At 63.4% G+C, this 57,671-nt stretch carries 47 protein-coding genes and 3 pseudogenes (2 of these 50 running past the window's edge); 31 read left to right on the top strand and 19 right to left on the bottom strand.

Annotation, left to right across the window (positions count from 1 at the left end; all coding sequences use genetic code 11):
- Positions 1-170, bottom strand: the beginning of a protein-coding gene (locus AC1DWT_RS02275) for an acyl-CoA dehydrogenase family protein (RefSeq protein WP_095860525.1). Its footprint begins 1,030 nt before the window's first position; only the first 170 of its 1,200 coding nucleotides appear in the window; it begins with the start codon at positions 168-170; the stop codon falls past the left edge of the window.
- Positions 171-430: 260 nt separating this feature from the next.
- On the opposite strand from AC1DWT_RS02275, the gene AC1DWT_RS02270 reads away from it, so the two are divergent.
- From AC1DWT_RS02270 to AC1DWT_RS02240, 7 genes are all read left to right on the top strand, one after another.
- Positions 431-838: a Zn-ribbon domain-containing OB-fold protein gene (locus AC1DWT_RS02270; RefSeq protein ID WP_095860524.1), complete on the top strand. Its 408-nt coding sequence runs from the start codon at positions 431-433 to the stop codon at positions 836-838.
- A 10-nt stretch (positions 839-848) separates the two neighbouring features.
- Positions 849-2,054 carry a thiolase family protein gene (locus tag AC1DWT_RS02265; protein ID WP_373560130.1) on the top strand — a complete coding sequence of 402 codons (1,206 nt, stop codon included), beginning with the start codon at positions 849-851 and terminating at the stop codon, positions 2,052-2,054.
- A 38-nt stretch (positions 2,055-2,092) separates the two neighbouring features.
- Positions 2,093-3,034, top strand: coding sequence for an SDR family NAD(P)-dependent oxidoreductase (locus AC1DWT_RS02260; RefSeq protein WP_477919532.1), 942 nt, complete (start codon positions 2,093-2,095; stop codon positions 3,032-3,034).
- A 176-nt stretch (positions 3,035-3,210) separates the two neighbouring features.
- Positions 3,211-4,326, top strand: a complete 1,116-nt coding sequence (locus AC1DWT_RS02255; protein ID WP_095860521.1) for an acyl-CoA dehydrogenase family protein — start codon at positions 3,211-3,213, stop codon at positions 4,324-4,326.
- 466 nt (positions 4,327-4,792) lie between these two features.
- Positions 4,793-5,941, top strand: a complete 1,149-nt coding sequence (locus tag AC1DWT_RS02250) for a sugar ABC transporter substrate-binding protein (protein ID WP_179377500.1) — start codon at positions 4,793-4,795, stop codon at positions 5,939-5,941.
- The gene (locus tag AC1DWT_RS02245) at positions 5,938-7,449 is read left to right on the top strand and encodes a sugar ABC transporter ATP-binding protein (RefSeq protein ID WP_095860519.1); all 1,512 of its coding nucleotides are present in this window, start codon (positions 5,938-5,940) and stop codon (positions 7,447-7,449) included. The genes AC1DWT_RS02250 and AC1DWT_RS02245 overlap by 4 nt, the downstream gene beginning before the upstream one ends.
- A gap of 200 nt (positions 7,450-7,649) precedes the next feature.
- On the top strand, positions 7,650-8,597 hold the full coding sequence (locus AC1DWT_RS02240; protein ID WP_378682295.1) for an ABC transporter permease: 948 nt from the start codon (positions 7,650-7,652) through the stop codon (positions 8,595-8,597).
- 161 nt (positions 8,598-8,758) lie between these two features.
- Here the strand turns inward: AC1DWT_RS02240 and AC1DWT_RS02235 are convergent, their stop codons facing one another.
- Entirely contained in the window at positions 8,759-9,766 is a 1,008-nt protein-coding gene (locus tag AC1DWT_RS02235) for an NAD(P)H-dependent flavin oxidoreductase (RefSeq protein ID WP_477919529.1), read from the bottom strand.
- A gap of 120 nt (positions 9,767-9,886) precedes the next feature.
- Positions 9,887-10,633, bottom strand: coding sequence for a hypothetical protein (locus tag AC1DWT_RS02230; RefSeq protein ID WP_477919527.1), 747 nt, complete (start codon positions 10,631-10,633; stop codon positions 9,887-9,889).
- A gap of 168 nt (positions 10,634-10,801) precedes the next feature.
- Here AC1DWT_RS02230 and AC1DWT_RS02225 point away from each other — a divergent pair, with 168 nt between their 5' ends.
- The 4 genes from AC1DWT_RS02225 (at position 10,802) to AC1DWT_RS02210 (ending at position 14,728) form a co-directional block, all read left to right on the top strand.
- Positions 10,802-12,325, top strand: a complete 1,524-nt coding sequence (locus AC1DWT_RS02225) for an AMP-binding protein (RefSeq protein ID WP_477919525.1) — start codon at positions 10,802-10,804, stop codon at positions 12,323-12,325.
- A gap of 213 nt (positions 12,326-12,538) precedes the next feature.
- Entirely contained in the window at positions 12,539-13,528 is a 990-nt protein-coding gene (locus AC1DWT_RS02220; RefSeq protein ID WP_477919523.1) for a PDR/VanB family oxidoreductase, read from the top strand.
- Positions 13,529-13,615: 87 nt separating this feature from the next.
- The gene (locus tag AC1DWT_RS02215) at positions 13,616-14,137 is read left to right on the top strand and encodes a VOC family protein (RefSeq protein ID WP_073362235.1); all 522 of its coding nucleotides are present in this window, start codon (positions 13,616-13,618) and stop codon (positions 14,135-14,137) included.
- Between the two features lie 264 nt (positions 14,138-14,401).
- Positions 14,402-14,728 (top strand): hypothetical protein, encoded by a 327-nt coding sequence (locus AC1DWT_RS02210; protein ID WP_477919521.1) that lies wholly within the window; start codon positions 14,402-14,404, stop codon positions 14,726-14,728.
- Positions 14,729-14,981: 253 nt separating this feature from the next.
- On the opposite strand, the gene AC1DWT_RS02205 is transcribed toward AC1DWT_RS02210, so the two are convergent.
- The 4 genes from AC1DWT_RS02205 to AC1DWT_RS02190 form a co-directional block, all read right to left on the bottom strand.
- Positions 14,982-15,575 (bottom strand): cysteine hydrolase family protein, encoded by a 594-nt coding sequence (locus AC1DWT_RS02205; RefSeq protein ID WP_477919519.1) that lies wholly within the window; start codon positions 15,573-15,575, stop codon positions 14,982-14,984.
- A 761-nt stretch (positions 15,576-16,336) separates the two neighbouring features.
- A complete protein-coding gene (locus AC1DWT_RS02200) occupies positions 16,337-16,738 on the bottom strand; it encodes a putative quinol monooxygenase (RefSeq protein WP_477919517.1) in 402 nt (133 codons plus the stop codon).
- Positions 16,739-16,879: 141 nt separating this feature from the next.
- The gene (locus AC1DWT_RS02195) at positions 16,880-18,409 is read right to left on the bottom strand and encodes an aldehyde dehydrogenase family protein (RefSeq protein WP_477919516.1); all 1,530 of its coding nucleotides are present in this window, start codon (positions 18,407-18,409) and stop codon (positions 16,880-16,882) included.
- Positions 18,410-18,533: 124 nt separating this feature from the next.
- Positions 18,534-19,274 (bottom strand): WD40/YVTN/BNR-like repeat-containing protein, encoded by a 741-nt coding sequence (locus AC1DWT_RS02190; RefSeq protein WP_477919514.1) that lies wholly within the window; start codon positions 19,272-19,274, stop codon positions 18,534-18,536.
- 735 nt (positions 19,275-20,009) lie between these two features.
- On the opposite strand from AC1DWT_RS02190, the gene AC1DWT_RS02185 reads away from it, so the two are divergent.
- Positions 20,010-20,837: an SDR family NAD(P)-dependent oxidoreductase gene (locus tag AC1DWT_RS02185; protein ID WP_477919513.1), complete on the top strand. Its 828-nt coding sequence runs from the start codon at positions 20,010-20,012 to the stop codon at positions 20,835-20,837.
- Between the two features lie 95 nt (positions 20,838-20,932).
- Positions 20,933-21,769 (top strand): mycofactocin-coupled SDR family oxidoreductase, encoded by an 837-nt coding sequence (locus AC1DWT_RS02180; protein ID WP_477919511.1) that lies wholly within the window; start codon positions 20,933-20,935, stop codon positions 21,767-21,769.
- Between the two features lie 74 nt (positions 21,770-21,843).
- Here the strand turns inward: AC1DWT_RS02180 and AC1DWT_RS02175 are convergent, their stop codons facing one another.
- Entirely contained in the window at positions 21,844-22,140 is a 297-nt protein-coding gene (locus tag AC1DWT_RS02175; RefSeq protein WP_477919509.1) for a cupin domain-containing protein, read from the bottom strand.
- Between the two features lie 245 nt (positions 22,141-22,385).
- Positions 22,386-23,567 (bottom strand): alpha-hydroxy acid oxidase, encoded by a 1,182-nt coding sequence (locus tag AC1DWT_RS02170; protein ID WP_095860506.1) that lies wholly within the window; start codon positions 23,565-23,567, stop codon positions 22,386-22,388.
- Positions 23,568-23,885: 318 nt separating this feature from the next.
- Between AC1DWT_RS02170 and AC1DWT_RS02165 the strand changes: the two genes are divergently transcribed.
- Together AC1DWT_RS02165 and AC1DWT_RS02160 are read left to right on the top strand one after the other, a co-directional pair.
- Positions 23,886-24,056, top strand: a complete 171-nt coding sequence (locus tag AC1DWT_RS02165) for a hypothetical protein (protein ID WP_179377495.1) — start codon at positions 23,886-23,888, stop codon at positions 24,054-24,056.
- Positions 24,057-24,494: 438 nt separating this feature from the next.
- Complete coding sequence (locus AC1DWT_RS02160; protein ID WP_095860505.1) at positions 24,495-25,589, top strand: CaiB/BaiF CoA transferase family protein; 1,095 nt, start codon at positions 24,495-24,497, stop codon at positions 25,587-25,589.
- A 275-nt stretch (positions 25,590-25,864) separates the two neighbouring features.
- On the opposite strand, the pseudogene AC1DWT_RS02155 reads toward AC1DWT_RS02160, so the two are convergent.
- Positions 25,865-26,278, bottom strand: a pseudogene (locus AC1DWT_RS02155) (hypothetical protein); the annotation flags it as partial.
- 303 nt (positions 26,279-26,581) lie between these two features.
- Here AC1DWT_RS02155 and AC1DWT_RS02150 point away from each other — a divergent pair.
- The gene (locus AC1DWT_RS02150) at positions 26,582-29,851 is read left to right on the top strand and encodes a protein kinase domain-containing protein (protein WP_477919506.1); all 3,270 of its coding nucleotides are present in this window, start codon (positions 26,582-26,584) and stop codon (positions 29,849-29,851) included.
- Between the two features lie 147 nt (positions 29,852-29,998).
- A complete protein-coding gene (locus tag AC1DWT_RS02145; protein WP_477919504.1) occupies positions 29,999-30,343 on the top strand; it encodes a hypothetical protein in 345 nt (114 codons plus the stop codon).
- A gap of 760 nt (positions 30,344-31,103) precedes the next feature.
- On the opposite strand, the gene AC1DWT_RS02140 is transcribed toward AC1DWT_RS02145, so the two are convergent.
- A complete protein-coding gene (locus AC1DWT_RS02140; protein WP_179377494.1) occupies positions 31,104-31,673 on the bottom strand; it encodes a TetR/AcrR family transcriptional regulator in 570 nt (189 codons plus the stop codon).
- 268 nt (positions 31,674-31,941) lie between these two features.
- Here AC1DWT_RS02140 and AC1DWT_RS02135 point away from each other — a divergent pair, with 268 nt between their 5' ends.
- The gene (locus AC1DWT_RS02135; RefSeq protein ID WP_095860501.1) at positions 31,942-32,892 is read left to right on the top strand and encodes an SDR family NAD(P)-dependent oxidoreductase; all 951 of its coding nucleotides are present in this window, start codon (positions 31,942-31,944) and stop codon (positions 32,890-32,892) included.
- A 51-nt stretch (positions 32,893-32,943) separates the two neighbouring features.
- Positions 32,944-33,720, top strand: a complete 777-nt coding sequence (locus AC1DWT_RS02130) for an SDR family NAD(P)-dependent oxidoreductase (protein ID WP_095860500.1) — start codon at positions 32,944-32,946, stop codon at positions 33,718-33,720.
- A gap of 525 nt (positions 33,721-34,245) precedes the next feature.
- Here AC1DWT_RS02130 and AC1DWT_RS02125 read toward each other — a convergent pair.
- From AC1DWT_RS02125 to AC1DWT_RS02115, 3 genes are all read right to left on the bottom strand, one after another.
- Positions 34,246-35,526: a hypothetical protein gene (locus AC1DWT_RS02125; RefSeq protein WP_477919501.1), complete on the bottom strand. Its 1,281-nt coding sequence runs from the start codon at positions 35,524-35,526 to the stop codon at positions 34,246-34,248.
- Complete coding sequence (locus AC1DWT_RS02120; RefSeq protein WP_477919499.1) at positions 35,523-36,779, bottom strand: winged helix-turn-helix domain-containing protein; 1,257 nt, start codon at positions 36,777-36,779, stop codon at positions 35,523-35,525. Before AC1DWT_RS02120 ends, AC1DWT_RS02125 begins: the two co-directional genes overlap by 4 nt.
- Before the next feature lie 146 nt (positions 36,780-36,925).
- The gene (locus AC1DWT_RS02115; RefSeq protein ID WP_477919497.1) at positions 36,926-37,768 is read right to left on the bottom strand and encodes a serine/threonine-protein kinase; all 843 of its coding nucleotides are present in this window, start codon (positions 37,766-37,768) and stop codon (positions 36,926-36,928) included.
- A gap of 91 nt (positions 37,769-37,859) precedes the next feature.
- On the opposite strand from AC1DWT_RS02115, the pseudogene AC1DWT_RS02110 reads away from it, so the two are divergent.
- A pseudogene (locus tag AC1DWT_RS02110) lies at positions 37,860-38,022 on the top strand (IS256 family transposase); the annotation flags it as partial.
- A 35-nt stretch (positions 38,023-38,057) separates the two neighbouring features.
- Positions 38,058-38,291, top strand: a pseudogene (locus tag AC1DWT_RS02105) (DDE-type integrase/transposase/recombinase); the annotation flags it as partial.
- Here AC1DWT_RS02105 and AC1DWT_RS02100 read toward each other — a convergent pair.
- The 5 genes from AC1DWT_RS02100 to AC1DWT_RS02080 all read right to left on the bottom strand — a co-directional run bounded on the left by AC1DWT_RS02100 (position 38,267) and on the right by AC1DWT_RS02080 (position 43,479).
- Positions 38,267-38,782, bottom strand: a complete 516-nt coding sequence (locus AC1DWT_RS02100; RefSeq protein WP_477919495.1) for a cupin domain-containing protein — start codon at positions 38,780-38,782, stop codon at positions 38,267-38,269. The pseudogene AC1DWT_RS02105 and the gene AC1DWT_RS02100 sit on opposite strands and share 25 nt — an antisense overlap.
- An 81-nt stretch (positions 38,783-38,863) precedes the next feature.
- Complete coding sequence (locus AC1DWT_RS02095; RefSeq protein WP_179377493.1) at positions 38,864-40,315, bottom strand: MFS transporter; 1,452 nt, start codon at positions 40,313-40,315, stop codon at positions 38,864-38,866.
- Positions 40,316-40,663: 348 nt separating this feature from the next.
- A complete protein-coding gene (locus AC1DWT_RS02090; protein ID WP_477919493.1) occupies positions 40,664-41,902 on the bottom strand; it encodes a cytochrome P450 in 1,239 nt (412 codons plus the stop codon).
- Between the two features lie 80 nt (positions 41,903-41,982).
- Entirely contained in the window at positions 41,983-42,408 is a 426-nt protein-coding gene (locus AC1DWT_RS02085) for a limonene-1,2-epoxide hydrolase family protein (RefSeq protein ID WP_143548862.1), read from the bottom strand.
- Between the two features lie 465 nt (positions 42,409-42,873).
- Positions 42,874-43,479 carry a TetR/AcrR family transcriptional regulator gene (locus AC1DWT_RS02080; RefSeq protein WP_143548861.1) on the bottom strand — a complete coding sequence of 202 codons (606 nt, stop codon included), beginning with the start codon at positions 43,477-43,479 and terminating at the stop codon, positions 42,874-42,876.
- A gap of 646 nt (positions 43,480-44,125) precedes the next feature.
- On the opposite strand from AC1DWT_RS02080, the gene AC1DWT_RS02075 reads away from it, so the two are divergent.
- From AC1DWT_RS02075 to AC1DWT_RS02030, 10 genes are all read left to right on the top strand, one after another.
- Entirely contained in the window at positions 44,126-44,914 is a 789-nt protein-coding gene (locus AC1DWT_RS02075; RefSeq protein ID WP_257015234.1) for an enoyl-CoA hydratase-related protein, read from the top strand.
- A gap of 90 nt (positions 44,915-45,004) precedes the next feature.
- Complete coding sequence (locus tag AC1DWT_RS02070) at positions 45,005-45,730, top strand: SDR family NAD(P)-dependent oxidoreductase (protein WP_477919490.1); 726 nt, start codon at positions 45,005-45,007, stop codon at positions 45,728-45,730.
- A 237-nt stretch (positions 45,731-45,967) separates the two neighbouring features.
- The gene (locus tag AC1DWT_RS02065) at positions 45,968-47,098 is read left to right on the top strand and encodes a serine hydrolase domain-containing protein (protein ID WP_179377492.1); all 1,131 of its coding nucleotides are present in this window, start codon (positions 45,968-45,970) and stop codon (positions 47,096-47,098) included.
- A gap of 80 nt (positions 47,099-47,178) precedes the next feature.
- A complete protein-coding gene (locus tag AC1DWT_RS02060) occupies positions 47,179-50,661 on the top strand; it encodes an indolepyruvate ferredoxin oxidoreductase family protein (protein WP_095860491.1) in 3,483 nt (1,160 codons plus the stop codon).
- A gap of 48 nt (positions 50,662-50,709) precedes the next feature.
- Entirely contained in the window at positions 50,710-51,933 is a 1,224-nt protein-coding gene (locus AC1DWT_RS02055) for a cytochrome P450 (RefSeq protein ID WP_477919487.1), read from the top strand.
- Positions 51,934-51,997: 64 nt separating this feature from the next.
- On the top strand, positions 51,998-52,819 hold the full coding sequence (locus AC1DWT_RS02050; protein WP_477919485.1) for an SDR family NAD(P)-dependent oxidoreductase: 822 nt from the start codon (positions 51,998-52,000) through the stop codon (positions 52,817-52,819).
- Between the two features lie 89 nt (positions 52,820-52,908).
- Positions 52,909-54,066: an alpha-hydroxy acid oxidase gene (locus tag AC1DWT_RS02045; protein WP_477919483.1), complete on the top strand. Its 1,158-nt coding sequence runs from the start codon at positions 52,909-52,911 to the stop codon at positions 54,064-54,066.
- Positions 54,067-54,202: 136 nt separating this feature from the next.
- A complete protein-coding gene (locus AC1DWT_RS02040) occupies positions 54,203-54,967 on the top strand; it encodes an SDR family NAD(P)-dependent oxidoreductase (RefSeq protein WP_179377490.1) in 765 nt (254 codons plus the stop codon).
- A 61-nt stretch (positions 54,968-55,028) separates the two neighbouring features.
- On the top strand, positions 55,029-56,267 hold the full coding sequence (locus AC1DWT_RS02035; RefSeq protein WP_477919481.1) for a cytochrome P450: 1,239 nt from the start codon (positions 55,029-55,031) through the stop codon (positions 56,265-56,267).
- A 142-nt stretch (positions 56,268-56,409) separates the two neighbouring features.
- Positions 56,410-57,671, top strand: partial view of a thiamine pyrophosphate-binding protein gene (locus AC1DWT_RS02030; protein ID WP_179377489.1) — the 5' portion only. Its footprint extends 340 nt past the window's final position; 1,262 of the gene's 1,602 nt are visible here — the first part of the coding sequence; its start codon is at positions 56,410-56,412; its stop codon lies off the right edge, out of view.

The raw sequence follows: 57,671 nt of genomic DNA, 5'->3' as shown, positions 1-57,671 counted from the left end.
CCGGCCCGGTGGACAGTTTCGGCCCAGTCGGCCAATGCCGCATTCTGGGCGGTCGTGGCATGGTCGGGGTCCACGCCGATCAGTTCGGCAGGTCTGTTGGTCTCTAGCCAGTTCCGCACTTCTGCGCGAAAAATGTCGGCCTCGGGGCCGAGCTCAATTTCGAGGGTCACCGCGTCGCTCCCAAGTTTTCCGGAGTTCGATCGTCCCGTCGACGAATGAAAGTAGACACTACAGCAGTGCGCTTCTCTGTCTCAATCATCGAACGTGTCGGAATCTGCTGAGTCGCCCGATCGTGCACCCTCGAGTCGGTGTTTCCGCACGTCTGTGCACCACGTCCCGAAGTGAGAATTGCCACCGCCGAAGGTCTGGGTCCGCAGCTGCGTGAAACTTATAGTTGTGGAGTACTTACTTTACTACCTAGGATGAGGTCATGACCGTAACAACTGCCAAGATCCCCATGGTCGGCTATCTGGTGCTCGACGATGAACCGCACCTGGTCGCGCAGCGCTGCGTCGCGTGCGGCGCGTTGTTCTTCGATCGCAGGAATGGTTGTGCACGCTGCAGTGCAACCGAATTCGAGCGGCACCCGGTCGCGAACACCGGCTACATCCGCAGCTACACGATCGTGCACCGCGCGGCGCCGAAGGTGCCCGCGCCGTACGTCTCGGCGGTGGTCGAACTCGACGGCGGCGGAGTGATCAAGGCCAACCTCGTCGACGTCCAGCCGGACCCTGACGCCGTGAACATCGGCGGGCGTGTCCGGCTCACAACATTCGTGGCCGGCGTGGACGACGACGGCACGGAGGCCGTCGCATTCGGATACATCCAGGAACAGTGAGGGAGTTCGACTGATGAGTAAGCAATCCACCTGGATCGTCGGTGCAGCAATGACACGGTTCGGCCGTCTCCCGGACATGGACCTGATCGATCTCGGTGCCACCGCAGCACAGGCCGCGCTCGCGGACGCCGGCATGACGATGGGCGACGTTCAGGTCTTCGCCGTGGGTAACGCCTACGAGTCGAGCGGGATGGTCGCCCAGAGAATCCAAAAGCAGATCGGTCAAACGGGAATCGAGACGTACAACGTCTTCAACGCCTGCGCGACGGGCGCGACGGCCGTGCGAGCCGCCCACCTGGCGATCCAGGCGGGCGAGGCCGATGTCGCGCTCGTCGTCGGCGTTGAGAAGATGGGCAAGATGGGGATGCTCGGGGCGGGCGCAAAGGCTCGTTCCGACCGCAAAGTGTATACCCCGGGTGGCCGATTTGACGCGGTAATGGGAACCGAAGGGATCCTCGGGACCGGCCTCATGCCGGGGGTGTTTGCCCAGGCCGGCATGGACTATGCCCGCCAGCACGACGTCACATTCCGGCAGTTCGCCAAGGTCGCCGAGAAGAATCACTACCACTCCTCGCTCAACCCGCTCGCCCAGTACCGCGATGTCTATGACGTCGAAGCGATCATGGCCGCCGAGATGATCGCCTATCCCAACAGCGTCCTCATGTGTTGCCCCACCGGGGACGGAGCGGCCTCCCTGGTGCTCGTCTCGGACGAGAAGCGTCGGTCCCTCGACGCCGCGCAACGCGACCGAAGTGTCAAGATCAGTGCCTCGATCCTCACGACCGACCCCTACACCCCAACCGGTCACGCGATGCCCGACATCAACACACTCACCCGCCAGGCAGCCGACAAGGCCTACGAGGTGGCCGGTGTCGGACCAGCCGAGCTGGACCTGGTGGAGTTGCACGACTGCTTCGCGACCGCGGAGCTGGTGCACTACGACAACCTGCGCCTGTGCGAGCCCGGCGGCGCCGGCGAGTTCATCGACTCGGGTGCACCGCGCCGTGACGGATCGACCCCGGTCAACGTCTCCGGCGGCCTGATCTCGAAGGGCCACCCGATCGGAGCCACCGGCGTGGCCGGCCTCTACGAGGTCGCCACCCACCTGCGCGGCGAGGCAGGCGAACGTCAGATCGACGGTGCACGGGTCGGCCTCGCCCATGTCATCGGGCTGGGTTCCGCATGCGGCATCCACATCCTCGAACGCGCAGCGTAATTCAATTTTCACCCGAACCGAGAACGGAGACACAGAACATGGGACAGCTCGACGGCAAGGTAGCAATCGTCACCGGTGCTGGACGTGGCATCGGACGTGAGGAAGCCCTCGCATTGGCCGCGGCAGGCGCGAAGGTCGTCGTCAACGACATGGGCGGCGACTGGAACGGCGAAGGCAGCGACGAAAGGCCCGCTGCGACCGTGTGCGACGAGATTCGCGCGCTCGGTGGCGAGGCCACACCGAACTTCGACAACGTCGCCGATCCGGCCGGGGCCGAGCGACTGGTCAAGCAGACGCTCGAAACCTATGGCGACGTCGACATCCTCGTCAACAACGCCGGAATCCTCCGCGACAGCATGGTATTCAGCTCCGAACCAAAGCAGTGGGCGTCGGTGATCGATGTGCACATCCTCGGCCACTACCTGCCGACGCGCGCGGTAACCGCGCATTGGCGCGAGCAGTCGAAAGCGGGTACAACCAAGCACCGCGCGATCGTGAACACCACGAGCGAGTCGGGGTTGTTCGGTAACGCCGGCCAGTCGAACTACGACGCGGCAAAGTTGGGCATCGTGTCGTTCACCATCGCGGTGGCAAAGGAAACGGCCAAGTACGGGGTCACGGTCAACGCGATCGCACCGCGCGCGCGAACGAGACTGACCACCACGACCTTCGACGGATCGAACCGTGCGGGCGAATTCAAGGTCGTCGACGGTGTCTTCGACGCGATGGATCCGTCGAACATCGCACCGTTCGTCGCGTTCCTCGGTACCGATGCTGCCGCCGAAATCACTGGCCAGACCTTCATCGTGTACGGCGGGATCRTTGCACACGTCAGGTTGCCCCATGTGGCCGACCTGATCGTCAAGGACGGTCAGTGGACAATCGACGAACTGGTTGCCGAGCACGGCGGACTGTTCAAGGACGTCGGGTCCAACGTGTACGAGGGACCGCGAGGGTACGCGCGGTTGCCCAAGCAGTAGTACGCACCCGGGCCCTGCCAGCGAATTCGACGGGGCCCGGGGCAGCCGCTGGCCGCGTGACCGCTCGATCACCGTCCAGCGAATCCGGACAGGCTTTGTGAACCCCGTACGACGGGGGAGAGGTGGACCAGCCGCGGGCGGTCCCCGACATTCGACCGTAGGAAGCGGAGACAGCAATGAACTTCACCTTCGATGCCGACCAGGAGGAACTGCGCGCAACCGTCCGCAGATTCCTGCAGGCGAAGTCGCCGGAGTCGGAGGTCCGCCGGCTGATGGAGACGGTTGAGGGCTACGACCCCGCCGTATGGCGACAGGCAGCCGAACAGATGGGCTTGCAAGGGCTTGCAATCCCCGAGGAGTTCGGAGGCGGTGGATTCGGCTACCCAGAACTGGTCCTCGTGTTTGAAGAGATGGGACGGGCGCTGTACTGCGGACCATTCTTCTCAACCGTCGCGCTCGCCACGAACCTCTTGCTGGCCGTCGACGACGACAGCGCCCGCGCGGACTACCTGCCAGGCCTCGCCTCGGGAGAAACCATCGCGACAGTCGCTCTCGCCGAACATTCCGGACGCTGGGATGCCGAGGGTGTACAGCTGAGCGCCATTGAGACGGACGATTCCTGGCAACTGACGGGCGAGAAGTTGTATGTACTCGACGGGGCGGTCGCCGACTTGATCCTCGTCGCTGCACGCACGGCGGCCGGGGTATCGGTGTTCGCGGCAGCGGCGGGGGCGCCGGGGCTCGTGGTGGAACCGCTCACAACCATGGACCAGACGCGAAAGCAGGCCCGAATCACGTTTACGCAGACGCCCGCGCGGCTGATCGGTCGGGACGGAGACGGCTGGAGCGCACTCTCGCACATGCTCGATCTGGCCGCCGTGGCCCTCGCCGCAGAGCAGGTCGGCGGCGCCCAATTCGTATTGGAGATGTCCGTCGAGTACGCGAAAACGCGAGTGCAGTTCGGCAAGCCCATCGGTACATTCCAGGCGATCAAGCACAAGTGCGCCGATATGCTGCTCGAAGTCGAGTCGGCAAAATCCGCCGCGTACTACGGCGGATGGATCGCCGCCAGCGGGGAAGACGAACTGCCGGCGGTCGCGAGCCTCGCCAAGGCCTATTGCTCCGAGGCATACCTCCATGCGGCCGCCGAGAACATCCAGATCCACGGCGGTATCGGGTTCACCTGGGAGCACCCCGCGCACCTGTATTTCAAACGTGCCAAGACGAGCGAACTGCTGTTCGGTGACCCGACCTACCATCGGGAACAACTCGCCAGCCGTATCGGAATCTGATCCGCAGTTATCGGTACACGCTCGGGCGCCTGAAGTTCTCGCACGTTGAAACCGCCTCGTCGGCCATCTGACGAGGCGGTTTCAACGTGCGACCCTCTCGGTGTCCGAGCATCCTTGCGGAACTCGCGGGATGTGCCTCGAATCCGATGACCAGCGAACGTGAATGGTCCTAACCAGCGCGACCCCGCGCGCGACGAATCGTCCGGGGAGGCGTCTGCGCTGCGCGGCGACGTCCTTTGGTATCTGCCTTCTCTCGGCGACTGCACGTGACGTGAGAGCGGAGTTCTTAAGTGGGACTATCGCTCCACTCGATTCGATTGTGATCGCTCAAAACGACTGCTGAGCACCAAACTTCAATTTCGATAATGAAGGATAGTACTTACTTGACATGTGGATCTCGGGCGTCATAGTGTGTCGTACGACACACTCGGCCTGCTGGGCTCGAGAACGACTCAGAGGAGTGGCAGTGCGAACAATCGGCCGCCGGATCGGCACAGTCATCACGGGAGCAGCACTGGTGATCAGTGCGAGCGCAGCATGTTCGAGCTCCGGAAGCAGTGCAGACAGAGGGACCACACCCCAGGAAAACATCGACAATGCGAGGGCACGGGTCGCCCAACTCGAACAGCCACCAACCGTCGACTACGACCCGGGTCCGCTCCCCGGGAACCCCGCCGGCAAGCGCATCGTCGTGGTCTTGCCGACAACCGCGAAAGGCTCGGCCAACGACGCATTGTTCCGACACGCGGCGGAACAGCTCGGCATCGAAGTGGAGATCCGCAACGTCGACACGACGTCGGAGAAGATCACAGACACGTTCGATGAGATCGCCCGCGACCCCAACCTTGACGGACTCTACGTCAACAGCCGCGATCCCAGCCTGTGGCAGGCCCAGTTCGACCAGATCGCCGGCCGCGGCGTTCCGATCGTGCTCGGCGCGATCACGGACGACCCAGCGTGGACGTCACGCTCGGTCAACGTCATGTCGTCGAGCCGGGTAGTCAAACAGATCACCGAGGACGCGGCCGACTGGATGGTGGCCGACAGCAACGGAACTGGATCAAGCGTCGTATTCACAATCCCCGTGCAGCGGACGCTGTCGGCAATCGGCGATACCTACCGCGCCCGCCTGAACGACACGTGCCCCGGATGCGGAGTCGAGGTCGTCGACGTCAAAGGTTTCTCGTCGATAGGCAAAGACCTGCCAGGCACGGTGGTCAGCTACCTGCAGTCGCATCCCGACGTCAAGTACGTCTTCCTGGCGTTCGGAGACATGGTCACAGGCGTGCCCGACGCACTGCGTGCCGCGGGCCTGAGCGACGTCAAGCTGTCCACCCAAAGCGCCGGAGCCAGCAACATCCAATACCTCAATCAGGGTACCGAGGCCGCCGACCTCGCCTACACCCATCCGTACATGGCATACGTCGCGATCGACGCGCTGGCACGGGGCATGCTCGGCGGCTCCATGCAGACGGCAGACGAGTGGTTGATGCCCACCCAGTTGCTGACCCCGGCGAATGTCGGTAGCGCCAACGTAAACCAAGAAGGAACGATCGTCCTGCCAGAGCTGGACGAGCACTTCGCCCGAATCTGGGGGAAAGGCACCCCACAATGAATGAGTCGCCTGAATCCGTGCCGCTCGCTCTCGACATCCGAAACGTCTCGAAGGCGTTCGGCGGCAACACCGTTCTCGATGCGGTAAACCTCAAAGTCCGCTCCGGAGAGATCCACGCGATCGTGGGTCAGAACGGATCCGGCAAATCCACACTCGCCAAAGTATTGTCCGGATTCCATACACCCGAACCCGGGGCCACGGCGTCGGTGTTCGGACAAGAGTCGGGCTTCCCACTCAACGCCGAGGCACGCACACGGACACACTTCGTCCACCAAGACCTCGGTCTAGTGGAGTCGCTGAGCATCCTCGACAACATAGGGTTGTCACACGGCTACCGCACCAACCGTTTCGGCAAGATTGATTGGCGCCACGCCCGCGCCCGCGTCCAGTCAGTTCTCGACGGATTCGACTTGGGCCACCTCGACCTCGAAGCGCCGATCACCACGCTGACCGCCAGTGAACGGGCGATCGTCGCAATCGCACGCGGTCTGCTGGGATGGAAAACGGAGTACGGGCTCATGGTCCTCGACGAGACGACCGCGGCACTGCCTCACGACGAGGTCGAGGTCCTGGTCAAGTCGATCCGCTCGGTTGTCGCACGAGGGGCAGGTGTCCTCTACATCACCCACCGTCTCGACGAGGTCTTCGAGTTCGCCGACCGGGTGTCAGTCATACGGGACGGACGTCTGGTCGGCACTCGCGAGACGGACGTGCTCACCCGCGAGGAACTCGTCACGATGATGATCGGGGACCGACTGTCCACGCCGCGCTCCCTGGCCACGCCGCGCTCCGGCATTGCACTGCAATGCCGCGGACTACGCACTCCCGGGCTCGAAGACATCGACATCGACGTAAGATTCGGTGAAATCGTCGGTGTGGCAGGAATGTTGGGGTCTGGCCGCGAGCTCCTCGCCGACGCAGTCTTCGGCGCCAATCCACGAACAAGTGGAGTAGTAGAGATCGCCGGGCATCCGGTCACAGCGGATTCACCTCGGCGATCGATACATCAGGGCATCGCCGTCGTCCCGAGCGACCGGCTGCGCCGCGGCGTGATACCGAATCTCACTGTTCGCGAGAACATCACACTTGCCCAACTGAGACCGCTATGGCGCCACGCGACACTCAGTCGGGCGACCGAGACGAATGAAGCCCAAAAGTGGATCGACGCAGTCGGCCTGCGACCGTCCGACCCAGAGCGAGTTATCTCGACCCTCAGCGGCGGCAACCAGCAGAAAGCCCTGCTCGCACGCGCCCTACGCCTCGACCCGAAGGTGCTCGTCCTCGACGAGCCGACCCAAGGGATCGACGTGGGCGCGAAGAGCGCCATCTACGAACTGTTGCGCGAATCGGCCGCCAACGGCACAGCGGTCCTGTTGTGTACTGCAGAGCCGGAAGACTTGCCGGACGTATGCCATCGCGTTGTCGTCATGCGCCGAGGAAAGGTCGTCGACGAGCTGTCCGGCGATCGTCTTACCCAGCACGAATTGCTTGCCTCCTGCGCTTCCTGAACACATCGAGCCGGCCCGGCACTCTCCGATAGGTCATCATGAGCGAACACCTCGTCAACGACTCCACAACGACGCCCACCACTGATCCCTTGCCCGATCACGGCGTGAAAACGCCATCGCCACCGCGGAAGACACTCTCGCACGTCCTGTCCGTACTCTCGCCGAGTAAGGTCAGCGCCCTATATGTCGCAGGTTTCGCGATGATCGTATTCGCGTTCTGGATTCCCGACCTCTTCTACACCGAGACGACCTTCAAATCGCTCCTGTACCAGCAGGCGATCACCGCACTCGTCGCGCTGGCCTTCCTCATCCCCTATACGACGCACAACTTCGACCTGACCGTCGGCGCGACCGTCGGCGTCAGCTCGCTCGTGTGCGCGTGGCTGATGACCAGCGGGAGCGTGCCCTGGCCGGCGGCGATCGTGATCGCGCTCGCCTTCTGCTCACTGATCGGTGTGCTGAACGCATTCCTGATCACCGTCATCCGCATCGAATCGGTGATCGCAACCATTGCGACGATGTCGATGATTGAGGCAGTCGGGTCAGCCGCATTCAACGGTCAGCAGATCTTCGGATTGCCCCAGAGCTTCCTCGCCCTCTCGCAAAACGAGATCTTCGGTGTCTCGGTAGTCTTCTACTATCTGATCATCATCGCCGTCGTGCTGTGGTACGTGCTCCGTCACACCCCACTCGGCCGCTACCTCTACGCCATTGGCGGGAACACCGAGGCGGCGCGGTTGGCCGGTTTGCAGGTGCGGAGACTGATCTTCCTGACATTCGTCGCCAGCGCGCTGCTCGCAGGAATTGCAGGCGTCCTTGTGTCCTCACGCGTGGGTACCGGAGACTTTGCAATCGGCCCGCACTATCTCTTCCCGGCGGCGGCCGCGATGTTCTTCGGCTCCACTCAGGTCAAACCGGGGACCTACAACGTGTGGGGCACACTGCTCGCCGTCTACACCCTCGCGATCGTCGTCAAAGGGCTCGAACTCGGTGGCGCGCCGTTCTGGGTGACCGAGGTAGCGAACGGAGTTGCGCTCTTGATCGCAGTCGGGTTCCAATCCGTGCGCGTGGCGCGGTCGGGGATGCCCACGTCCGGAAGCTGGATGCGTCGCCTCACGCAGGTAGTAGCACCGAGCCGACGTCCCTGACGACCTCGACAGCCACACCCAACGACGCCTCACCCCTCGCCGGCAGGGATGAGGCGTCGTTTCGGTTCATCCGTGTCGCGCGGTTTCGCCGCGATGCCCCAACGACTGACGGCACCGACCCCRTAYGGGGTCGGTGCCGTCAGTTTCGCTGCAATGCTCGGTTAGGACGGTTGCGTCAGGCGCCCGTACTCGCTGCTGCCGACCAGTCGACGCCGTGCGTCGGCGTACTCGTCGACCAGCCTGTCCACGACAGCGGCGGTTGGCTGAATTGAATTGACCGCGCCGATGCCCTGCCCAGCACCCCAGATATCGCGCCACGGTTTCGATTCACTGACGATACTCACCTGCGACTTCTCCGCAAAGTTCATAGCAGTCGGATCGGAGGAGGGCAGGTTGTCGGGATCGAGACCGGCCGCGAGGATGCTCGGTCGCAGATAGTTCCCATGGATGCCGGTAAACAGATTCGAGTACACGATGTCGGCGGCGGTGGAGTCTACGATCATCTGCTTATACGCGATATCGGCATTCGCCTCGTCGGTCGCTATAAAGGTTGAGCCGATGTAAGCAAGGTCCGCGCCTGCGGCTTGGGCTGCGAGTATCGCGCGCCCGTGCGAGATCGCACCCGAAAGCACGAGTGGCCCGTCAAACCAGTCACGGATCTCCTGGAGCAGTGCGAACGGCGATTGCGTGCCTGCGTGTCCGCCGGCTCCTGTCGCGACGGCAATCAGGCCATCGGCATTCTTGTCGACGGCCTTATGCGCGAATGCATTGTTGATGACATCGTGCAAGACGACCCCGCCGTACGAATGGATTGCATCGTTGACCTCCGGACGGGCCCCGAGTGAGGTTATGACGATCGGGACTCGGTGACGGACGATGGTATCGAGGTCGGAGTCGAGGCGGTCGTTGCTGCGATGCACGACCAGGTTGACTGCGTAGGGCGCGGATGGGCGGTCGGGGTGCGCGGCATCGTGTGCGGCCAGATCGTCCCCGATTCGGGCGAGCCAGTCTGCAAGGACGGCCTGTGGGCGCGCGTTGAGTGATGGGATGGAGCCGACGACACCGGAAGTCGATTGCGCGACCACCAGTTCGGGCCCTGACACGATGAACATCGGTGAGGCGATTACGGGCAGGCGTAGGCCTCTGCTCAGGGAGACGGGCAAACTCATCGGGGGTCCTCTCGGTCGTGGCAGGGGGATTGGCGGGGTACGCCCTCCGGTTGTGCACACGCGACTGTGACGCCGTCCTACCGGACTGATCGGGCGGACGGCGTCACAAATACGGATCTGCTAGGTCGGATCCACGGTCACGGTGTCGGTGGCGGGCCATGGAAAGTCGAGCGCGAGTAGGCTCGCGCCGTCCGCGCCTGCGGTGAGCGTCGCGACATCGTCATCGTCGGAGTGGTCCTGCCAGCCGATCGACCGGGGGCCTCTGGATTGGTCGGACGTTAGGATGTCACCGGCGAGGACGCACCACGCGCGGCCAGCCGTTGCGGACGTCGACGGGGTAGCGTACGTCGCCCCAGCACCGAGCCGCACGAGTGTTGCCGCAAGACCGTCCTGGTCGCGTGGGAAAATCTCCACCGTCTCGTAGGTACCGGTTCCGGGGAGCTCGCTCGGTTGCCAACCATCCACAGACTTCGAGAGCTGGCGCCGGCCGACGTGCGGTCGCTCGGTGCGCGCGCCCGGCATGACGCCGCCATAGTTGCTGGACTTCGCCCTGATCGTTGCATATAGCAACGGCGCGTCCGGTGCGGCGGAAAACGGACCGTAGGACGAGTATGCGTCTGTGTAGTGCACAAACACCGACGGAATGGGCTTGCGCTGGAACACCGCCCCTTCGGTGCCGAAGAAGACCTGGAACTGATCGATGCGATGGAAATGTGCGGCGAGTTTGACACCCGGGTCGACTGCGTTGATGTAGATCTGCGGACCGGGCCCCTCCGCCTTGCGGTCCCCGAAGAAGACGTGGCTGTCGAAACCATGGGCATCTTCCCGGACGTAGCCGGCCTGATCGAAGGCGACGAATTTGAACACCCCAACCTCCTTTGCTGGAGTTTGTACTATACATACTTATCTGAGCGATAGTCCAGCCTTTCGGGTCGTCCGATGCGGTACCGGCAAGTTCTATCGAACCAATTGTCGCCGTTCAATGGACATCTCCGATAGTGAGTGCTAAACAAATTGCGTGGAGGATGCACACCGATGGAAACCGTGACACATGCCTGGCCGGCCACTACGGCCACGGCCCGACATCTACCGCTCGACGTGTTGGCGACGGACGTGCTTAGCGAAGAATCGCTGCCGCGCGCGTGGCACGCGCGATGGTTGGAGAATCCCGATGCGGTGGTCGCCCGAGCCGAGGACGGCTCGCAGATTCGTGCCGACGAACTCGAGGAACGATCCGCCGCCGTCGCGGCCCGACTAGCCGCTGCCGGTCTGGTCGCAGGTGACCGGCTCATCCTCTCGTCCGGTCCTTCGATCGACATGCTCGTGGCGTACGTTGCCGCGCACCGAATGTCCTTGGTGGTTGTGCCGGTCAACACGGCGTACGGGCCGACCGAGATCCGACACGTCGTCCAAAACACGACTCCACGCGCCGCTATTGTCGACGACAAGCGACGGGGGCAACTGGTATCCGAAGCGTCGACCGAGCCGATTGTCATCACCGGATGTGATGTCCGCCTGCCGGCCAGCGGTGGGGTGCCCACACTCGACGCCGCTGATCGCGACACGCCGGCATTGATCTGTCACACTTCGGGGACGACCGGCGCACCCAAGGGTGCCGTCCTGACCAGCGGAAACCTGCTCGCGTCGGCTGAGTCGGTCCGGCTGGCCTGGCGGTGGAGCCCAGAGGACCGCCTCATTCTCGCGCTGCCCCTGTTTCATCTGCACGGGCTCGGGATGGGTATCAATGGCTCGTTGGTGTCAGGAGCGTCGATAGAGTTGATTCCCAGGTTCTCCCCCGGAGCGGTCGCGGACGCGGCCCAGGCGGGCGGCACGATGTTCTTTGGCGTACCCACCATGTACCACAGGCTCGCGAATGGACCCCAACTCCCCGCGCTGCGTCGATTGAGGCTGTGCGTATCTGGATCCGCTCCACTCGCTGCGCAGCTTCATGCCCAAATCGAGAGCGGCTGCGGCCAGCGCGTCCTCGAACGGTACGGAATGACGGAGACGGTCATCACGATATCGAATCCGTATGACGGCGGGCGTAAGCCGGGAACAGTCGGGATCCCACTCCCCGGTGTCGAGGTGCGCCTCGCAACCGATGGCCTGGGCGGTGCCGGTGAGATCGAGCTGCGCGGACCGAGTGTGTTCGGTGGATACCTGAACAACCCGACTGCTACGGCGGAGTCCTTTACGGACGACGGCTGGTTCCGGACCGGTGACCTGGGGGAGTTCGACGCCGACGGCTACCTCGCCATCGTGGGGCGGTCGAAGGAGCTCATCATCTCGGGAGGCTACAACGTCTATCCCCGCGAGGTCGAGGAGGTGATTGGTCGTCATCCAGCCGTGGTCGAGGCGGCAGTCGCTGGCCGCCCGTCCGAGGAGTGGGGTGAGTCGGTCGTTGCATTTGTCGTTGCTGACGGGCTGTCCTCTGACGAGGTGATCCACTGGGCGGCAGAGCGGTTAGCACCGTACAAGCGGCCAACCGAGGTTCGTTTCGTCGACTCGCTGCCACGCAACGATCTGGGCAAGATTCGCCGCGATCAACTGCTTTCCTGAAAGGCGTCAGCATGGCGGTGTCGACCTTGACGGTGTGGTGTCGGCCACTTAATGTAGTAAGTACTAACCAATCTGAATTGGGGCGATCCGGAACTCCCGCGCCGACTCCGCGGCTAGCCGCTGGGCCGGGCGCACTGTTCGCCCTGCGATGCGGGCGGGAAGCCCTAAGGAGATTGTGGTGATTTGCGACTTCTCGAAGAAGATTGTGGTGGTGTGAACGTGATCGACAAAGAATCTACCGAGAACCCGACCAATGCCAATGCGGTGGTTCCGGTGCAAGTCGTCGGTCGAGAACACGTGGCACTGGATGTCGTCGCGCTGGAACTGTGCCCCACAGACGGTTCACAGCTACCCCCATGGTCCCCGGGCGCACACGTGGACCTCGTACTTCCCTCCGGGCTAACCCGCCAGTACTCATTGTGCGGCAATCCAAGCCGTCTTGACACGTATCACATCGCGGTACACCGGGTCGCCAACGGCCGTGGCGGATCGATGGAGGTTCACGAGCACCTACTGCCCGGCACGCTTGTAGGGATCCGGCCGCCACGAAACCGGTTCCCCCTGGTCAACGCAGAGAAATACGTGTTCGTTGCCGGCGGAATCGGAATCACCCCAATTTCCGCAATGGTAAGAGAGATCGAAGCACGTGGTTTGCCGTGGCGTCTTGTCTACGGGGGGCGCTCCCTCGACCGAATGGCATTCACCGATGACCTCACTGCGTTGGGTAGCGACCGCGTCGAGCTCGTCCCGCAGGACGACGCAGGATTCCCAGATCTGCAAGCGGTCGTGCGAGACGCCCCAGCGGGGGCAGCAGTGTACTGCTGCGGACCAGCACCAATGCTGGCGGCGATCGAGCATGAAGTGTCCGCGACCCGCGACGACATCGAGCTACGCATCGAGCGGTTCGTAGCGCCCGACGAGCCGCAGGGGGAGCGGCAAGCGTTCGAGGTGGAACTTAGTCGGTCCGGAGTAACGGTCACTGTGCCCGCAGACCGATCGATACTTGATGTCGTGATCGACGCAATCGGCGATGTTGAATTCTCCTGTGAACAAGGCATCTGCGGGGCATGTGAAACGAAGGTACTCGCGGGGCGACCCGAACATCACGACGAATTGCTGTCCCCGGAAGAACGAGCAGAGGGCGCCACCATGATGATTTGCGTGGGACGGTCGAAGACCCCACGCCTCGTACTGGATTTGTGACAACGGAATTCGCAACGTTCGGGAGTTCACAGCCCATATGCCCGATCGTCTGTCAAAAGAAGATATCACCGAAGACTGGAGTGAAAGATGGCAGTACAAGTCAAGTTCCATCACATCGGCATCACCGTTACAAGTCTCGAGCGCACTCTCGCGTTCTTCGAGGATGCGTTCGGCGTGGTCCCCGGGATGGCTCTGCACGTGAAGTCGGGAGCAGACACGGCTCAAGCCCTCGGCCTGCCCGAACACGAGCAGCGAGTTGCGCTCCTAGCCATCGGGGATGTGATCTTCGAGCTGATCGAGTTCCACCCTGTCCGTCGTGCCGAATTCGACGGACGTCAGGACGACATCGGCTATGCGTACCCGTGCCTGTCGGTCGAAGACATCGATGCGGCATACCACGAGTGGACGGCAAAGGGATACACGATCCACGCAAAGCCTCAGGTGACCGAACACGGACCTGTTGCGGGATCGAAATTCATGATCCTCAAGGACCCCGATGGCAAGAATATCGAGATCGTCGAGACAGGAAAGTATCTGGTGGCATCGAACATCCGCGCCGGGGAGGGCACCGCATCGCTCGACGACCCAGTCGTAATCGGCAAGCACTGATCTGCCGGAGACCGCAGCCGGCGGCCGAAATCGGTGATGAGGCCGCGTTCGGCACGAAACCCAGACGGGCACAGTCGATGATCGAGGAGGCTCTCGACTCGGGTGTGCCTTTCGGGTGGTCGAGCAACCTGCCACCGGATGGCAGCCGGATTGGCTGCATCGACGCCGACTTCGACCCGTTCGTCCTTGGCGTCGAATCGGTCAACCGGTCACAGATTGTGCTGTAGATCGGGGCGTAATTCCGCGAATGCGCTGTCGAGTACGGTGAACACTAGCACCGCCCTTCGCCGTCTGACGCCGAGCTCGGTGGTGGCCGGCGATGCACAGTTTGGCGTTGACGGGAAGGGCGACAGCCGGATCGACGCGCTGCTGTGCAAGTGGCTGGCGATTCTCCGATGGGTCCATTGCACCGATGCCGATCGGGACGTCGGCTACCGCTACGACCTGTCCATCCTGCAGGCGGAGTTCTCCCCGACGCAGATGTTCGACGCCCCCGGCCTCGGGACGGGTCGATCTCTTCGTCGCCGCAGCACAATTCGAAGCCTGAAACACATCAAGCAGCCAAACACGACCCGAACACCGAAAACTTGACCCAGAATCTGGCTACGCCGATTCCCGCTATAGCGGAGTTTCTCAGCTACTTGGGGTTGCACTACGCCGTCCGACATGATGGCGGCATCCTGAACAGCACCAGAAGTCCTCTAGAACAAGGCAATACACATATCGTTACGTTGCGGAGATACACCGACTCCACGGTGGGCGTCCTGCGCGCCGCGCGGATGGTGAGAACACATCGATCGGCGAGCACGTTAAATTAAWAGAACAGGTCGGATCCAAGTAGGGTTCAGAGTCCGGTGAGTAAGATGCGTAGCCTGTCGACGTTGATTACACGCGCGCGGGTAGGGAAGACCTTCTCAACGAGAACCCGATGGACTTCGGGGTCCATGTCGGCGACGGCGTCGCTGAGGACGTACACGCCATAATCGCGGTCCGCCATGTCTGCGACCGTACTGAGTACGACACCGCCCGTGCTGATCCCGGCAAGTACGACGGTAGTGATGCCCCGACGCGTGAGTTGGTCATCGAGGTCGGTGGTGGACAGCGCCCCGATCCGTGTTTTGCGGACGACCAGATCACCCGGCGCAGGGGTCACGCGGCTGTGGATCCCCGTAGACGGGTCGCCCTCGACCAGCAGCTTCGTCCCGGAAATGGCGGTGAATGTGATGTTCGTTGGTGGAACGGCGGTGCGGTCCCGTTCGGTCAGCGCCACCCGCAGATAACCTACCGTGGCGCCTGCGGACCGCGCGCAAGTGATCGCCCGGAAAACGGAGTCGAGCAACGGCTGCGGATCGGGCAATGACGCGACGATACCGTCCTGGATGTCGAGGACAAGTAGCGCGGTAGACCGCGGATCCAGCCCTGTCTTCCTGGTCGTCATGAACCTTCCTTGGGCATTCTATGGTCTCGCCCGACCTGAGCATGGGACCGTGCTGACCTGATTTCGGCCATTGTCATGGGACCATTCGGATTGCATGTCGTGGGACCACTCGGCGCGGCCCGTCGGAGTCCCTTCGGATGGGTCGTTTGATCGTCGTGTCGGTATTCCCGGCAACGGAGGGACGGGCATCGCGTTTCGAGAGGCCAATGATCGGTACGTCAAAGATGTGCTCCAGGGTCTGGATCGGATGCCCGGATCCAGCCCACCAGGGGTGGGCACGATTGCGGCGCAGTGCTAGGCGGACCGTAAGACCGCGCCGGGCATGTCGAGGCCGCGCAGGCCGCGGGTCTGCAGCGCACCGACGGGAATCGAGGCGCTGGACGATGGCTGATCGGGGCGGTGACCGCGGCGACGCGGCACGATCTGTCCGAACGGGCACGGTGCCGCTGGAGATCAACTGTTGGGATTCGAGGACCAGATCCGGGCGTGGGTGGATGCGCCCGCGCGCATCCACCGCTGATGATCACCAACCGCCAGCCGGGTACTCCCGGCGAATCGCGCGGCAACGGACACTGCGCACATGCGTTCAGCCGACGTCCTCCCATCAAGGATGAGAGCCCGAGCCGCCACGAGATGAAGGCGGACGGGGCCAGTATGTCCCTGGCGCTGGTGCCCGATGGCGATGTGACACCACAGTCTTATCCCGCCCGTCCATCCACCTCGGCAGCGAACATACGGTGCTCGATGCCGGTGATCGTGAATCAGCTAGTGGGAAGCCCTCGCGCGGTGCGGAGCTCGTCGATCAAGTGGTACATGTCGGACCGTTCGTCGCGATCGGCGAGTCGGTGCTCGGTGCGGTTGCGACCGCGCTCGATGTGCCCCTCAGCACGGCTCCAGTGATGGACGTAAACATCGCGCATTCCATGCTCTGACCCCAGAGCGATGATCTCGACGTGATCGGGGTCGGTTAGGTGGGCGATGTGGTCGTCCTCGGTCTCCCAAACCTCGGTGAGCACGCGTGCCTGCGGGTCCTGAGGGTCATGCAGTACCTGGTACATGACATTTCCGGGTAATGCGCGCTGCTTGTCGGCCAAGGGCAGTAGCCAATTATCGAAGGCCTGCCCGTCTCCTTCGACGCGAAAGCGCGACAGTGTGATGTACACGAACGTTTCTCCTTTGTTGTCCTCGACGGATTCTCGTCGAGCCTGATTGGTGGGTTCGATCGAGCGGTGTTGCAGTACGGCGCCGGCCCACAGTGACCACTCGTGCCGCTGTGGCTCGGGTGTGCTGAGGGCCGGTGTGCATTACTCCGCGTCGGCGAACAGCTCTGTCGGCCGCCACGCGCGGCCGCCGGCACGGAGGTTGACCAGCCGGCTGGTCCGGAAGTTCTGATATCCCGCTGCCCCGGTCACCGAACCGATTCCGGAATCCTTGTGTGGATCACGTGGTGCAAGCAGATTCGTGGTGTACCCGTTGATCGTGACGCTGCCCGTGTCCAACTGTGCGGCGACTACCCGGGCCCGCTCGTCGTCGCGGGAGAACACGCTCCCGCCGAGCCCAAAGGGGGAGTCGTTCGCAATAGCGACCGCCTCGTCGACGTGATCGTACGGCAGGATCGTCACCACCGGACCGAAGATCTCCTCGCGGGCGATCGACATCGAGTTTTCTCCCACGAACAACGCCGGCGTCACATACCACCCCTGCGCCGGCTCGGTCGGCCGTTCGCCACCGAAGACCAACCGGCCGCCCTCCTCCCGGCCCGCGCGGACTCGTTGCAGAACCCTCTGATGATGTTCACAGGTGGCCATCGGGCCCATCGTCGTCGTGTCCGCGAGCGGATCACCCACGACGACGCTGTTGGCCTTCACACGGAGCATCTCGACGACATCGTGGACCGCGTGAGCGGGAATCACGAGGCGGGACAACGCACTGCAGATCTGGCCGGAATTGAAATACACGCTTGCCGCGACGCTGTCCACCGCGAGTTGCAGATCGGCATCGTCGAGCACGACCGCCGCTGACTTGCCACCGAGTTCGAGAACCACGCGCTTGAGGTTGCGCCCACACAGCTCGGCCACGCGCCGGCCCACCCCGGTGCCACCCGTGAACACGACCAGGTCCACCCTGGGGTGTTCCACCAGGTGCTCGGCGACCGACGGATCGGCCGCGAGGACGCTGTAGACGCCTTTCGGCAGGCCTGCGAGCTCGAGGGCCCGCGCCCACTCCACCACCGCAAACGGTGCGGTCGGTGGCGGCTTACTGATCACGCTACAACCGGCCAGCAAGGCTTGCGCGGACTTCATCATCGTGGCTGTAAATGGGCTGTTCCACGGAACGATGTCCACCACCACACCCGCGGGATCGCGCTGGATCTCGAAGTCCCACAACCCAGTGCCTGGCTCGACGTCGGGAACGGATCGGGCCAGCTCACCCATCCCACGGACGACGTCGAGGACGACGCCCGTCATCATCCGCGTCACCTGGACCGGTGCGCCCATCTCATGCGCGGCGATCTCGGCGATCACGCCTGCTCGTTCGGCGATGAGGCCGCAGGCACGGTTAATAATGGAAACCCGCTCGGCAACGGGAGTTGTACGCCACGTGCCCGTCTCGAATGCTCGGCGAGCCGCAGCGACAGCGGCGTCAGCGTCGGCGATCGTCGGGACGACGGCGTGCGCGTAGACCTGTTCGGTGGCCGGCGCGACAAGAGGTGTCGTCGCCGCGGTCGACCGGGACGTCCACTCACCCCCGATGTAGAGGCCGCCGCTGTTGTGAGCAATCGCGGATGCGACCGACTCGGGTCGCTCGGCGACCGTGGAGTCCTGGACCGTCATGCGTTCATCACCTCGGATTCAGGGATCGTCGAGAACCGCTCAAAGGCGGTGTGTCGACGACCGTTCAGGCGGGGGGAGTTGTCCTGCCGTCGGACCGACGTCGGGCGCGATACCAGGCATCGGATCATGATCCGACCACTGCCACGCCGCGGATCTCGCCGAACTCACGTTCGCTTAGCTGCCACGACGAGCCGCCGTCAGTAGTGGTCGCGACCTGTCCGAACAGCGTGACCGCAGCGAGCACGTTGGAGTCGTGCGGGTGTCCGGCGATCTTCCACACCACCGAGCGCAGGACCGGGCTGACCGGCCGCCAGGTGAGGCCGCCGTCCTCGCTGCGGTGGATGCCACCCAACGACCCGTGGTCCGGTGGGCGACGGCCCACGCCCACGACCAGCACGGAAGGATCGGCGGCGTTGGCGTGCAGGCTGCGGGTATAGAAAAGCGATGACTCGTACGTGTCGTCGACCGGGTACCGCGTGCACCGCCACGTCTGATTGCCGTCGTCAGATGCAAAGAACCCGATCGGGGTGGCAACGAAAACGCTGCGCCTTCCGTCGGCGCTGCGTCCGGCAACTACATCATGTATGTCGGCGTGGCGTTCGTCCTTCCAGATCTCACCCTCACCGAGGAGCGACTTGCCTCCGGATACCTCGAATCGTCGCCAGCTCCCGCCTCCATCAGTGCTGTGGTAGAGCCCGTCAATCTCGACCGACACCCAGATCTCCCCGGGGACATCGGTGTATCGGATCGCAGTCACCCGGGTCGCACCGATGCTGCACTCGAGCGACACTCCGACGGGAAGTTCGGTCCAGGTGGCGCCGCCGTCGGTGCTGCGGAAGACTCCCCCCGGCCGTGTGCCGGCCAAGATTGTCTGTGGAGAGTGCGGGTCGATTGCCAGGCTGAGGACCTGCCTACCCGGGGCTGGAACACCTACGTACTGGTACGTTTCGCCGCGGTCGACGCTCCGGGCCAGAATGTCTTCGCCACGTTCGTTATCGATCGTCGCCCATACCGCGCCGGAATCGTCAGGGGATGCGGTTATCGCCCGGACGCACAGTTCGTAGGGATACTTCGGATTGTCGCAATGCGACAGGATCCAGCTCTTGCCACCATCGTGACTCGTCCACAGCCCGGCTCCTGTCGTGGCCAGACAGATCGAATAGTCCACCACACCCTCATTTCTCCGAGAAACACGTCTTCGGTGTTCCGACCCAGTCGGCCGAAACGACCCTTATCAGGTAAAGGTAAGTAGATACTCTATATACTTGCCGTGATGGAGGTGCAAGCCTTGCATCAACGGGTCATTCTAGTATAGTCGTTACTTACTTGGTAGGAAGTTCTTTGGTCCAAAGCGCCGAAGCGGCATTGCCTGATCGGGCGGCGATCACTACAGATCTCGGCGACCCGAGGTCGGTTCCCGCACTCGAGGGGGCCTCGGCGATCTGTCGGTGCGGGGTCCTATCGCCCCACTCGTCGTCCGAGCGGTTCGCATCTCGTCAGTCAGGTCCGAGTTCGAACGGCGTCCGGATAGCGGCGTGACGCATAGTTGGACACGGTACTCGGCAACGCGCTCGAGCCACGACAACAATGGAGTTGAATCGTGAAGTTGATAGCAGGGCAGGTTGCGGTCGTCACCGGTGGCGCAAGCGGTATCGGCTTCGCACTGTGTGAGCAATTCGCGCAGCGCGGCCTCGACGTCGTGATTAGCGACATCGATGAGGCGGCACTCGCATCCGCCGCGGAACAGCTCGTCGGGCAGCCCGGTAGGGTCCTGACAGCCCCTACCGACGTGACCGATCCGGAGGCGGTCGATCGCCTCGCCGCTAGGACGCTCGAGCACTTCGGCCGAGTGGATGTGGTCTGCAACAACGCCGGCACCGTCGGCAAGAACATGCCCCTGTGGGAATTCGAGCACGTGGAGTGGAAGTGGCTCCTCGGCGTGGACATGTGGGGCGTCATCCACGGGATCTCCTCCTTCGTGCCACATCTGGTATCCCAAGGCTCCGGTCACGTCATCAACACGGCATCAATGGCGGGAATTGCGAGTGTCCCCCTCAACGGCCCATACAACGCAGCCAAGCACGCAGTCGTGTCGATCTCCGAGACACTCGCGCTAGACCTTGCCGAGCGAGGTGTCGACGTCGGCGTCACCGTCCTGTGCCCGGGGCCGACACTGACTCGATTGATGACGGACGGTCCGCGGGACCGCCCCGCACACCTCAGACCCAAAGCGGACCGAGGGGTTGACCCGCGCTCGAACCCCGGAACCTTCGCGGCGTCCACCGGGCAGCTCGCCCAGGCATCAGAGGTGGCTCAAGCGACTGTGGCAGCTGTAGAAGAGGGACGATTCCTGCTCGCCCCCCATCCAGGATCGCGCGACCGATTCGATCAGCGAATCGAGAGGTGGCGTGCCGATCTTACGGGTTGAGCACAGGCCCCACGATCACTGCCCTGAGGCGAACGGCCGGGGCGAAACAACACAGCAAACACAGCAAAATGGATACAGCACCAGAGGGAGAGGTCATGGGAAGGTTGACGGACAAGGTCGCACTCGTGAGCGGCGTCGCGCGTGGGCAAGGTCGCTCACACGCGCTCCGTCTTGTGTCGGAGGGTGTTTCGATCATCGGGTTCGACGGACTGTGCACGTACGACACCGTCCCCTACAAGCAGGCCACCCAAGAAGATCTCGATGAGACGGTCAGGTTGGTCGAGGCCGCCGGAGGCAAAATCGTCGCGGGCAGGGCCGACGTCCGCGATCGTGCGCAGATCACCGCAATTGTGGATCAGGGACTCGGCATGTTCGGCAAGATCGATATCGTCATCGCCAACGCGGGGATCGGTATCAACTCGCTGCCGTTCTGGAAGGTGTCGCAGCAAGAATGGGATGATGTTCTCGCAGTATGCYTGACCGGAGTATGGAACACGGTCTCAGCAGCGGTCCCTTCGATGATCGACGCGGGCCGTGGTGGCTCAATCGTAATGACAAGCTCGGCGGCCGCGATCAAGGCCGCCCCCCAGCTGGCTCCATACATTGCGGCGAAAACCGGAGTCATCGGAATGATGAAATCGATGGCCAATGATCTCGCGCCACACAAGATTCGAATCAACTGTGTCGCCCCAACTGCTGTCCCCACCGACTTCGTTCTGAACGATCGGCTGTATCAAATCTTCTGCCCAGATAAGGAGAACCCGACCGTCGACGACGCCGCAAACGTGATGCGCAAGATGCATCCCCTCGATGAGCCCTGGATCGAGCCGGCCGATATTTCCGCGGCAGTAGCCTATCTCGCATCCGACGAGGCACGTTATGTCACGGGCATCGTGCTGCCAGTGGACCTGGGTCTGTCATTCGCTTGGTAGACCGCGAACCAATCGCAGACGCCCTGTGCCGTAATTCGATTCGATGATCGGAAGCACAGGGCGTCCGCAATTGGTCAAGCTCGTGGTGCGAGGCCGTCGTGCTCGGTACCGACGAGGAACACCCCAACTCGAGCGACCTGATCTGTGTGGTTGCGCCATCCGTGCATGGTCCCGTTCTGCACCACGCTGTCACCCTGCTTGAGGTGCAACTCGACGCCGTCGGAAAGTTCGAGCCAGACCTCGCCCTCGATCACCACGCAGCAGTCGACTGACGCGGTGGTATGCATTCCCGGCCTTTCGCCCTCCGCGAGATGCACGTTCTCAACGTTATCGGTTGCGTCGTCGGCCTTCCCATCGGGCAGAACCACCATCTGAACGAATCTGATCCCGCCCACCGGAGGGAAGGGCACGACACTGTCGTCGGCACTACCATCGTCCGGAAAGTGCGGCAACGAATCGGCACCCCAGAGTAGGTGGAAGTTGGTTCCCGCAGAAGGGACCGGAAATCGGCGCACCTGCCGATCGTCACGAACCACACTACGTCCCCGGTCGTCGTGGCCCGTCACTACAACTCGGACCCCATCTGTCATGTTCGATACCACTTTCCATCCCTTCGTCAATTGTGTTCGCTACGCAAGCTGGCCCAGTCTGTAGGAATTCGGACGTGCGAAAGGTCGAGTTCATCAATCGACGCGCAGCCGAGAAACGCCAGCGCACGCTGGATATCATCCTGAAGGATGTCGAGGACACGCCCGACGCCGGCGGCGCCACCAGCAGCGAGACCCATCACATAGGCGCGGCCGACGAGAACGGCGTCAGCACCCAACGCCACCGCCTTGACAACATCGTTTCCGGAGCGGATTCCACCGTCGATAAGTACCGGTACTTGTCCACCTACCGCTTCCACGACTTCCCGCAGCACGCTGAGAGTGGCAGGAACACCGTCGAGGGTGAGTCCGCCGTGGTTGGAGACGACGATCGCTGCGGCGCCGAGATCAACTGCTCGTCGTGCGTCGTCGGCCGTCATTATGCCCTTGACGACGATCGGCCCGCGCCACAGCTCGGACATCCAACGTAGGTCATCCCATGCAAGCGGACGTGCCTTGGGGTCGGGGGTTGCTCCGACGGCCCGATTCGCGACGCCCAAACGCATTCCATCGCGCACAAACTTTGCAGTCCAACGCGGGTGCCGGATGAGGTCGGGCGCAAATCCGACGACCGTCCGGGCGTTCAATCGAATCGGTGGAACTTTGGGTCGTAGCGCTGAATCTACAGTGACAACGAGCGCGTGGTAGCCCAATTCGTCCACCATGGCGATCTGCTTCTCGGCGCCATCTCGACCTCCGATCGCAGTTGTGACCTGGGACCATAGTGGTGTGGAACCGGAGCTCGATGCAAGCTCGTTGAAGGAGTGTCCCGAGGCCGGGCTGATAGCGCAGATTGTGCCGAACCGTCCAGCTGCGTCCACTGCTGCGGCGGCCCCCTCGGGGTGCTGCAGCCTGAGGGCGCCGACCGGCGCCAACAACACCGGTGCAGTGATCTGAACGCCGAGAATGGTCGTCGATGTCGCGCGGCTCGGCTGGACGGTCGCCGCTCGTGGGCGGAATGTCACGTCACCGTATGCCTGCCCGTTTGCGAGCATCGTTCGGCTCTCGCCAGCACCGCTATTGAGGCGGAGGTACATCGCGCGGGGAAGGACTTTGCGCGCCAGGGCCTCTGCTTCGGCGACCGAATCGAACTGCCAGCGATACGGGAGGCGATAGTCGCCCTGAGTGCGCCCTCGACGGTCAATGGACAACTCGTACCTCCCAGCATGAAACTACAAAGATAGTGAGTACTATACAGTGTTACTGCGTCGATGCCTACGCAAATGGGGTGTGCGGAGCGTCGGCGACAGACTTCTTCGATCCGGTGCTGATTGGAATCTGGGGTCGCCGTGTGTGAGCAGGCGTGTGTCATCTGAACCGAGCTTCGGTGTGTGGGGTGAGCTGGGGGAAATCGCGGCGAAGCACGGATTGGTGTAGTCCGGAGTGACGTGTGTCGTTGGCGGGTTTCCGCTGTGAGGCCGAACGGTTGCCATAGGGCGAGCTAGCCGGCCACGTTGTATGTAGCCAAGGTGTCACGTAGGTACACGACCCGCTTCGGTCGGCGGTCGGTCTCCTACCTGGTGCACCGCAGTTTCCGTGTCGGCGGGAAGGTCCGGCACGAGACGATCCTGAACCTGTCCGCGCGTCCGGGCGGGGCGATAGAGACGGTGCGCGGCACCGGTCCGGCGCCGCGCCGGTGACGACCGGGGCGGTGGAGCTGACCCGGTGAGGTTGCCCCCTTGGAGTGGACACCCCTGACAATGGTTCTAGGAGAGCCAGGAGGGATGTCGAAGTGGGACGCCGTCTCCATGAGTCGGCGGACCCCCGATTCGGGAGTCCTCGCTTCGAGGAAACGACACACGGACGTTCGCAGTTCATCTTGTTCTGCATCGAAGGCCGCATTCATCAGCTGCTCTGCTTCCTTGCGGGGACTCCGATGTGGGATCGCGCGGCTGGCGCCGCGATCACGGCACAATCACCGAAACAGTTGTATAGTACTTACTTGCAATGTCAGGCAATGATCGGGCATCATCGCCGGTTCGGTGGTCGGGTTCCCTCTGCGGTCAGCAAACGCTGCGACGCGACGGAACGGGTTTGTGATCTCGGCGGTTGGTCGAGTTCGGCGTGAGGAGTTCTGATTGAACGAGAGATCGTATGTGGCCGGCGACGGCCCGCTCGCCGGCCTGCGGGTGGTGGAGTTGGCGGGCATCGGGCCGGGCCCGCACGCAGCGCTTTTGCTTGCAGACCTGGGCGCGGAGGTAGTCCGTGTTCAACGTGGCGGACGCGTCGCGTCGCACGACCAGCAGTTGCGCGGCCGGCATGCGTTGGTCCATGCCGACCTCAAGAAGGAGTCGGACGTCACCGAGGTACTCGACCTCGTCGATCGTGCCGATGTGCTGATCGAAGGGTTCCGGCCCGGCGTGACTGAACGACTCGGCCTCGGCCCCGACACGTGTCTTCGCCGCAACGCGGGCCTGATCTACGCGCGAATGACGGGGTGGGGTCAAGACGGGCCCTTGGCCGAACGCGCCGGTCACGACATCAACTACATTTCGCTCACCGGTGTCCTGCACGCCATCGGGCGACGCGGTGAACGTCCCGTTCCACCGCTGAACCTGATTGGCGATTTCGGAGGCGGCTCGATGCTGCTGATCGTCGGTGTGCTTGCCGCGCTGGTCGAGCGGCAGCGGTCCGGACTCGGTCAGGTGGTCGACGCCGCGATGGTGGACGGTGCCCTCGCGATCTCGCACATGATCTGGGGACTGCGCGCTCGTGGGCAGTGGTCGGACGAGCGCGGTGTCAACGTGCTCGACGGCGGGCATCCCTACTACGACACCTACGAGACCGCGGACGCGAAGTACGTGGCGGTGGGAGCGATCGAGCAGCCGTTCTACGCCGAGCTGCTGCGCGGGCTCGGGTTGAACCCCGAGGAGCTGCCCGCGCAGTACGAGACATCGACGCACCCCGAGTTGCAACGAATATTCGCCGATCGATTTCGGTCGAAGACACGGGACGAATGGGTCCGGGTGTTCGGCGCAACGGACGCATGCGTAACTCCGGTGCTGACTTTCGCGGAAGCGAGCGAGCATCCCCACATCAAGGCGCGCAGCTCGTTGATCGAGCTCGACCACACCACGCAGCACGCACCGGCTCCACGGTTCAGTCGCACTCCGAGCGCCATCCCGGCCGCCCCACCGACCTCGGCGACCCCCATCAGCGATGTCTGGCGCTAGCGCACCTTGATCGCTAGCTCTCACGGTTTTCAGACCGCGGCGAGTCGTGCTGTATCGACGTAGCCGCGGACGTGGTGATCGATGGTTTCAGAGCTTGACGCAGATCCGGCGGTGCGGGCGGGTATGCGCTGCCAGCAGTGGACGTAGGAGTCGGGTGGACCTTGATGTAGATGATCGCGCCGCGCCGCCCGCCGCCGGAGGGGCCATAGGTGTTGGTGTGCGGTAGGCGTTCGATGAAGTCCGTTGCGCGGACGCATTCAGTTGATTCACTTCCCCGCGGTTTCGGGCAGGTCGGCGATCCTGGCGTGGGTTCGGCGCTGACGCAGCTTCATTGAGATCATCATCGGTGACTTCGGGATGGCGGGAGCATGGGCCACACCACGGGATTCGAGTCACATCCGGAGCACGCCGACCTTCCCGTAGGCCTCGTCGCCGGTAAACCACCGGAACGGCAGCCCGGGCGTCGAGGGCTCTTTTGTTTCAGCAGCCGCTGCATGCCCTCCGGGCCCGCATCACCGGCCGCCCCCCGCCAGTGTCCATCCGTTCTTGCGCTCGACCTCATTCAGCAGTCCCGCGCACGTACGCGCCCATCCGCCGCCGCGACTCAACCCCCGAAACCGATGCGCAAATAGCACATAGAATGCACTGAACCCACCGGTCGCTGCAGCAACTTTGACTCCGCATCGGATCAGTTACCACRCCAGTCTCATCAGTCGCAGACTGGCGATGCAGTACTAAAGAACTGCGTGATGCCTTCCGAGTGCGCGGCGCGTGCTCTCGCGCCGGAGCGGGCGAACCCACAGGACGTCGAGGTACTCGCGGGTTCTGCGCGCGTCGTTCGGTTAGGCGCCGATGGCCGATGTGACCGGTCACAGTCAGAGATATCCTCTGAGAGGACACTATCGAGAGGTGGGTCCACGGTTGTATTTGCGCTGGTCGTGCCGTCGGGACCACCGCGGAGCCACGAGTCGGCGGAGTGAGTAGACCGTCCGATGGGTGAAGGTGACCCGCTCGACACGCAGCGGTACCCGCCGTCCCCGGCCGCCGAACTGGGTGGAGCTGGTTTCGCTGACGTTCAGGAGATCGGCCGCGGCGGGTTCGGCGTCGTCTACCGCTGCACGCAGGCAGACCTGGATCGCACGGTGGCGGTGAAGGTCCTCACCGTCGAACTCGACGACGAGAACCGGGCCCGGTTCTTCCGGGAGCAGCGGGCGATGGGGCGGCTGACCGGGCACCCGAACATCGTCAACATTCTGCAGGTCGGTGCCACCGACAGCGGCCGTCCCTACATCGTGATGCCCTACCACCCGCAGGATTCGCTCGACGTGTGGATCCGCCGTCACGGTCCGTTGCCGGTGGACGAGGCGCTTCGACTCGGTGTGAAGATGGCGGGCGCGGTGGAGTCGGCGCACCGGCTCGGGATCCTGCATCGGGACGTCAAACCGGCGAATATTCTGCTCACCGATTACGGCGATCCGGAGTTGGCCGATTTCGGTATCGCGCACATCAGCGGCGGCTTCGTGACCGCGACCGGTGCGGTCACCGGGTCGCCGGCGTATACCGCGCCGGAGGTGCTCGGGGGTGATTCACCGAGTCCGGCCGCGGACGTCTACGGTCTCGGTGCCACCCTGTTCAGTGCTCTGACGGGGCATGCCGCGTTCGAACGTCGTAGCGGGGAGCAGGTGGTCGCGCAATTCCTGCGGATCACCACGCAAGAGGTGCCCGACCTGCGCGAGCAGGGGGTCCCGGATGATGTGTCCGCGGTGATTGCCCGGGCGATGTCCCGCGGGCCCGGTCAGCGCCCGGCCGCCGCCGCCGACTTCGGCGAGGAACTGCGAACCCTGCAACGGGCCCACGGCTTCCCGGTCGACGACATGGCGCTGCGCGCCGGACCGGACACGCAGGGTGATGGAGTGCAACCGGTATCGCATGGCGGGCGATCACCGGCTCCCTCGACGGTGGGCGTGGCGGGAAGCCTCCCCTTGGAACTGACCAGTTTCGTCGGTCGCCGACACGAGCTCACGGAGTCCAAGAACCTGCTGGCCGGGTCGCGGTTGGTGACGTTGACCGGGATCGGCGGTGTGGGCAAGACGCGGCTGGCGATGCGGATCGCAGCGGCCGTGCAACGCGAGTACTCCGACGGTGTGCTCCTGGTGGAGTTGGGTGAGCTGCGCGACGCGTCGTCGCTGGTCGACGCGGTGGCCGGCGCACTGGGATTGCGAGACCATTCGGCGCGGCCGTTGCGTGAGGTGCTGGTCGAGTTCCTCGTGCCGCGGGAGGTGCTGTTGGTCCTCGACAACTGTGAACACGTGGTGGACGCGGTCGCCGAACTCGTGGGCCTCCTCCTGCGGGCCTGTCCGCGGGTGCGGGTTCTGGCCACCAGCCGCGAACCCCTGGTCATCGGTGGGGAGGCGGTGTTGCGAGTCCCGCCGCTGGCGGTCCCGGATCCGGAGCGGCCGACCTCGATGCGGGGGTTGCCCAAGTACGATGCGGTGACGTTGTTCGTCGACCGCGGCGCTGCCGCGGTTCCGGGGTTCGAGCTCACCGAGGGCAATGCGGCGACCGTGGCGGGGATCTGCCACCGGCTCGACGGGCTGCCGCTACCGATCGAGTTGGCCGCGGCCCGGCTGCGGGCGATGTCACCCGAGCAGATCCTCGAGCGGCTGACCGACCGCTACGCCCTGCTGACCCGCGGCAACCGCGGCGCGCCGACGCGGCAACAGACCCTGCGGTTGTGCATCGACTGGAGCTTCGAGTTGTGCACCGCCGAAGAGAAACTGGTGTGGGGTCGGGTGGCGGTCTTCGCGGGAAGCTTCGAACTCGACGCCGCGGAGCAGGTGTGCGGCGCCGACCTCGACCCCGGCGAGTTGCTCGACACGCTGACGTCCCTGGTAGAGAAGTCGATCCTGATCCGCGAGGAATCCGGGTCGGTGGTGCGGTTCCGGATGCTCGAAACCCTCCGCGAATACGGCTACGAAAAACTCGAACAGACCGGCGAGGCTGTGGCTTTGCGTCGCCGGCACCGGGACTGGTACGAGTCCTTGGCGCTCGAAGCGGAGGCCGAGTGGATCAGCGCCCGCCAACTCGACTGGATCGCCCGCCTCAAACGGGAACAACCGAACCTGCGGGAAGCCCTCGAATTCAGCATCGACGACGACCCCGCCGCCGGACTACGCACCGCCGTGGCACTGTTTCTGTTCTGGGGTTCCCAGGGCCTCTACAGCGAGGGGCGTCGTTGGCTCGACCGACTGCGAGCTTGCCAGTCAGGTCCGCCCACCCTGCCTTGGGTCAAGGCGTTGTACTGCGCCAGTGCAATGGCCGATGCGCAGGGTGACCTCCAGGCTGGGACCGCGCTCGTCGAGGAGGCGCGCACGCTCACCGCGCAAACCAGCGACCTGATGATGCGCGCTGTCGTCGAGTGTGCGGACGGCATGCTCTCCCTCCACAGCGGTGATCTTGGACGTGCCCGCTCTCACTTCGAAACCGCGCTCACGGCATTCACCGGACGCGGGGAACGCACACTCGAAACCGGTGTGCTGTACTCGTTGGGCTTGGTATATGGGCTGTCCGGCCTGACTGGCCAGGCGATCGAATTCCTCGAGCGTGTTCTCGCGATCACACAACGATACGGCGAGAAGATGTACGGGTCGTACTCGCTGTGGGCCTTGGGGATTGCCGTGTGGCGACAGGGCGACACCGATCGTGCGGTCTGGCTGCTCGAGCAGTCGCTGGAGCTGTCTCGGCAAGTGCACGGCCCACGTGTCGCCATCGCCTGCCTCGGAGCGCTGGCCTGGATCGCGTGCGAGCGGCGCGATCCAGATCGGGCCGCAGTGTTGATGGGAGCTGCGGACGGGTTGGCGCGGTCGGTGGGAAGTGCCGTCGTCATACATTCCAATTTGGTTTCTTACCAACAGAACTGCGAACAGAAGGTTCGCCAGGCACTTGGGGGTAAAGCATTCGCGTCGGCCCACCGCAAGGGTGAACAGCTCGGCTTCGACGCGGCCATCGCTTACGCCCTCCACGAACATCCGCCCAGCCCTTCCACGTCCGACGCCGACGCGTCGACGCGACTGACCAAGAGGGAACGCCAGGTCGCCGGCCTCATCGCCGAAGGTCTGACCAATCAGGCCATCGCCGACCGCCTCGTGATCTCACCGCGCACCGCGCAAGGCCATGTCGAGCACATCCTGACAAAGCTGGGTTTCACCTCCCGGACACAGGTCGCTGCCTGGGTTGCGGAACAGACACGCGATCAGAACTGACATGTCTGGTTCGGGACCGTGCGGTCGGTCAGTCATATTGCCTGCGGTTGAGCGAATTTCGGTGAGGTCGTGGATCGTCCTGCCGCAGCGCACTGTCTCGAGCGAAGATGCTGTGCCGGTGACGAGAACCTGGTCCTGAGCTCACGAGTGCGCCAGACCGGCGTCACAATTTCCCGTCGTCGCTGGCGCGCATGGTCGGCGAATGACAAAGCGACCCCGGTCTGCGAACTCGATCTCAAATCCCTGGTACGCGGCGCCAACACCATCGTCGGTGTCCGCGGCCGCTCCCCCGATGCCGTCACACGCAGCATCGAACTCCTCGCCGACGGGCGATCAGGCTTGGAGATCGTGACCTCCGTCGACGTCGACCTGGATCAGGTCGACGACATGCTGGGACGGATGGCCACCGGACAGGGGCCGGTGAGCCCGCACGTTGTCATCCGCCCGCAGCTGCGCCGCCCGACCGATCAGAAACGAGGAACGTTGTCATGAGCGAGATGACACCACGCCGACTGTCCTAATGGCACGAATTATACTGGTGCCCTTAGGAGAATCGGGTCACAGGCTCTTCGACCAGGTGGCTGCGGCCGGGCTGACCGAGGTGCAGGTGGCGCCGAGCACGCGCCGAACGAGGCAGCCGTGCGCGACATCAACGCAGACACGACCACCGTGCGGCGGGTGTTGTCCCGGGCGAAGACAGTGATGCCGTCGCATGGTGTTGGTGTGGGCGGATGGCGGCTACGCCGGACGTCTCGTCGGGTGGGTCGCGGAGCATTGCCGGATGACGCTCGATATCGTGCGGAAACCCAAGGGGTAGCTCGGTTTCAGTGTGTTGCCACACCGTTGGCTGATCGAGCGGACCCTGGCGTGGATCGTGCGTTGCCGTCGACTCGACCACGACGACGAACGCCTCCCGGCGCACTCGGAGGCGATGATCACATGGGCAATGATCGGATTGATGACCCGACGACTGGCCCCCGCACGCGGACGACGCCCGTGGCAGTCGACCCGCGCGGCGTGACACTTTCAAAACACTTTCTGAGCCTCGTCAACGCCGGCAAGATCATCTCCTGCGCATTCGACGTCTTACGACACGCGGACCCGCCGACCGTTACGGGAAGTAATACGGGGCCATCTTTTGAGCCTTCGTCGACGAGTAGTTCCTCCACGACCTCGGTGGCCAGCTCGGGTTCGCGACGCAGTTGGTTGGGCCGGTCCGGATGGTGCAGCACGGAGCTGTCAGCGTTTCCGTCTAGGGTCGGATGCGGATCCCCTCATACAGGAGGTCAAGCACCCGACCTAGCTGATCGCGGTCCAATACGCTTGCGATCATGGCGATGCCACTGAGTGATACCACCACATCGTCCGGTTCGACCTCGGAACGTGTGACCCCTGCTGCTGCGGTTGCCGACAGCAGGGCGCCGACGGCGTCATTGAGTCGCTCGCGGCTTTGCGCGAACGGATTCCCGCCCGCAGCTACGACGGCTCGTATCGCCTCCGCCAGACCGATCTTGGTGGCCCAGTAGTCGACGAAACGGTCCATCCAGATACGCAGGGCGTCCCGGGGCGGCACCTGTTCGAGTAACTCGCCGGCCGCAGCGCACACGGCATCCAGTTCCGAACGGTAGGCCGCCTCGATGAGGGCTTCGCGCGTCGGAAAGTGGCGGTAGACAGTGCCGACACCGACACCGGCTTCCTTGGCGAGCTCAGTGAAGGGGACATCCGGGCCCCGCTCTACGAACAGGTGCAGCGCCACCTCGAGGAGGCGCGCGCGATTGCGTTGCCCGTCCGCGCGCGGTCTGCGCTGCGTTGTCTCGGTCATAGTCACCCCCAAGAAGCGGAATCGTTTCCACTAAATCGTACACGCAGGCCACGACCATTCACCCGGGCCGCAGATTGGACGCACCCGGGAAATGTCCGCCGCGACACGGAGGCCCGAGCACGAACCCGCGCCCCGCGCCCCGTCCTTGCAAACGGAACATATTCCGGTTAGTGTGCTCTTACCGGAATATGTTCCGGATAATGCTGGCTCCCCAACGCGAGAGCGGCCAGGAATCGATGGGGAGCGCCGACACGAACGGAGCCCACACATGAACACGCACGAGCGCTTCACGACGCCCTACGGCTTTCACACCACAGCGAGCGAGGTCATCGAGGGTGTCGACCTGACCGGTCAACGCGCGATCGTCACAGGCGCCGCGTCCGGAATCGGCGTAGAGACGGCACGTGCTCTGGCCAGTGCCGGAGCCGACGTCACTCTCGCCGTCCGCAATGTCGAGGCGGGCAACCGTGTCGCGCAGGAGATCACAGCCACTACCGGCAACTCGAAGGTGGCCGCCGCGCCGCTGGAGCTGACCGTCCGGGCCTCGATCGCGTCCTTCATCCGTGCCTGGGAGGGCCCGCTGCACATCCTGGTGAACAATGCCGGGATCATGGCGCTGCCGGAGCTGCACCGCACACCCGAGGGCTGGGAGCTGCAGTTCGCCACCAACTACCTCGGCCACTTCGACCTGACCCTCGGCCTCCACGACGCGCTCGCGGCTGCCGATGGTGCACGCATCGTCTCACTCAGCTCCAGTGGCCACCTGTTCTCGCCGGTGGTCTTCGACGATATCCACTTCGAGCGACGCCCGTACGAGGAGTGGGCGGCCTACGGCCAGTCGAAGACCGCCAACGTGTTGCTGGCAGTAGGAGCAGCCCATCGGTGGGCCGACGACGGAATCACGGCCAACGCGGTCATGCCTGGCGGTATCCGCACCGGCCTCCAGCGCCACCAGGAGGACAACATGACGCCGGAGACCGAGGAAGCCTTCGCCAACTTCAACTGGAAGACCGTCGAGGAAGGCGCCGCAACCTCGGTACTGGTGGCCGCGTCGCCCCTGCTCGGGGGTGTCACCAGCCGCTACTTCGAGGACTGCAACGAGGCCGAGCTCTACACCGACCCCAACCCCTACGCCGACAGCGGCGTGCGGCCCTACGCACTCGACTCGGGTAACGCGGAGCGGCTCTGGGACGTCGCCACCGAGATGCTCCGCGCCTAAGACACGCCGTACGCCCAAGACCCGCTGTATTTGAAGGGAAGCTCCACTGCTATGAACATCCACGGAAAAACCGCCTTGATCGCCGGAGCCACGTCTGGGCTGGGCCTGGGGGTAGCCCGCTACTTCGCCGAACGGGGAGCGAACGTCGTCCTCGTCGGACGCCGTCGTACGCTCGCCGAGAAAATCGCAAGTGAACTCGGCGACAACGCCCTCGGCCTCGGTGCTGACATCACCGACCCCGATCAGGTAGCCGCTGCCATCCGGGCGACCCTCGATCAGTTCGGCAGGATCGATGTCAACGTCAACACCGCAGGCTACATCGCCGCGGTCCCGCTGACCACGGCCGACGGAAAGCCCACCGACCCGGCCCACTTCACCCAGCTGCTCACCACGAACCTCATGGGCACCTTCAACGTCATGAGCCAGGCCGCCGCGGCAATGCTGAACAACGAGCCCGACGACGACGGCGAGCGAGGCATCATCATCAACACCTCGTCCGCCGCCGCCCACGACGGCACGGTCGGCATGGTCGGATACTCGGCGACCAAGGCCGCGCTCGTGGGTATGACGCTCCCTGCCGCCCGCGAGTTCGCCGGCCGCGGCATCCGAGTCAACACCATCGTGGCCGGCGGATTCGACACGCCGATCTTCGACGGCTTCACCGACGACGCGGCCATCGCCCAGCAGGTTCAGCATTTCGCCGGCCCCCGCCGCCTGGGCAAGCCCGAAGAGTTCGCCGCGTTCGCCGCCCATCTGGTGGAGAACGGCTACTTCAACGCCTCCAGCCCACGACTGGACGCCGGTTACCGCATTCCCCTCCAGTTCTAATGCGGCATGGCGCGGCGTCCCTGGCCAGAGAGAGGCTGTGAGCCTCGTCACCCCGATCACGATGACAAACGTAACCACGTCCTCGCCCGGTTCAGCGTCGGCGGCAACGACGCGGGACCTACGGTGCAGCGCGTCGGCGATGTGCGGTCGCCAGGCCTTTGAAGGAGTACGGATCCGAGGGACCCCAGACCGTCGTCTGGACTGCGTGGCGCAGCGACCAGCCGTGGCGAACCGGCGTTTGGTGGCCGGGCGGTGGCTGGCACGGCGCTGGGCACGGTCGGACCGGGGACCGCTGACTCGTTCTTGCCGGAGTCGAATGTTCGCTGGGAGACTCCGGGCAACGCGGCGGGCGGGTGGGCGCCCCTGACGGGCACGGCCCCCGTTGGCGCCATAGGCCGATCTCCATGTGCGTATTCACAACATCTCCGACGCGGGCCGCCAGCCCGTCGTGCCGCTCAGTGAAGCGCTACTCGGCTCCCGCTTGGTAGACGTCGTGCCTGACCTTCGAGAGTTCGTCCAGACGCGTCATGCTGTGCAGTCGGGGCGGATGAGTCGTAGAAGGCGGTCGATGAAACCAGTCATCGCCGCACTCATCTCGTGCGTGTCGCTGATTCGCTGCACAAGCCCACATACAGCTGGACCCGCGTCGAGAATCGGCAGGAAGAGCCCGGCTCGTGCACACTGCTCGAGTAGCGGAAGCAGCGTGCGTTCCGCCTCGGGACCCGGGCGGAGTGTTGCTTGGCATTCGGCCAGCAAGAGACGGCCGTAGAGGGAAGCTCGCGGCCTCCGGCTGGTGTCGATCGATTCGACGAGGTCACGGGCTCGCGAACACGCTTGCTTCACCGACCGACCGTCGCCGGATGCGAGTTGGAGCCGAATAGATGACTCCTGCCTGATCTCAGCTGTGATTCGAGCGATGCCGCCCAATTCGGCGCGCCCGAGCTGGCTGGTAAGGGTGGCCGGAACAGCGACATGTGCTGGTCCCAGTCCGTGGCGGATGCGCTCATTGGCAACGTGCGCCCCCAGCCGCGGCAGCTTCAGCGCGACCGCGAGGCGTTCTCCCTCCTCGAGACGTTCCTCCGCCGCGTGGGGCCGACCAAGCCGAAACTTCAGACGCGCCCCCACCGCGTAGGTGGCGACCATGAAGTCGACCGTGCCACCCTGGATGCCCAGGGTGTAGCTCTGATCGAGGCGGTACTCGGCTTCCTCGAGCTGTCCCCGCTCATAGAGAAGGTCTCCCAGAAGCGCTGCGGCGAGCCGTGAACTGTAGGAAAGGTCGTCTCCGGGGCTCGTTGAGAAGTCGACGGCATGGCGGACGCTGGCCTCAGCGCTTGCGAGGTCGAGTTGCTCCCTCGACGCCAGCCCGTCCAGGCAGTATCCATAGACGACGCTGAAGGGTCCGGCCGCCCGGTGTTGGTGCGGACGTGCCCATTGCTGCCAGCGTCGTGCTTCGGTGAAATCGAAGCGGTTGATCGATCGGAACGAGGCGGCATCGGCTGTCCCACAGAGAACCCACGGGCGAAGTCTGTGTGCCCGTGCCATGCACGCGTCGATGGCTTCGTCGAGGTCGTTGAGCCGGTCGTCGTAGACACTGATGGCGGCGCGGATGAGCGACCCCTCTGCGTAAATGTCGGCATCGTCGTCGGCAGAACCCGAGGGCAGTGCCGCTTCGACGTGACCGAGCGCTTCGACCGCAGCCTCCCGGTGGTGCAGGAGCGCGTGAGCCCAGGCCAGGGCCATCTGCAGGCGGGGGCGGGCAGTGGCAGTGGCAGGCAGTTTTGCGGCGAGGCCGAGCAGTGTGCTCATCTGCGACTGTTCGAGAAGCAACAGCGCTTCGCCTTCGACGGCGTCGGTCGCATCGTCATCGTCCCGGCGGCGAGGAGATGGTTGACCGCCGGGCTGAGCATGTGCTGACCTCCGAACCACCGAGATGCGAGTCGGTGCAACTCGGTCAGTCGTGCAGGATCGTCGCGTTCCAGGCGACGACAGAGGTGTTCGGCGAACAGGTGGTGGTAGCGGAACCATTGCCCGTCCTCATCGAGTCGTGACAGGAACAAGTCCCGTTCTTCGATGTCCTCGAGTACCGTTTGAGCGTGCCGATGACTGGTCAAGGCAGCAGCCAGCGGTGCGCAGATCCGTTCAGTGACCGATGTGGCCAGAAGGAAGTCGAGCAAAGCGGGGTCGAGACTGTCGAGGACGTTCTCGGTGAGATACTCGCCGATGGCCCGGTGTCGGCCGGACAAACGATGGATGGCTGCCTGAGGATCGCGGTGTTCGCGCAGGGAAAGCGATGCAAGTTGCAGGGCCGCGACCCAACCATCGGTTGATTCCTTCAGTTCGGCGAGGGCTTTCTCCTCCAGCTCCAGACCGGCAGTCTCAGTGAGAAGCTCGCGGGACTCGTCGAGGTCGAACCGAAGCCCGACCGTGTCGATTTCGATCAGCTCCTTATGCACTCGCATAGCGCTCAGAGGCAGCCCTTGCCTGGTACGACTGGTGACCACCAGCTGCAGATGGTGGCAGCCGTGCTCGAGCAGGAAGCGAGCGACTGCGCGGCTCGCCGGGTTCGTGACACGGTGCCAGTCATCGAGCACCACGGTGATTTCATTGCCCGCCGAATGGGTTCGATTGATCAGTGTCGTCAGAACGAAGCGCTCGGCGCCGGCACCATGTCCTTCGAGAGCCTGGGCCAGTTCCGATCCGAGACCGGGAAGAGGTAAAGCGATGGCCTCGGCGAGATGCGCAAGAAACCAGGCGGGCGTGTTGTCGTCGTCGTCGAGAGACAGCCACGCTGTTGTGCGTCCCGCACCCTCGAGGACCCTGAGGTACTGGGCGGCCAAGGTGGTCTTGCCGTATCCGGCGGGTCCATGAATCAGGATGAGCCGCGCACTTGTGTCGCTGCGGAATTGGTCGAGTAGCCGAGTTCGCTGGACCGTCGGGTGAGCAGGGGATGGCGGGCGGTACTTCGTGTCTGCCGTAGGTGGTCGGGGGAGCTCGCGGTTGAGTGCTGTTAGCGCGGAGTGAAAGGTTGTCCGCCTGGGTTCACGTTCGCTCGGTCGCATGTCAGGTTCGTCGTCATCCCATGCCACGGGCAGGGGGACGTCCGGGACGGCATAACCGAGATCAGTGCCGACACGACGGAGCGCCTCGCCCATCGCAGAGGCTGTATCAGGGCGACTGGTCGGATCCCGTGCCATCGCTTGTTCGACTACTGCGCGGACGCTGTCGGGGACATTGCGACCCCGATGTCGGGTATCGGTTCGGTGCTGATCCGAAGCAGTTGTGAGAACAGCTCCTCGCCGCGGCGGCGGCCGAAGGCCGGACGACCGGCCAAGGTCGTGAACAAGGTGGCGCCGACACTGTAAATGTCCGAGGCAATCGTCGGCGGCTGTCCGTGAAGCAGCTCCGGGGCGGTGTACGCGGGGGATCCCACCACGATGCTCCGAGTGGTGTCCTGCTGCTCGGCCAGCCTGGCGATCCCGAAATCGGTGAGCTGGGGTTCGCCGTACTCGGACATCAGAATATTCGCCGGTTTGATATCTCGGTGTAGCACGCCTGCGCGGTGTGCTGTCTCCAACGCTCCGGCGACCTTGATGCCGATGTCGAGCGCCTCGGCGATCGTGCGCGGTCCCCTCCTATTGATCCATGCTTCGAGCGAGTCTCGGCGGTGAAACGGCATCACGAGGTATGGACGTCCGGCCCGGGTAACACCGACTTCGAGCACCTGAACGATATTGGGATGGCCCGAAAGTCTGCCCATGACCTGCTGTTCACGTAGGAACCCCGCGCGGTCGCCTGCCTGATGGTCTGCAATCATCACCTTGATCGCCACTACTCGGTCGAGAGCGGGCTGGCGACAGCGGTAGATGACGCCAAACCCTCCTCGTCCGACTACCCGGAGATCGTCGAAGCCCTCCGCGGCTAGTTCGTTCCTAATCTCGTCCTGAGCCGGGCTTCCGGGATTCGCGACCTCATCGGCGGGCACCGCACGCCTCACTGACCACTGAACCGGGGTCCGGCAGTGGAGGAGCGGACCAAGGCCGGAGCCCATCCACGGACCGGTCCGCGAGAGCCATCCGCACCTCTAAGCATGCGCCACCTCATGTTGCCTCAATTCTAAACCGCGCCCCTACCCCCGGAACGTGACCTCCAGCGAGGATGGTGCAGACTGTGGCGTTCTCCCGGTCTCCGGTCGCCAGCGGGCTGTCCGGGGCCGTTCGCGACGGACGCGCACGGCGCCTCGTTTCGGCGATCGGCGCCACCCTGCCCGGGGCAACCTGGCACCGTTGCCGTACCTACTACGCTGCGACCTGCTCGGTTCCGTCGAGTATCGACGATCCACGTACCTGAACAATCGAGCCGAGAACTCGCACCTGCCGACCCGGCAGCGCGAGCGGGCGATGAAACGCTTCAAATCGATGCGGCACGCGCAGCGATTTCTGTCGGCGTTCTCGTCGATCTCACAACACTTCCGGCCACACCGACGCCGATTGTCGGCGGGTGAGTACCGGGAGGTGATGGCCGACCGGTTCACCATCTGGCGTGAGATTCAGTTGCCGGAGATCCCTGAATGATTGGCTCCGACGAGGAAGACTCCGAGTCGGGCCGGCGAATCGGTCTTGTTCCGCCAACCGTGCAGAGTTCCGTTCTGGACCACACTGTCTCCGTGACGGAGCACGACCTCGCGGCCTTCCGGCAATTCGAGGATTACCTCTCCTTCGATGACGACGCAGAAATCCACCGACGCTGTCACGTGCCTACCGGGGGCGGAGTCGTCGGAAACATTCACGCCTTGAACATCGTTCGCGGAGTAGTCGATTTCGGATTCCGGTTGAACAACCAGTTGGACGAATCGGATGCCGCCGACGGGAGGGAACGGTGCAATCCTCGGATCCACGCTGCCGTCGGTCGGAAGGTCCGGGATTGTGTCCGTTCCCCAGAGCGCATGGAAATTTGTTCCGGCTGCCGACATCTTGGAGATCTCGACCATGCGATCCTCGGCCACGATCGATTCGCCCTGACGGTCATGGGCTGTGATCACGAGACGTGCAGGGTTCGAACTCATGGTTCTCTGTTCCTTTCGATGGTCCAACCGAGTGATGTGCCACCATTGGCGAGGGATGATCAGGGGCGAGTCGCCCGGTCCTCACTCTTGCCCGGCCTTCCTACCGCAGACTGCGAGCAGCGCGGCCACTATGGCGGATCCGAGAATGAAGAAGAAAAGGAAGCGGATCGACTGCACATTCACCACACCCACGAGGGCTGCCGGGAAGAGCATCGCCGCGATGGTGAGCGGCAGGATCGAGTAGAGGGACTGCCCGAGTGTCGTCATGGTGAGGTACAAGCTCGATGCCGACGACCGGCGAGTGGCCGCGACGGATCGAAAGATGAAGTTGAAGTTCGCGGAGAAGAAGACGCCGATGACGATGCCGATGATCAGGTGCACTGCTGCGAACACCAACACCTGGTTGAACGACAGCACACCGATGATCGCGCTGAGCCCGAGTAGTCCTGCGCCGCCGAGGATGACGCCGATGTAACTCATCCGCTGCAATGCCTGAACCGCGATCACTCCGCCGACGAGGAATCCCAGAAAGTAGAAGGTCTGCAGGTAGGCGTAACTTCTGGCACTCAATCCGAGTCCGTAGCCGAGCGTCTCGCCTGCCGGTGTCTGGGCAACGTACGAGGATGCGATGAGGAACAGAGTTCCCGTGCCGGCGACCAATCCACCTGCTATCAGCCCCACAGTCATTCGTCGGTCGGTGAGAATAGACAGRTCGATCAACGGGTTCTGCGACGCCCTCGAGTGCCGGACCCAGATTGCGATCGCGACGATGCCCACGATGAAGAGGACGATGGTCGCAGCCGAGGCCCAACCGAGTGACGGTCCGAAGCTGAGACCGGCGAGGATCGCGGCCACGCCGCCACCGAGTAGCAGCACGCTGACGTAATCGACCGAACCGGAATCGAAGACGGTCGATTCGGGGATCGTCGCGAGGATCAGTACCGCGAAGATGGCCATTACTGCTGCAACGCCCCAGAATACGACCCGGAATCCGTAGTTGTCGATCACGGGACCGGTGATGAAGGGGATGAGTGCCCCGGGTAGTCCCGACCCGGTGGCGACGAGGCCGACGCCGAAGGGCGCGATCCGTTCCGGAAGTGCTTCGCGGACGAGAGCCGGCGCAAGTGCCGCGCAGGCGAGGGTCGCGCCTTGCAGGAACCGTCCCGCCAGCACCACCCAGTAAGCCGGTGCGATGGCAATCAGCACGGATCCGATGGTTCCCACTACCACGAGCGCGATGATGATGCGGCGTTTGCCGTAGAGCTCGCCCATTCGCGCTGCCAGCGGGGTCAGGACCGCTGCTGCGATGAGTTCGAGGGTGACGAACCAAGCACCCTGATCGGTGTTGAACTCCGCCGAGACGAACGGCAGTCCTTGCGGTCCGAGCAGGACCGTAGCGATCGCACCGACCAGACTGCCGACGAGTGCAAGGACGACGATGATTCGGCGCAGGTTCCATCCGGTGCCGGGCGAGGATGACGTACGCTTGTGTGTCTGCGTGGTTGTGGACGAGTTGTTTAGTGAAGAACTCATGCATTCCGCCTGAATGTCGAGGTACGGCAGGCAACCGGCGATCGCCCGCAGCACGATGTGCTCGACGAGCATCGGGGTTCGCGAAGAACCCGATCTCTGTCCGAGTGGGGAAAGTAGGGGTCCTGCGCGCGCGGGAAGAATCCCATCGGTGATCACTACCGATGTGGATTCGAATCGGTAGTGAGGGGATGCGGTATCGACAGCCAACCCCTCACTACCGATCTGTGCCGCCTGCGATCAGGATTCCGGGGCGGCGTGACGTGCGCCGGCCGATCATTCTCCGACTCGATGTTGCGGAGGGTGGGAGAATGTCGGTTCCGGACTTCGCACGGATCACTCTCGAGACATTCATACAACCTTGACGGGTAGCGAATTCAGCTGGTTGACCAGCGAACTCCAACCGCGTTCCGGTGTGCCGTTCAGTTCGAGCCGAACGCCGCGACGATTGATGTCCTCGAACAGGATTCTCAGCTCGAGTTTGGCCAGCATGCTCCCGACGCACCGATGTGGCCCACTCCCGAATGCGACACCTTCTGCTGCAAGCGGTTTCGGATCCCGGAACGGGTCGAACCGATGAGGATCCTCGAAGATCTCGGGATCTCGATTGGCTGCTGCCAACATCAGCTGCATGGTGTCACCCTTGCGAATCTGTTGACCGTTGAATTCGAGGTCGTGAGTGGCGGTTCGTGCCACGTTGTACGCCGGCGTGACATAGCGGAGGCATTCCTCCACCAGTCGAAGGTACTCGCCGTCGGCGAACGCCTTCTCGAACGTCGCCCGGGTCACCTCATCTTCGATCATGAGACGGATCGACTGCGACATCAGCGTCTGCGTTGTCTCAGTGCCCGCCACAAGAATTCCAGTGGTGTACATCTGGTACTCGAACTCGTCGATTTCGCCGTTGTCGAGTGCGGCTGCGACAACCGACAGAAGGTCGTCCTGAGGATCGCGCAGCTTTTCCACTCCCAGCTCGGCCATGTATGCGCCGATCTCCGCGAAGACTGCTGCGAAGGCGGCGCCTCCGTCCTGCTCCGCCTTCGCTTGCGCGACGAAGACGTCGAGCGACCATTGAACGATCTGCTCTCGCATCTCGCTCGGGACACCCATGATGGCACTCATCACGCGGCACGGAATCAGCTTGGCAACGTCCTCTACGAAATCGAACTCCCCGAGGGGAAAGGCGTTGTCGAGTGCCTCTTCGGTGACCTCACGGACCCAACCGTCGAATCGTCGGACGATCCGAGGGCCGAAGGACCGCGAGGCCATCCTCCGGAGCCTGCTGTGCTCCGGAGGGTCCATGAAGAGAATGTGCTTCTGCATCGGACTGGTGCCATCCATGTTCCCCAACGGGTAGAAGGCGCCCGGGACCGAGCTGAAATCGGCTGGACGAGACTCGATGTCCATCACGTCGTTGTATCGGGTGACGAGCCAGAGCCCGCCGTTGTACGTGCCGTGTTCTGCCGGCTGCCACACCAGACCTTGACGAGCCCGGATCTTGTCCAACGTTTCATGCGGAAAGCCTTCGACGTACACCGCGGGATCCGTCAGGTTCGGCTCCTGCAATGCGTCGTCCACAATTGAGGTCATAATCTCACCGTTTCGGTTCGGGGATCGCTGATTGATTCGCAAGGGGGCACGCGCAACTCCCGGTGTCCCTTGCGCTGCGCTCAGGATTCGGAGGGGCCCGCCATCAGCGCTAGCAGACGCGTCGGATCGTTGTATTCGCGCCAGTGGGTGATCTTTCCGTTGTCGTCGAACTCCGTGATGCCTGCGATCGGAGTGGAGATGATGATGCTGCCGTCGGCGCGAAGGAGGTGGTCGATGCGCTCGTGCAGCACGATGTTCCCGACCTCGGCGATGTGCCGAACCTCCACGCGAATGCACTCCATGCCCAGTGCCGAGTCCTTCGAAGGCTGAATGATCTTTTCGAGGGCTTCGTCAAGACCCTGAACCTGGGGCAGAGACTCGGTGTTCCACCAGATCGTCTTGTCGGTGAAGACGTCGCGGAAGGAGTCCACGAATGTATCGAAATCGGTGTCCCACTTGTCCCAGAATGTGAGCAGCCGCTGCGAGTTCGGTCCGGTGTTCGTCATTTCTTCCTCCAGATGATTCTTCACGGTTGATGCGCATGAACCGAGGCGTACTCCCCTCGAGGGCCGAAAGCCCGAGTGGATTGGTTGAGAAGCCGACGCTGCGGAAATGCGCAAATGTACGCTGTGCCTTCAGTTCCGGATTGAAACTACGGCTGGTGACGCAGGGGCGGATCGGATACTGCCCTTGCTGCGTATACCGTATCCCAGTGTGTTGGCGATCACAAGCCTCCGATTTCGGAGCTTGGTGTCCCCGACTGGAACCTGCCGCTTCGGAGGGTGGGCGCGGCGGGAGAGCGAACCGCTCCCGTGCTCGGGGCAGGGGAGATAGGGATCGTTCTCGATCGGTAGAACGCGGGGGACATGTGCCGGCCCGCGTTCTACCGGTAGGGAGCAGTCGCACGCGGACAACGACTCGTGGGTATGTCCGGCGAGGTTGGACACGATGGTCCGGCGAACTGTCCCGAGTCAATTCTTCCGGTGAAGGTTTGCTCGCTCGAACGCGTGCATCGCGTGTGCGCGCAGGGTTTCCGGCTTGTCATTCACCCAGTCGTACAGTGACACCCGGACACAGGTGACGATGATTGCCGCCACCAAGCGGGCGTCGTGAGGATCCGAGTATTCGGGAAACGCAGTTTCGATGGCTTTGGTGTATTCGGTCTCGGCCTCGAGGGCGGAGCGCAGCCAGACCGAGCTGAGTTCCTCGACGCCGAACAGCAGGCGATATGTGCGATGCGCGCCCTCGAGCCCACCGTGTGATTTTTCGTACGACGCCACCAGAGCATCGGCGGCCCGTTCGACGATGTCGGGCTCATCCGAGTCGATGAACGCCTGGTGCTGGATCTTCATATGTTCATGAAGGATCGGCCAGAACGCATCCGACTTGTTGGCGAAGTGCCGGTAGAACGTGCGGACCGAGATGCCTGCGTTCTGGGCGATGTCGCTGGCGGTGACCTCACTCCAACCCCGCTCGTCCAAGAGCGACATCGCCGACTGTGCGAGCTGGCTGCGGAGTGCCACGCGCTGCTGCTCGCGGAGGGTCGGCTGTTTCGTCTCGGGTTTCGATGTAGTCACGCCTCATCGCCTTTCTTGTCGGGTAAGTCGACCGGCTCGGCGGGCCGCTCGGCTGTTCTCGAGGAGAGTCGTCCCTGCGGTCCGGTGAGCGCCGGACCGCCCCGCCCCCCAGGCGGGCTTCTCCTCACGAAACTCGGCAAACACAAGCGTGAACTGTGGTTCTGCCTCAGAGTTCGAGCCTGCTTGCAGGTCGAACGGCTGCGCGGCCGAGCGCGCCGACGCCGCGCGCCGACGCGGTACCGACCTCAGCCGGTGAAGCACGGTGTGAAGAGCCACGAGACCATCCTTCCAGCACCGCACGCACCGCCGCTGTGCCGGTTCGTGGTGCCCAAATTCATCGGCAACCGAGTATTGCGACTTCTGTCACTTTGTGCCAAAGTAGCTCAAGATGACACGTTAGGGCAAGCGTCATCGGTTGTGATAGCGCAGCGTCTCCGCGGGTGTAGTTGCTCGTGGAGACCGACGTGGACCGGCAGTGCGCGGCGATCCGCCGCTCGCGTCTCCGGCCAGTCGGCAGTGCCTCCGGCCTGTCGACCAGATCAGTCCCCGGCAGGTTGATTCGTCGTGACGTCGAGTCGACCGGCTCGGCACGAGAAGTAATTCGAGCTCATTCGGTTCCCATTCTCTAGGGAGAGGTGTATTTGCGGTGTTGGATTTGACGGATGTTTTGTATGAGGTTGTGGGTGGGGTTGCTCGGATCACGATTAATCGTCCGGAGAAGTACAACGCGTTTCGTGAGGAGACGTTGGATGATCTGATTGCGGCGTTCGGTGCTGCGGAGGCGGATCGTTCGGTGGGTGTGATCGTGTTGACGGGGGCGGGGGAGAAGGCGTTTTGTTCGGGTGGGGATATTGCGTGGGAGGATGCGTCGGATCCGGTGGGGGCGGCGCGGATGAATCGGCGGACGAGTAATTTGTCGTTGATTATGCGGGGGTGTGGGAAGCCGATTATTGCTCGGGTGCGGGGGTTTGCGGTCGGTGGGGGTAACGAGTTGCAGATGTTGTGTGATTTGACGGTGGCGTCGGAGGATTCGAGGTTCGGTCAGTCGGGTCCGAAGATGGGGAGTGTGCCGGTGTGGTGGGGGACGCAGTTGTTGCCGCGGATCGTGGGTGAGCGGCGGGCGCGGGAGATCGTGATGTTGTGTGAGCAGATTCCGGCGCCGGAGGCGGTGTCGCTGGGGTTGATCAACAAGTGTGTGCCGGCGGCGGAGTTGGACGCTGCGGTGGATGCGTGGTGTGCGCGGTTGTTGTCGTTGAGTCCGCAGGCGTTGCGGGTGGCGAAGATTTCGTTGAATTTCGAGAGTGATCAGTTGTGGCCGGCGGTGCAGCATGGTCAGCAAATGATCAATTTTATTCATGGGACGGATGAGTTCCATGAGGGGACGCGTGCGTTTTTGGAGAAGCGGAGTCCGGATTTCGCGCAGTTCCGTAAGTAATGCAATTCCGTAAGTGGTTCTGTCGGTTGGTTTTGTCGGTGTGAGTTTTGTGGAGGGTGGTTTGTGATGCGGTGTGATGGCAAGGTTGCGGTGGTTGTCGGTGGTGGTAGTGGTATCGGGCGTGCGGTGGCGGAATTGTTTTCCGCGCAGGGTGCGGCGGTGGCGGTGGCGGATGTGAACAAGGCCGGTGCTGCGGAGACGGCGGAGTTGATTCGTGCGCGTGGTGGTGTGGTGTCGGAGCATGTGTGTGATGTGACGGATTTCGGTCAGACGGATGCGTTGATCGAGTCGGTGCTTCGGGAGCATGGTGGGGTGGATATTGTGGCGAGCACGGTGGGGTGGTCGGATACGACGTTTTTTGCTGATGAGGATGATGAGTATTGGCAGAAGATTGTGCGTATCAATTTGATGGGGTCGATTTATTTGTGTCGGTCGGCGTTGCGGGTGTTCAGTGCGCAGAAGTCGGGGTCGATCGTGTTGACGAGTTCGGATGCGGGGAAGGTGGGGACGTTGGGGGAGACGGTGTATGCGGCGGCGAAGGCGGGGGTGATCGGGTTTGTGAAGTCGTTGGCGCGGGAGGTGGCGCGTGATGGGGTGCGGGTGAATGCGATTTCGCCGGGGCCGACGGATACGCCGTTGTTGCGGGCGCAGTCGGATCAGCATGTGATCGATAAGATGGTGCGAGCGGTGCCGTTGAAGCGGATGGGGACTGCGGAGGAGCAGGCGGCTCCGGTGGTGTTCTTGGGGTCGGATGCGGCGAGTTATGTGACGGGGCAGACGCTCAGTGTCAGTGGCGGATTGACGATGACATCCTGATCGCGTAGCCCGCCGTAGATTCAGTCCCCGACCGCCGCCAGGAACTCGCGGAACCCCCGAATTTTCGCAGGTCGGAACGTGAGCTCGTCCTGGACAAGGCGACTGTTTCCTGTATCCAGTATGACTGGATACAGAAGATGTATCAGATCATTTCAGCAGAGGATCCGACGCTTTCTGCGTCGTCATCGAGATCCCACTGAGTAGCTTGCGTGCGATACACGTATTGAGGAGCCCATTGTGAGCGTAGAACGCAAACTGCAGTTCGCCCTCGAAAAGGCAGTCGAACGGGGAGAGCGCGGCGTCCAGATCGCCGCTTACCTGAAAGGCGAGCCGATCCTGTCCGGTGCCATCGGCACCATGGACGACGCGGGGACCCCGGTCACCGGGACGAGCCTGTTCCCGATCTTCTCCGTGACAAAGGGATTGGCGGCGATGGCCGTCCATATCCAAGCCGAGCGCGGGTTGCTCGACTACGACGAGCCTGTTGCCACCTACTGGCCGGAATTCGGGTCGAACAGTAAGGGCGAGATCACCGTCCAGGAAGTGCTCGTGCACCAGGCGGGGGTTCCGCAGATGCCGCCGGGGACAACCCCCGAGAGGTTGGCCGACTGGGATTGGTGCGTCGCCGGGCTCGCTGCGCTGGAACCGTTGTTCCCGCGTGGACAGAGTGCATACGCGTCCATCAGCTACGGTTGGCTGCTCGGCGAGGTGGTGCGCAGGACGGACTCCGTCGACCGCACGTTCGCCGACTTCATTGAGCAGGAGATCTTCGAACCGCTCGGCATCGAGGACTACTACCTCGGGATGCAGGGAAACAATCACCAGCGTGTCGCGCAGCTGTACACGGCGGGCGGGCTGCGGCCGCAACCGTCGGAGTACCGTTCGCTTGCGATGCCGGAATCCATTACACCAGGCCCGATTTGGAACAATCCGGTCTTCTACGATGCGGTGGTGCCGGGGGCCGGCGGCATTGCCAACGCCGACTCCGTGGCCAAGTTCTTCGGATTGCTGGCAAACGGGGGGGAGCTGAACGGGACGCGCTTGCTCAGCGAGGAGCGTGTGATGTCCTTCGTCGAGCCGCGGCCGCGGTCGGAGGAGTACGACGAGGTTCTCGGCCAAACGCCGCTCGTCGGGGTGGGCGGGTTCTGGCTCGGCGGGAACACCCCGCCTGCGGAGCCGATCATCGGGACGAACCCCAATATTCTCGCGAGTAACGGTTCCGGCGGATCGATTGCGTGGGCCGATCCGGACACGGGCCTGTCTGTCGCGATCTGCCACAACCGCATGTTCCGGATCAACCCTCCGCTTCCGCCGGACGAACATCCCTTCACCGAGCTCGGCGATTTGGTGCGAGACATTGCCGGATAACCGTTTCCCTGTCTGTAATACCGTGACGACTCCACCTGCACTGCAGTGGGATTCGTCTAGCATGAGAGTGGTCAGCTGATATGGCATCACCGAACGGACGTAAGCACTCTGAAACGCTCGATGTGCTCGACGCGACCGAGGGGCGAGAGTACCTCACCGGGTCGGATCTGCTCCTGCGCCTGCCGGCGATTCAGAAGCGGCTCGATGATCGTGCCGGGCTGCATACCCGAGGCTACGTGTCGGGATACCCGGGTTCGCCTCTGAGCGGTCTCGACTCCTTGCTCCGACGTGAGAAGTCACGGCTGTCGGAGGTCGGCGTCGAGTTCGAACCCGGTATCAACGAAGAGTTGGCGGCCACGGCGGTCTGGGGCACTCAGAACCTCAATCTCGGAGGAAACCACTCCGATCTCGATGGTGTCTTCGGCATGTGGTACGGGAAGGGGCCGGGTGTAGAGCGGTCGGCCGATGCGCTCCGCACGGCAAGCTACTTCGGAACCTCCCAGTATGGTGGTGCGTTGGCGCTCGCCGGCGACGATCACGAGGCACGAAGCACGGTGACGGCTCAGCAGAGCGAAACCCTGTTCGTGCACATGGGGATGCCTGTCCTCAGCCCGGCGACCTTGCAGGAGATGCTCACCTACGGGTTGTTCGGTTGGGCGCTGTCCCGGTACTCGAAGATGTGGGTCGGGATGATCTGCCTCAACGATCTGGCCGATTCCGCCGGTTCGGTCGACCTCGGTGCGCTGCCGACCATCACCCCCCCCGGGGGTGACGGTGCACCGGGAGCGCAATTGGGAAGGACCGCAATCGATATCGAATACGATATCAAGCGGTGGCGTATGCCCGCGGTGCAGAAGTTCGCCGAGGTGAACGAACTCGATCGAGTGACGGTTGAGGGTGGACCACACCGTCGGGTCGGCATCGTGGTCGCGGGAAAGCCGTATCTCGATGTCCTGGATGCGCTCGATGAGCTCGGTGTCACGGAGCAACGCGCCCTCGAGCTCGGCGTGACGGTGTACAAGCTCGGGTTGGTGTGGCCGATCGCGGAGAAGGGTGCGCTGGACTTCATGTCCGGTCTCGACGAGGTGATCGTCGTGGAGCCGAAGTACCCGGTCATCGAGGATCAGCTGAACCGACTGGCCAATCGTCTGGACCGCGATGCGCGCCCGCTCATCGTCGGCAAGACGGACGAGCAGGGTGCTCGGCTCGTGCCCGAGATCAGCGGATTGAACTCCGGAATCGTCACCGAGGTGCTCGGAAAGCGGCTGAGGCGTTTCGGATTGGAAACGGGGAAGACCATCGCTAGCGGCGTGGGGCAGTTGTTGAGCCTGACTCCGGTGCAGGGCGGGTTGGTCCGTGCTGCCGGCTTCTGTTCGGGATGTCCCCACAGCACCTCTACCCGCGTCCCTGAGGGCAGCTTCAACTTCGGCGGAACCGGTTGCCACGCGATGGCGACGTTCGCCGAGATGGAGGGTCGCGAGACCGACATGCTCCCGCAGATGGGAGGCGAGGGGGCCATGTGGATCGGCATGTCACGGTTCAGCTCCGAATCGCATGCCTTTCAGAACGTGGGCGACGGTACCTACTCGCATTCCGCATCGCTCGCGATCCGGGCGGCGATCGCTGCCGACGTGAACATCACCTTCAAGGTTCTTCTGAACGGGTTCATCTCCATGACCGGAGGCCAAGCGATTCCGGGTCAGTTGAGCGCGATCGAGGTGGCAGAGCAGGTTCTGGCCGAGGGCGCCAAGAAGGTCGTCGTGGTGACCGAGAGCCCGAGGCGGGTACGGAGGCGCGGACGGTTCCCTCGCGGTGTCGAGATTCGCCACCGGAAGAAGTTCATGCAAACCGAACAGGAACTGTCGACGGTTTCGGGAGTCACCGTCCTGATCTACGACCAGGAGTGTGCGGCGGAGCTTCGGCGACATCGCAAGCGGGGCGCAGCGGACGATCCGGATAAGCGCACCTACATCAATCCCGAAGTGTGCGAGGGGTGTGGGGACTGCAACCACCTTTCGAACTGCATCTCGGTCGAACCTCTTGAAACGCCTCTCGGGCGGAAGCGGAAGATCGACCAGTCCACCTGCAACAAGGACTTCAGCTGCGTCGACGGCTACTGCCCGAGCTTCGTTACCGTCTACGGCGCCACGCCGCGCAAGCGCACCATCGACGGCGCGTCCTTGGATGCGCTCCCGGCGGCACCGGAACCCACCGGGTTCCCGTCGAATCGGGAAGCGTACAACGTGGTCATCGGTGGTATCGGTGGCGGTGGTGTGCTGACGATCGGGGCGCTCCTGGGTCGCGCCGCGCACACGGAGGGCAAGTTCGTGTCGGTCCTCAACGAGACCGGCATGGCGCAGAAGAACGGTGGTGTCCAGAGCCACGTTCGGATCACGTCGATGTCGGATGCGGAGCTGTCACCGCGGATCGGACCCGCTTCGGCGGACCTGGTGATCGGTGGCGATATCGTCCTCGCTTCGTCGAAGGACCTGCTCGGTTTGTACGATTCCGACCGCACGAAAGCGATCGTCAACGAAGAGGTCAAGCCGACAGTCGCTTTCGCGGAGAATCCGAACCTGAACCTCGACAGCGGGTACATGGTTTCTGCCCTGCGGGAGGCGACAGCCGGAAACGTGGAGTTCGTGGATGCGAACGGGTTGGCGGTCGCGCTTCTCGGCGATGAGATCTATTCCAACATCATCCTGCTCGGCTACGTGGCGCAGCAGGGCAAACTCCCCGTGCGAGTGAGCTCGTTGGAAGAGGCTATCGAGTTCAACGGGATCAGTGTGCGAAAGAACCTCCAGGCTCTGCACATCGGCCGGCTTCTCGCCGCGGGCAACCCCGCAGTCGAACGGCTCCTCGATGAACTGGACAGGGCCGGCACCGTGGGATCGGGCGACGCCCCGGTCGACGTGGATCTCGAGGACGTGATCGTGGATCGCGTCGCGCGTCTGACCAACTATCAGAACCGGGAGTACGCAGAACGCTACCTGTCGCTCGTCAACCGGGTGAGGTCGTCGGACATCGGTGATGACCTGCAGTTGACGCGGGCCGTCGCGGTCTACTTCTACAAGTTGATGGCGTACAAGGACGAATATGAGGTCGGCCGGCTGTACACCGATCCCGAGTTCCGGCGCGGGCTCGAGGAAGAGTTCGAGGGCGACTTCCGGATCAAGGCGAATCTGGCGCCTCAGCTGTTCAACACCCGGGACAGCTACAGCGGTCGATTCCGCAAGTGGGAGATTCCTTTCTGGGCCGCAGCCCCCGTGTTCCGTGGACTGGCAGCGATGAGGCATGTGCGGGGAACGAAGCTCGATCTGTTCGGGGCGACCGCGCACCGCCGTGCAGAACGAGCCCGGGTCGGCGAGTACGAGCAGCTGATCGACAAGCTGATCGGTGACATCACCGAAGAAAATTACGGTATCGCGGTCGAGATCGCCTCGTTGCCGGAGCAGATTCGAGGGTTCGACTCGGTAAAGGACCTCTCTGCGCAGGATGCCGATCGGCGACTCCGCGAGCTCCGGACGGAGTTCGATGCGTCGGAGACATCGTCGGTCGCGTGACGCGCGTACAGGGAAATTCGAGTGGATATCGTTGAGGAGGTCGTAGAGATGACTGCACGCAAGTCGGTGGAATTTGTCGATGTAGACGGAAAGTGCCCATTCCAGTACTACGAACAGGCGCGAGCCCGCGAGTCGGTGGAGTTCGAGGACCGGACCGGGTTCTGGATCGCCGCGGGGTACAGCGCTGCAAGTAACGTGCTCACGGACGAGGAAACGTTCCCTCGGTTCCTTCCCGAGGAGATCGTCACCGACCCGAAATATGTTCGTACCGTGGCTACTCCGTCCTTCCTGCTGGGCGAGGAGCGAGTCAAGCATCACAAGTGGTGGCTTCAGCTCTTCAACGCCAAGGAGCTGGCCCGGTACCGCCGGGACATCGTCAGCGGTGTGGTGTCGGCGACGATCGACGAGTTCGCCGGCAACGGGACGGTGAACCTCATCAGCGAGTTCACCGAGCCGGTTGCGGACCGGGTCATCGCTGCGGTACTCGGCTTGCCCTGGCAGGACGCCGAGTGGATGGCCGAACTGCGGCACAACTTCGATCTGACCGAAAGGTACAAGGAGTCGATCTACCTCAAGCCGGCGGAGTCGAAGCAGTTCGCCGAGGCCGCCTTGGCCGGAACCTACCGGATCGACGAGCTCATCCGCCCGTACATGGAGCGGCGGAAGGAGACCCCGGACGACACCGTGATGAGTCGGATCTTCCACGACGATGCGCTCGAGGGGTGGTCCGAGGACGAGCGGTACGGCTTGGCGCGGACGTTCTTCACCGGTGGCAGCGGCACCACGAGCGTTCAGATCGGGAATGCCGTGTGCCTGATGCTCCAGACCGAGGGGATGGTGGAGCAGCTGGTCGACGGTGACAGCGAGCTGACCGCCCGGTTCGTCGAAGAGGCGCTGCGTTTGGTACCCACCAATCACTTCCGCAGTCGGAAGATCGCCGCCGATACCGTTTTCGAGGGTGCCAACCTCGAGAAGGGGCAGGTTATCGCGGCCGTCATCGCCTCGGGTAACCGCGACGAGAGCAGGTATACGAACGCTCACGAACTGGACTTGACCCGGCCGAATCCACGGCAGCACTTGACGTTCAGTGTCGGAATCGGTGCTTGTGTGGGTTCGGGACTCGCGCGCGTCATTCTCCAGGAGTCGATCGCTGCATTGACCTCGCGGCTGACGGGGATGCGTCTGGACACTGCTATGGGCGTGCCCGAGCTGCGGGGGTCGATGTTCCGGCCGTATACGCCAATCCACCTGACCTTCGAAGCTGCGAAGTAAAGGACCATGCTCCGGTCGAGAACTCGACACGGAACTACGAAAGGAAGTCGAAACAATGGGTCGCATGCAGGACAGGGTGGCATTGGTTACCGGTGGAGCCTCAGGCCTCGGCGCTGAGACGTGTCTGCTGTTTGCCGAAGAGGGTGCTGACATCGTCGTCGCCGATATCAATGCCGATCGTGGGGCGGACGTCGTGCGGGGTGTCGAACAGCGCGGCCGCAAGGCGGTATTCCACCACACGGACGTGGCCAAGAGTGCGGACCTCGAGTCCGCAGTACGGCTGGCGGAAGAGACCTTCGGGAAGCTCGACACCGTGGTTGCGAACGCAGGTATAGGCGGGGCCGCTTCACGAAAGCGACTCGAGGATCTCACCGAGGAGCAGATGGACGAGGTGATCCAGGTGAACATGAGTGGAGTGTGGCGAACCTTCAAGTTCGCGGCTCCGGCTCTGCGACGTGCAGGTGGCGGGTCGATGACTTCGAGTGCATCGGTTGCCGGCCAGACCATTCTGGGTGGCTCGACGCTCGGAGGTTACACGGCGTCGAAGTTCGGTGCAGTGGGCCTGACGAAGTTCTTCGCCTCCGAGTTGGCCGCAGACGGAATCCGGGTCAACTGTGTTTGCCCTGGACGAATGCAGACGAACATCGACGAGAGCTACCACTGGTCGGCTGAGGAGCTCGAGGCTGCGCGCAAGCGCCGCCAGGGTGCGGTGAACACTGCGATGCGGACGATGGCGGAGCCTCGTGAGGTCGCCTACCTGCACYTGTTCCTGTGCTCCGATGAGGCCTCCTTCGTTACGGGCCAATCGATCGAGGCCGACGGCGGCCTGAATCTGTTCATGAACAAGGCCGGGCTGGTAACCGAGACCCCGGCTGATCAGGCCTGACCCAGCATCATTCCGGCGGCCGGCCGTAGCGGTCGCCGACCACTCGAGCCCGTGCCGATCGGCCCGTGGACAGAAGGGAGGAGACTGCAGTGACAAACCTTGCGAAGCTCGTCTCGGTCGCTGAGTATCGGCGGACGGCCCAGCGTCGGCTGCCCAAGTTCGTTTTCGACTACGCAGACGGGGCGGCAGGTGACGAGAAGACGATGGCTCTCAACCTACGTGCGTTCGACAAGTACCTTCTGCATCCGCGGCAGCAAGTCGATGTGAGCCGAATATCGATGGAGACGTCGGTCTTGGGACGCACCATCCCCTTTCCGTTGATGTTGGGTCCTACCGGGCTCCAGCGGATGGCCCATCGTCACGCCGATCTGGAAGTGGCACGTGGCGCGTCCAGGACCGGGGTTCCCTTCGTGGTGAGCGCGTCCACGGCGTTCACGGTGGAAGCGATCCGCGAGGCGAGTGGTGGCGGGGATCTGTGGCTGCAGATCTATCCGTGGCGAGACCGTTCGGCGATCGAGCACGTGGTGAAACGTGCGATCGCGTGCGACTACTCGACTCTTGTCGTGTCGGTGGATGTTCCTCTACTGGCTCGTCGTGAACGTGATATCCGAAACGGCATGAGCATCCCGCCGAGACTGAGTGTGAGCAATATCTTCCAGGGGGCTACTCATCCCCGGTGGGTGACTCATCTCGTGCGTGGACCGGAGATCACGTTCGCGAACTTTGCGGATCTGGTTCCCGATTCGCACGGAATGGCGCTCATGAACTGGGTGAACGAGGAACTGACCAATCCGGGGGCTCGGTGGGACGAACTGACGTGGCTCAGGGGTCTGTGGCCTGGACCGATGGTGGTCAAGGGCATCATGACAGTGGCAGATGCTCGGCAGGCTGTGGCCAAGGGAGCCGATGCAATCGTGGTCTCGAATCACGGTGGCCGTCAGTTGGACGGGACCCCGGCGACGATCGACGTGCTGCCGAGGATTGTCGACGCGGTCGGTGACCGCACCGAGGTGTTGCTCGACGGTGGCGTGCGACGAGGCACGGATATCCTCAAGGCAGTGGCTCTCGGGGCGAAGGCGGTCTTGATCGCACGGCCTTACTGGTGGGGTCTCGCGGCAGGCGGGGCGAACGGAGTTGCCGGCGTGATCGACCTTCTACGAACCGAATTCGAGATGGCGATGGCCTTGTCCGGCCGACCCACAATCGAGTCGATCGGGCCGGATCTGCTGGATCCGGACGACGCGTGACCAGATCGTAACCGGTAGGTCGACGAGGCGCGCGAAACTCGTTGTGATTAATGCCATATCCGTATACGGTATACGGAATCCCGATGATTCGAAGCGGCGGTCGGGCCGAGCGAATGTCAAAACGGAAGGGGCTGTGGTGGTTGATTCAGAAAGTGCCAGCACACGTTTGGTCGGTAGGGTCGCCATCGTCACGGGTGGTGCGAGCGGTATCGGGCGTGCGATCGTCGAGAGGTTCGTTCGAGAAGGCGCACAAGTCGTCATCGCCGATCTGAACATCGACGGCGACACCGTTCCGCGCGGTGAGTCGATCATCGCGGAGCGTCTCGATGTCACGGACCGCGAGGGTTGGGTCCGTGTCGTGCAGAAAACTCGTGAGCACTTCGGCGACCCGACTGTCTTGGTATGCAGCGCAGGTACGATGGCGATGAGCTCGCTGCTCGATACCGACGGGAGTGAATACCGGACGAGCTTCGACATCAACGTTCTCGGCGCCGTCTTCGGAATTCAAGCGACAGCGCCGGGCATGAAAGATGCGGGCGGCGGCTCGGTGATCATCGTGTCATCGACTGCCTCCGAGATCGGCACATCGGGTCTCGCGCCGTACGGTGCGAGCAAGGCCGCCAACAAGTCACTTGCGAAAACGGCGGCGATCGAACTCGGTCCGATGGGGGTGCGAGTGAATTCGCTTCATCCCGGCGGCACCGACACACCGATGCATCAGAACTTGATGTCCGACGGTTTCGACGAGGACGCCTTCTACTCGCATCTTCCGATTCCCCGCGTCGCCAGGCCTGAAGAAATCGCCGGCGCTGCCGCATTCCTCGCGTCCGAGGACAGCAGCTTCGTCACCGGTTCCGCGATCTTCGTCGAGGGCGGGCAACTCGCCGGACCAGCCATCTGACAGTCGGCTTGTGCCCCGACCTCGATTCGACATCAACTATTCCTCACTTCATAGGACAGTCATGACACTCAGCGTGGAGACACCCATCCCTTTCGAAGACCCCAACTTCTATGTGAACGATCCGTGGCCGGTGTACAAGGAGCTGCAGGAGAACGATCCGATCCACTACTACGAACCGCTCGATGTCTTCATCATCACGCGGTTGGACGACCTTCGCGAGGGAGCGAAGCGGAACGATGTGTTCTCGTCGGGACACGGCATGTTCCTCAACGACCTTCGCATGATGAAGACCGCCGCCACCACCGAATCGGTGTTCGACGGATTGTTCCCCGCAGATGCGGAACACTTCGCCTTCGCGGACCCGCCGGAACGTCACAAGACGCTCCGCGGTCTCATCAGCCCGGCATTTGCGATCCGCAACATCAACGCGATGCGGCCGACGATCGAAGGCTTCGTCCGAGAGCTGTTCGACAAGATCGAGCCGGGAAAGCCGATCGATTTCGTCGCCGAGTTCGCGGATCTGCTTCCGATCATGATCGCCACGCGGCTACTGGGCATCCACGGCAGGACCGTCGAGGAAGTCAAGCGATGGAGCGACGCCCTGGAAGCCATGAACTCCGTCGAGACTCCGGAGCAGATCGCCGAGGCAAAGGCCACCTTCGCCACGATGAACGGGACCTTCGCCGAGGAGATCGAGCGTAGTCGTCGCGATCCCAGCCCCGGGCTCGTCACGGACATGGTCGATGCGACACTGGACGGCAAGCCGGTGTCCGATTCGAACATCATCGCCTACTGCACCACGGTTCTCGCGGCGGGCAGTGACACCACCCGGGCACTCATGACCGGCATGCTCCTCGCCTTCGCCCAGTTCCCGGAGCAGTACACGCGTCTCCGCGAAGACCGGTCGCTTATCGGTTCGGCAATCGAGGAGTCCCTCCGCTGGGTGTCACCCGCTCGGTCGTTCCTCCGTACCGCACTGGAGGACACCGAACTCGGCGGGCAGAAGATCAAGAAGGGACAGCGGATCTTCCTCCTGTTCGCGGCGGGTAACGTCGACGGTTCGGCGTTCGACGACCCGTACACGTTCGACGTGGGACGGACGAACGCGCTGCAGCATGTGGCGTTCGGCTACGGCCCGCGTTCGTGCATTGCGGCGCAGCTCGTGCGTGCCACCATGCGAATTTTCCTGACCGAGCTGCTCGACCGCTTCAGCGCGATCGAGTCGATGTCCGAGCCGACTCCGGTGGTGCATGTACTGCGGAACAGCTGGTACGACGCCGAGCTGGTGTTCACGAAGTAGCAGCAGGCAGCCCGCACGCGGACGGCACTGCTTTTGCCGGATGCGGCCCGGACCGGAGGGTCGAACAGGAACTCGACCTCCGCGTCCGGGCGGGTGCGCCGCGTGTAAGGCAGCAAGCGACCAACTGAGAGGGACGAGTTTCATGCAAGTGTGCGAGGCGCTCGCAAGGGCGCTCTACGACAACGACATTCGCAAGGTGTTCGGTGTACTCGGTGACGCCAACCTGTTCATCATGAACAGCTTCCACGAGATGGCCGATGCCGAGTACATCGGCGCAGCGAGTGAGGGTGGCGCGGTACTCTCCGCGGTCGGCTACGGCCAGGTCTCCGGCAAACTGGCCGTGGCGTCGGTGACGCACGGTCCGGGCTTGACCAACACACTCACAGCTCTGGTCGAGGCCGAGCGCGCTCGGCAACCACTGCTGCTGATTGCTGGCGATTCGCCCCTCTCGCAGCGCGAACACATCCAGGACATCGACCAGCGCATGGTCGCACTGGCAGCGGGTGTTGCATTCGAGCGGGTCCGGTCCGCGGAGTCCGCCGTGGCGGATGTCGCGGCCGCGGTCCGACGCGCATGGGTCGAGCGGATCCCGGTCGTGCTGAACGTGCCGATCGAAATCCAATGGCAAGAGGTGGAGTACCGTGCCGTCCGTGCGTCGATCGACGCCGTGCCCTCTCTGCCGGCAACGGAGTCGATCGAGGATGCGGTGGGGCTCATTGCTTCGTCGGCCCGTCCGTTGGTGCTCGCCGGACGTGGCGTCGCATTGTCCGGCGCGACCGAGGCCATCGCACGGTTCGCCGAAAGGGTGGGTGCACCACTGGCGACGACCCTTCGCGGAAAGGACCAGTTCCGGGGACTCCCGCAGAACCTCGGGGTTTTCGGGACGCTGAGCCACGAGGCTGCGCTGCAGGTCATCACGCACAGCGACTGCGTCATCGCGTTCGGCTGTGGGCTCAACCCGTGGACTACCGCCGAAGGATCGTTGGTGCGTGGAAAGCGCGTCGTGCACGTCGACACCGATGCGACCAGGCTCGACAAGTCCACGACCGTCGACGTTGCGGTCCTCGGCGATGCGCAATCGGCTGCCGATGCCATGGCGCAACTCCTGGATGACGCGGAAGTGCCGGCCTCGAAGTTCGTCGATACCGCAATTGCGCTCGTATCCGCGGGTGCCGACGACGATCGGCCGTCTCGGGCCACCACCGGAAACTTCGATACCGCAGCAATCCTTGCGCGGGTCAATGCCGCAGTGCCGAAGAACAGGGTGGTGGTGACCGACAACGGACGGTTCATCAAGCAGGCGTTCACGGCGTTGGAGGTGGAGGAGCCGCAGTCGTACGCGCACGCGGTGAGCTTCGGAGCAATCGGCTGCGGCATGTCGGTGGCGCTCGGCGCCACTTATGC

This window comes from Rhodococcus sp. P4_B6, from assembly GCF_056402215.1.
Note: the sequence above shows the minus strand (reverse complement) of the source record. Positions and strands in the feature narration are given on the sequence as shown.

Bases quoted from the DNA above. Each gene is read 5' to 3' on its own strand.
- AC1DWT_RS02270 (WP_095860524.1), top strand. From the start codon at position 431: ATGACCGTAACAACTGCCAAGATCCCCATGGTCGGCTATCTGGTGCTC.
- AC1DWT_RS02255 (WP_095860521.1), top strand. From the start codon at position 3,211: ATGAACTTCACCTTCGATGCCGACCAGGAGGAACTGCGCGCAACCGTC.
- AC1DWT_RS02245 (WP_095860519.1), top strand. From the start codon at position 5,938: ATGAATGAGTCGCCTGAATCCGTGCCGCTCGCTCTCGACATCCGAAAC.
- AC1DWT_RS02240 (WP_378682295.1), top strand. From the start codon at position 7,650: ATGATCGTATTCGCGTTCTGGATTCCCGACCTCTTCTACACCGAGACG.
- AC1DWT_RS02235 (WP_477919529.1), bottom strand. From the start codon at position 9,766: ATGAGTTTGCCCGTCTCCCTGAGCAGAGGCCTACGCCTGCCCGTAATC.
- AC1DWT_RS02225 (WP_477919525.1), top strand. From the start codon at position 10,802: ATGGAAACCGTGACACATGCCTGGCCGGCCACTACGGCCACGGCCCGA.
- AC1DWT_RS02215 (WP_073362235.1), top strand. From the start codon at position 13,616: ATGGCAGTACAAGTCAAGTTCCATCACATCGGCATCACCGTTACAAGT.
- AC1DWT_RS02205 (WP_477919519.1), bottom strand. From the start codon at position 15,575: ATGACGACCAGGAAGACAGGGCTGGATCCGCGGTCTACCGCGCTACTT.
- AC1DWT_RS02195 (WP_477919516.1), bottom strand. From the start codon at position 18,409: ATGACGGTCCAGGACTCCACGGTCGCCGAGCGACCCGAGTCGGTCGCA.
- AC1DWT_RS02175 (WP_477919509.1), bottom strand. From the start codon at position 22,140: ATGGTGGTTCTGCCCGATGGGAAGGCCGACGACGCAACCGATAACGTT.
- AC1DWT_RS02150 (WP_477919506.1), top strand. From the start codon at position 26,582: ATGGGTGAAGGTGACCCGCTCGACACGCAGCGGTACCCGCCGTCCCCG.
- AC1DWT_RS02140 (WP_179377494.1), bottom strand. From the start codon at position 31,673: ATGACCGAGACAACGCAGCGCAGACCGCGCGCGGACGGGCAACGCAAT.
- AC1DWT_RS02135 (WP_095860501.1), top strand. From the start codon at position 31,942: ATGAACACGCACGAGCGCTTCACGACGCCCTACGGCTTTCACACCACA.
- AC1DWT_RS02130 (WP_095860500.1), top strand. From the start codon at position 32,944: ATGAACATCCACGGAAAAACCGCCTTGATCGCCGGAGCCACGTCTGGG.
- AC1DWT_RS02125 (WP_477919501.1), bottom strand. From the start codon at position 35,526: ATGAGCACACTGCTCGGCCTCGCCGCAAAACTGCCTGCCACTGCCACT.
- AC1DWT_RS02120 (WP_477919499.1), bottom strand. From the start codon at position 36,779: ATGCGACCGAGCGAACGTGAACCCAGGCGGACAACCTTTCACTCCGCG.
- AC1DWT_RS02115 (WP_477919497.1), bottom strand. From the start codon at position 37,768: ATGGGCTCCGGCCTTGGTCCGCTCCTCCACTGCCGGACCCCGGTTCAG.
- AC1DWT_RS02100 (WP_477919495.1), bottom strand. From the start codon at position 38,782: ATGAGTTCGAACCCTGCACGTCTCGTGATCACAGCCCATGACCGTCAG.
- AC1DWT_RS02090 (WP_477919493.1), bottom strand. From the start codon at position 41,902: ATGACCTCAATTGTGGACGACGCATTGCAGGAGCCGAACCTGACGGAT.
- AC1DWT_RS02085 (WP_143548862.1), bottom strand. From the start codon at position 42,408: ATGACGAACACCGGACCGAACTCGCAGCGGCTGCTCACATTCTGGGAC.
- AC1DWT_RS02060 (WP_095860491.1), top strand. From the start codon at position 47,179: ATGGCATCACCGAACGGACGTAAGCACTCTGAAACGCTCGATGTGCTC.
- AC1DWT_RS02055 (WP_477919487.1), top strand. From the start codon at position 50,710: ATGACTGCACGCAAGTCGGTGGAATTTGTCGATGTAGACGGAAAGTGC.
- AC1DWT_RS02035 (WP_477919481.1), top strand. From the start codon at position 55,029: ATGACACTCAGCGTGGAGACACCCATCCCTTTCGAAGACCCCAACTTC.